Annotated in this window: 46 protein-coding genes; 24 read left to right on the top strand and 22 right to left on the bottom strand. The window is 64.4% G+C overall.

Features of this window, described 5'->3' with window-relative positions; translation table 11 throughout:
* Positions 1-237 (bottom strand): transposase (locus YUU_RS0137880; RefSeq protein WP_027524408.1); only part of this gene is annotated, 237 nt, incomplete at its 3' end.
* A gap of 91 nt (positions 238-328) precedes the next feature.
* On the opposite strand from YUU_RS0137880, the gene YUU_RS0137875 reads away from it, so the two are divergent.
* Together YUU_RS0137875 and YUU_RS0137870 are read left to right on the top strand one after the other, a co-directional pair.
* Positions 329-1,246 carry an SDR family NAD(P)-dependent oxidoreductase gene (locus YUU_RS0137875; RefSeq protein ID WP_027526995.1) on the top strand — a complete coding sequence of 306 codons (918 nt, stop codon included), beginning with the start codon at positions 329-331 and terminating at the stop codon, positions 1,244-1,246.
* A gap of 147 nt (positions 1,247-1,393) precedes the next feature.
* A complete protein-coding gene (locus tag YUU_RS0137870; protein WP_027526994.1) occupies positions 1,394-2,623 on the top strand; it encodes a TIGR03862 family flavoprotein in 1,230 nt (409 codons plus the stop codon).
* 109 nt (positions 2,624-2,732) lie between these two features.
* Here YUU_RS0137870 and YUU_RS0137865 read toward each other — a convergent pair whose 3' ends face one another.
* From YUU_RS0137865 to YUU_RS0137855, 3 genes are all read right to left on the bottom strand, one after another.
* Positions 2,733-3,812 carry a D-TA family PLP-dependent enzyme gene (locus YUU_RS0137865; RefSeq protein ID WP_027526993.1) on the bottom strand — a complete coding sequence of 360 codons (1,080 nt, stop codon included), beginning with the start codon at positions 3,810-3,812 and terminating at the stop codon, positions 2,733-2,735.
* Positions 3,813-3,921: 109 nt separating this feature from the next.
* Positions 3,922-5,733, bottom strand: a complete 1,812-nt coding sequence (locus tag YUU_RS0137860) for an ABC-F family ATP-binding cassette domain-containing protein (RefSeq protein WP_027526992.1) — start codon at positions 5,731-5,733, stop codon at positions 3,922-3,924.
* 2 nt (positions 5,734-5,735) lie between these two features.
* Positions 5,736-6,233: a YaiI/YqxD family protein gene (locus YUU_RS0137855; protein WP_027526991.1), complete on the bottom strand. Its 498-nt coding sequence runs from the start codon at positions 6,231-6,233 to the stop codon at positions 5,736-5,738.
* Positions 6,234-6,342: 109 nt separating this feature from the next.
* Between YUU_RS0137855 and YUU_RS0137850 the strand changes: the two genes are divergently transcribed.
* Entirely contained in the window at positions 6,343-7,143 is an 801-nt protein-coding gene (locus tag YUU_RS0137850; protein ID WP_027526990.1) for a hypothetical protein, read from the top strand.
* 167 nt (positions 7,144-7,310) lie between these two features.
* Here the strand turns inward: YUU_RS0137850 and YUU_RS0137845 are convergent, their stop codons facing one another.
* A complete protein-coding gene (locus YUU_RS0137845) occupies positions 7,311-9,680 on the bottom strand; it encodes a xanthine dehydrogenase family protein molybdopterin-binding subunit (protein WP_027526989.1) in 2,370 nt (789 codons plus the stop codon).
* A gap of 215 nt (positions 9,681-9,895) precedes the next feature.
* Here YUU_RS0137845 and YUU_RS0137840 point away from each other — a divergent pair, with 215 nt between their 5' ends.
* From YUU_RS0137840 to YUU_RS53025, 3 genes are all read left to right on the top strand, one after another.
* Entirely contained in the window at positions 9,896-10,972 is a 1,077-nt protein-coding gene (locus YUU_RS0137840; protein WP_027526988.1) for a Ppx/GppA phosphatase family protein, read from the top strand.
* Between the two features lies 1 nt (position 10,973).
* A complete protein-coding gene (locus YUU_RS0137835) occupies positions 10,974-11,654 on the top strand; it encodes an RlmE family RNA methyltransferase (protein ID WP_027526987.1) in 681 nt (226 codons plus the stop codon).
* Positions 11,655-11,725: 71 nt separating this feature from the next.
* Positions 11,726-12,229, top strand: coding sequence for a VOC family protein (locus YUU_RS53025; RefSeq protein ID WP_245288224.1), 504 nt, complete (start codon positions 11,726-11,728; stop codon positions 12,227-12,229).
* A 68-nt stretch (positions 12,230-12,297) separates the two neighbouring features.
* Here the strand turns inward: YUU_RS53025 and YUU_RS55410 are convergent, their stop codons facing one another.
* The 4 genes from YUU_RS55410 to YUU_RS0137810 all read right to left on the bottom strand — a co-directional run bounded on the left by YUU_RS55410 (position 12,298) and on the right by YUU_RS0137810 (position 19,488).
* The gene (locus tag YUU_RS55410; protein ID WP_198031899.1) at positions 12,298-15,039 is read right to left on the bottom strand and encodes an Ig-like domain repeat protein; all 2,742 of its coding nucleotides are present in this window, start codon (positions 15,037-15,039) and stop codon (positions 12,298-12,300) included.
* Between the two features lie 254 nt (positions 15,040-15,293).
* Positions 15,294-16,355, bottom strand: a complete 1,062-nt coding sequence (locus YUU_RS0137820; RefSeq protein WP_035664475.1) for a neurotransmitter-gated ion-channel ligand-binding protein — start codon at positions 16,353-16,355, stop codon at positions 15,294-15,296.
* Positions 16,352-17,398 carry a cache domain-containing protein gene (locus YUU_RS0137815; protein WP_027526984.1) on the bottom strand — a complete coding sequence of 349 codons (1,047 nt, stop codon included), beginning with the start codon at positions 17,396-17,398 and terminating at the stop codon, positions 16,352-16,354. Before YUU_RS0137815 ends, YUU_RS0137820 begins: the two co-directional genes overlap by 4 nt.
* Positions 17,399-17,994: 596 nt before the next feature.
* Entirely contained in the window at positions 17,995-19,488 is a 1,494-nt protein-coding gene (locus YUU_RS0137810; protein ID WP_035664468.1) for an MFS transporter, read from the bottom strand.
* A gap of 159 nt (positions 19,489-19,647) precedes the next feature.
* On the opposite strand from YUU_RS0137810, the gene YUU_RS0137805 reads away from it, so the two are divergent.
* The 5 genes from YUU_RS0137805 to YUU_RS0137785 all read left to right on the top strand — a co-directional run bounded on the left by YUU_RS0137805 (position 19,648) and on the right by YUU_RS0137785 (position 25,387).
* Entirely contained in the window at positions 19,648-19,896 is a 249-nt protein-coding gene (locus tag YUU_RS0137805) for a hypothetical protein (RefSeq protein WP_027526982.1), read from the top strand.
* Between the two features lie 187 nt (positions 19,897-20,083).
* Positions 20,084-21,577, top strand: a complete 1,494-nt coding sequence (gene guaB, locus YUU_RS0137800) for an IMP dehydrogenase (RefSeq protein WP_027526981.1) — start codon at positions 20,084-20,086, stop codon at positions 21,575-21,577.
* Between the two features lie 302 nt (positions 21,578-21,879).
* The gene (locus YUU_RS0137795; protein ID WP_027526980.1) at positions 21,880-22,902 is read left to right on the top strand and encodes an NADP-dependent oxidoreductase; all 1,023 of its coding nucleotides are present in this window, start codon (positions 21,880-21,882) and stop codon (positions 22,900-22,902) included.
* Between the two features lie 171 nt (positions 22,903-23,073).
* Complete coding sequence (locus YUU_RS0137790; RefSeq protein WP_027526979.1) at positions 23,074-24,915, top strand: DUF3857 and transglutaminase domain-containing protein; 1,842 nt, start codon at positions 23,074-23,076, stop codon at positions 24,913-24,915.
* Positions 24,916-25,111: 196 nt separating this feature from the next.
* Positions 25,112-25,387, top strand: coding sequence for a hypothetical protein (locus YUU_RS0137785; protein WP_027526978.1), 276 nt, complete (start codon positions 25,112-25,114; stop codon positions 25,385-25,387).
* Positions 25,388-25,390: 3 nt separating this feature from the next.
* Here the strand turns inward: YUU_RS0137785 and YUU_RS0137780 are convergent, their stop codons facing one another.
* The 10 genes from YUU_RS0137780 to YUU_RS0137735 all read right to left on the bottom strand — a co-directional run bounded on the left by YUU_RS0137780 (position 25,391) and on the right by YUU_RS0137735 (position 34,032).
* Positions 25,391-26,455, bottom strand: a complete 1,065-nt coding sequence (locus YUU_RS0137780) for a LacI family DNA-binding transcriptional regulator (protein WP_027526977.1) — start codon at positions 26,453-26,455, stop codon at positions 25,391-25,393.
* Positions 26,456-26,673: 218 nt separating this feature from the next.
* Positions 26,674-27,699, bottom strand: coding sequence for a succinylglutamate desuccinylase/aspartoacylase family protein (locus tag YUU_RS0137775; RefSeq protein WP_027526976.1), 1,026 nt, complete (start codon positions 27,697-27,699; stop codon positions 26,674-26,676).
* A gap of 62 nt (positions 27,700-27,761) precedes the next feature.
* Positions 27,762-28,106, bottom strand: a complete 345-nt coding sequence (locus YUU_RS0137770; RefSeq protein ID WP_027526975.1) for a RidA family protein — start codon at positions 28,104-28,106, stop codon at positions 27,762-27,764.
* Positions 28,107-28,167: 61 nt separating this feature from the next.
* The gene (locus YUU_RS0137765; RefSeq protein WP_027526974.1) at positions 28,168-28,965 is read right to left on the bottom strand and encodes a transporter substrate-binding domain-containing protein; all 798 of its coding nucleotides are present in this window, start codon (positions 28,963-28,965) and stop codon (positions 28,168-28,170) included.
* A 47-nt stretch (positions 28,966-29,012) separates the two neighbouring features.
* Positions 29,013-29,741 (bottom strand): amino acid ABC transporter ATP-binding protein, encoded by a 729-nt coding sequence (locus YUU_RS0137760; protein ID WP_027526973.1) that lies wholly within the window; start codon positions 29,739-29,741, stop codon positions 29,013-29,015.
* Positions 29,728-30,378, bottom strand: a complete 651-nt coding sequence (locus YUU_RS0137755) for an amino acid ABC transporter permease (RefSeq protein WP_027526972.1) — start codon at positions 30,376-30,378, stop codon at positions 29,728-29,730. The genes YUU_RS0137760 and YUU_RS0137755 overlap by 14 nt, the downstream gene beginning before the upstream one ends.
* An 11-nt stretch (positions 30,379-30,389) precedes the next feature.
* The gene (locus tag YUU_RS0137750) at positions 30,390-31,049 is read right to left on the bottom strand and encodes an amino acid ABC transporter permease (RefSeq protein WP_027526971.1); all 660 of its coding nucleotides are present in this window, start codon (positions 31,047-31,049) and stop codon (positions 30,390-30,392) included.
* A 13-nt stretch (positions 31,050-31,062) separates the two neighbouring features.
* Entirely contained in the window at positions 31,063-32,358 is a 1,296-nt protein-coding gene (locus tag YUU_RS0137745) for an alanine racemase (RefSeq protein ID WP_027526970.1), read from the bottom strand.
* Between the two features lie 131 nt (positions 32,359-32,489).
* The gene (locus YUU_RS0137740; RefSeq protein WP_027526969.1) at positions 32,490-33,338 is read right to left on the bottom strand and encodes a metallophosphoesterase; all 849 of its coding nucleotides are present in this window, start codon (positions 33,336-33,338) and stop codon (positions 32,490-32,492) included.
* Between the two features lie 70 nt (positions 33,339-33,408).
* Positions 33,409-34,032: a hypothetical protein gene (locus YUU_RS0137735; protein ID WP_035664464.1), complete on the bottom strand. Its 624-nt coding sequence runs from the start codon at positions 34,030-34,032 to the stop codon at positions 33,409-33,411.
* Positions 34,033-34,193: 161 nt separating this feature from the next.
* Here YUU_RS0137735 and YUU_RS0137730 point away from each other — a divergent pair, with 161 nt between their 5' ends.
* Both YUU_RS0137730 and YUU_RS0137725 read left to right on the top strand, forming a co-directional pair.
* Positions 34,194-34,616: an MAPEG family protein gene (locus YUU_RS0137730; RefSeq protein WP_027526967.1), complete on the top strand. Its 423-nt coding sequence runs from the start codon at positions 34,194-34,196 to the stop codon at positions 34,614-34,616.
* Between the two features lie 36 nt (positions 34,617-34,652).
* A complete protein-coding gene (locus YUU_RS0137725; RefSeq protein WP_027526966.1) occupies positions 34,653-35,954 on the top strand; it encodes an RsmB/NOP family class I SAM-dependent RNA methyltransferase in 1,302 nt (433 codons plus the stop codon).
* Positions 35,955-36,209: 255 nt separating this feature from the next.
* Here the strand turns inward: YUU_RS0137725 and YUU_RS0137720 are convergent, their stop codons facing one another.
* On the bottom strand, positions 36,210-36,419 hold the full coding sequence (locus YUU_RS0137720; RefSeq protein WP_027526965.1) for a cold-shock protein: 210 nt from the start codon (positions 36,417-36,419) through the stop codon (positions 36,210-36,212).
* A gap of 413 nt (positions 36,420-36,832) precedes the next feature.
* Here YUU_RS0137720 and guaA point away from each other — a divergent pair, with 413 nt between their 5' ends.
* Positions 36,833-38,431: a glutamine-hydrolyzing GMP synthase gene (gene guaA / locus YUU_RS0137710; protein ID WP_027526963.1), complete on the top strand. Its 1,599-nt coding sequence runs from the start codon at positions 36,833-36,835 to the stop codon at positions 38,429-38,431.
* A gap of 424 nt (positions 38,432-38,855) precedes the next feature.
* Here guaA and YUU_RS53015 read toward each other — a convergent pair whose 3' ends face one another.
* On the bottom strand, positions 38,856-39,779 hold the full coding sequence (locus YUU_RS53015; protein ID WP_035664462.1) for a LysR family transcriptional regulator: 924 nt from the start codon (positions 39,777-39,779) through the stop codon (positions 38,856-38,858).
* Positions 39,780-39,911: 132 nt separating this feature from the next.
* Between YUU_RS53015 and YUU_RS59285 the strand changes: the two genes are divergently transcribed.
* The 10 genes from YUU_RS59285 to YUU_RS57190 all read left to right on the top strand — a co-directional run bounded on the left by YUU_RS59285 (position 39,912) and on the right by YUU_RS57190 (position 48,282).
* Positions 39,912-40,058, top strand: a complete 147-nt coding sequence (locus YUU_RS59285) for a hypothetical protein (RefSeq protein WP_156944736.1) — start codon at positions 39,912-39,914, stop codon at positions 40,056-40,058.
* Between the two features lie 973 nt (positions 40,059-41,031).
* Positions 41,032-42,195 (top strand): muconate/chloromuconate family cycloisomerase, encoded by a 1,164-nt coding sequence (locus YUU_RS0137690; protein WP_027526961.1) that lies wholly within the window; start codon positions 41,032-41,034, stop codon positions 42,193-42,195.
* Between the two features lie 3 nt (positions 42,196-42,198).
* Positions 42,199-42,489: a muconolactone Delta-isomerase gene (gene catC / locus YUU_RS0137685; protein ID WP_027526960.1), complete on the top strand. Its 291-nt coding sequence runs from the start codon at positions 42,199-42,201 to the stop codon at positions 42,487-42,489.
* A gap of 57 nt (positions 42,490-42,546) precedes the next feature.
* Complete coding sequence (locus YUU_RS0137680; protein WP_027526959.1) at positions 42,547-43,440, top strand: dioxygenase; 894 nt, start codon at positions 42,547-42,549, stop codon at positions 43,438-43,440.
* A gap of 50 nt (positions 43,441-43,490) precedes the next feature.
* Positions 43,491-44,861: a Rieske 2Fe-2S domain-containing protein gene (locus YUU_RS0137675; RefSeq protein WP_027526958.1), complete on the top strand. Its 1,371-nt coding sequence runs from the start codon at positions 43,491-43,493 to the stop codon at positions 44,859-44,861.
* A complete protein-coding gene (gene benB, locus YUU_RS0137670; RefSeq protein WP_051390098.1) occupies positions 44,858-45,382 on the top strand; it encodes a benzoate 1,2-dioxygenase small subunit in 525 nt (174 codons plus the stop codon). The genes YUU_RS0137675 and benB overlap by 4 nt, the downstream gene beginning before the upstream one ends.
* A gap of 31 nt (positions 45,383-45,413) precedes the next feature.
* Positions 45,414-46,436 (top strand): benzoate 1,2-dioxygenase electron transfer component BenC, encoded by a 1,023-nt coding sequence (gene benC / locus YUU_RS0137665; protein ID WP_027526956.1) that lies wholly within the window; start codon positions 45,414-45,416, stop codon positions 46,434-46,436.
* Positions 46,433-47,209 carry a benzoate diol dehydrogenase BenD gene (gene benD, locus YUU_RS0137660; RefSeq protein WP_027526955.1) on the top strand — a complete coding sequence of 259 codons (777 nt, stop codon included), beginning with the start codon at positions 46,433-46,435 and terminating at the stop codon, positions 47,207-47,209. The genes benC and benD overlap by 4 nt, the downstream gene beginning before the upstream one ends.
* Positions 47,210-47,389: 180 nt before the next feature.
* Positions 47,390-47,821 carry a hypothetical protein gene (locus YUU_RS0137650; RefSeq protein ID WP_035664459.1) on the top strand — a complete coding sequence of 144 codons (432 nt, stop codon included), beginning with the start codon at positions 47,390-47,392 and terminating at the stop codon, positions 47,819-47,821.
* A 263-nt stretch (positions 47,822-48,084) separates the two neighbouring features.
* Positions 48,085-48,282, top strand: coding sequence for a hypothetical protein (locus tag YUU_RS57190; protein ID WP_084801729.1), 198 nt, complete (start codon positions 48,085-48,087; stop codon positions 48,280-48,282).
* 40 nt (positions 48,283-48,322) lie between these two features.
* Here the strand turns inward: YUU_RS57190 and YUU_RS59280 are convergent, their stop codons facing one another.
* A complete protein-coding gene (locus tag YUU_RS59280; RefSeq protein WP_156944735.1) occupies positions 48,323-48,571 on the bottom strand; it encodes a hypothetical protein in 249 nt (82 codons plus the stop codon).
* Between the last annotated feature and the right edge of the window lie 581 nt (positions 48,572-49,152).

Below are 49,152 nucleotides of genomic sequence, written 5' to 3'. Positions count from 1 at the left end.
CTCGAGCTCACGCTCCGAAAGACCGTAGAGCGACTGCAACAGCAGCGCGCGAAACAGCACCAGCACCGGATAGCCCGGTCGGCCAGGGCTTCCTTCATCCCGCAAATGCGCCATCAGCTTCTCGAACCGGTACCATTTGACCAAGCCCGACAACCGATTCAGCGCCGCATTGGCACCGGCTCCCTTCGGCAACCACGCCTCAATAAAACTCGGCTGCCCAGTCTGCTTCACTGCCATCGTTACCTCCAAGGCTTCTGCCCTAGAGAATCACAATCGCGGATTACGCAACAGGCCCACAAGGGGAGAAGGGAAGAAAGGAACTGCACTAATGTCAATCAGGTTTGACGGACGCGTCGCTATCGTCACGGGCGCGGGCAATGGTCTGGGGCGGGCGCATGCGTTGGGGCTCGCGAGCCGCGGGGCCAAGGTCGTGGTCAACGATTTCGGCGGCGCGCGCGACGGTACCGGAGCCTCGCTGTCGCCGGCGGAGGCCGTCGTCGAGGAGATCCGCAAGGCGGGCGGCACCGCGATGGCCGATGGCGCCGACGTCTCCAATTTCGAGCAGGTCACTGCGATAGTCGAGCGTGCCACCAAGGAATGGGGCAGCGTCGATCTGCTCTGCGCCAATGCCGGCATCCTGCGCGACAAGTCGTTCGGCAAGATGGAGGCGGCCGACTTCCAGAAGGTGCTCGACGTGCACCTCGTCGGCACCTTCTATTGCTGCAAGGCGGTGTGGGCCGGCATGCGCGACCGCAACTACGGCCGCATCGTGCTGACCACCTCTTCCTCAGGGCTCTATGGCAATTTCGGCCAGGCCAACTACGGCGCAGCGAAGTCCGGCATGGTCGGTCTGATGAACGTGCTGGCGGAAGAGGGCCGCAAGACCGACATTCGCGTCAACATCATCTCGCCGACGGCCGCGACCCGCATGACGGAGGAGCTGTTGCCGCCGCAGGCGCTGCAACTGATGAGGCCGGAAGCGATCACGCCGGCGGTCGAGTACATGCTCAGCGAGGACGCCCCGACCCGCACCATCATGGGCGCCGGCGCCGGCTCGTTCGCGGTGATCAGGATCATCGAGAGCGAGGGCGTCAATCTGCCGCCTGCCGAATGGACGCCGGACGCGATCGCCGCGCATTTTGGCGAGATCAGCGACATGTCGAAGGCCAAGGCGCTGCAAGGCGCATTCGAGCAGACGCAGAAATATGTCGCGCAAGCCGCCGCAAGAGCAGGGATCAAGCTCTAACCACCGTCATTCCGGGGCGTCGCGAAGCGACGAGCCCGGAATCCATAACCACGATCGGGAGTATGGACTCCGGGCTCGCGCCTAAGAGGGCGCGCCCCGGAATGACGAGCTCCTTTGTGGCCCGAGAATCTGGCCTAAACTCCCGTCATGACCTCGACCCAAATTCACGTTGCCGTCATCGGCGCCGGCCCGGCCGGACTGATGGCGGCGGAGGTGTTGGCCGCGGGCGGCGCTGCCGTCACCGTCTACGACGCGATGCCGTCTGCGGGGCGCAAATTCCTGATGGCCGGCCGTGGCGGGCTTAACCTCACGCATAGCGAGCCACTGCCGCAATTCCTCGCGCGCTACCGCGAGGCGGCGCCTAAGCTGCAAGCCGCAATCGACGCGTTTCCGCCAGACGCGCTCCGTCAATGGTGCGAGGCGCTGGGTGAGCCGACCTTCGTCGGCACCAGCGGGCGTGTGTTTCCCAAGGCGTTCAAGGCCTCGCCCTTGCTGCGGGCCTGGCTGCGCCGGCTCGATGCGGCCGGCGTGAGGTTTGCGTTTCGGCATCGCTGGAGCGGATGGGACGACGAGGGGCGGCTGTTGTTCTTGACGCCCAACGGCCCTTTCGCCATCGGCGCCGACGCCACCGTGTTCGCGCTCGGCGGCGCAAGCTGGCCGCGCCTCGGCTCCGACGGCGGCTGGACCAAAGTGGTCGCCGGGAAGGGCGTGGCGATATCAACGCTGCGGCCTGCGAATTGCGGCTTCGACGTCGCCTGGTCCGAGGTCTTCCGCACGCGCTTCGAAGGCCAGCCGCTGAAAGGCATTGCCCTCGTCTTCGGCGGACACACGGTGCGCGGCGAGGCGATCGTCACCCGTACCGGCATCGAAGGCGGCGCGATCTACGCGCTGTCGGCCGAGTTGCGCGAGGCGATCGCGGCAAAGGGTGAAGCGACGTTGCGGATTGCGCTTCGCCCCGATCTCGACCAGGCGGATCTCGTCAGACGTCTGCCGGCGCCGCGCGGCAAACAATCGTTCTCGAACTTCCTGCGCAAGTCGGCGCAGCTATCGCCAGCCGCGGTCGGCCTCGTGCAGGAGGTCACGATGGCTGCTGGGCTGTCCCCGTCCTCGCTGGCGCCGACTCAACTCGCTGAGTTGATCAACGCCGTAGCGATCAAGCTCACCGGTGCAGCCCCGATCGCCCGCGCCATTTCAAGCGCCGGCGGTATCTCCTTCGATGAGCTCGATGCCGGTTTCATGCTTCGAAAGCTGCCCGGCGTCTTCGCCGCCGGCGAGATGTTGGATTGGGAAGCGCCCACGGGCGGCTATTTGTTGCAGGCGTCGTTTGCGACCGGAGCGGCTGCGGGGAAGGGCGTTCTAAAGTGGCTCGCTGGCTAAACATCGTCATTGCGAGCGCAGCGAAGCAATCCAGAATCCCGCCGCGATGACAGTCTGGATTGCTTCGTCGCTTCGCTCCTCGCAATGACGAGCGTGGAAGCGGCGCGCGCTACCGCAACTTCCCTCGCGCGGCCACCGGCAACGTGCCGATGATCTCATCGCCGCGCACCATCACGACCTCGTCCATCATGTTGACGACGACGCAAACGTGGTTCGGCACGATGCGCACGACGTCGCCGACATTGGGACGGGTGTTGCTGCGGGAGAGATCGAGAAAGCCATGCTCTTCGGCGAAGCGCGCGATCTTCGCCTCGGGATGCTCCAGAATCAGGCCATGGCCGTCGAGCCCGCCGGTATCCGTGGTCAGCGTCTTCGAGCCCGCGTCAAGAATGCCGCGCTCGGGCGCGGCGCGGCTGACGACCGTCGAGTAGATGTGCAACGCGCAGTCGTCCCAGGTGGCGGAGCCGGCCGCGACCTGCATGCGGTCGTTGTAGATGTAGGTGCCGAAGCGGTGCTCGGTGCTGCCCTTCAGCTTGCCGATATTGACAAGGTTCGGCGTACCGCCGGTCGAGACGATCGCGGCATCGAGGCCGTGGGCGCGCACGCCGGCCAGCGCTTCATCATAGAATTTCTGCGCGTCGGCCCAGCCGGTCTCCGTCGGATAGAGCATGAAGCCGGCGAATTGCAGTCCCTTTGAGGCCGCGATCTCGCGCGCCAGCGCAATCGCCTCGGCCGGCGTCTCGACGCCCGCGCGCTTGCGCCCCGTGTCGCATTCGACGACGACGGACAGCGGCCTCCCTGAGGCCGCGGCTGCCTTGGGCAATCCCGCAACCACGGTGGCGTTGTCAGCCGCGACCGTCATGTTGGCCTTGGCCTGCAGCGCCCCCAAGCGCGCCATCTTTTCCTCGCCCAGCAGGTTGTAGCTGATCAGGATGTTGTCGATGCCGGCATTGGCCATGATCTCGGCCTCGCCGAGCTTCTGGCAGGTGATGCCTTTCGCGCCCGCCGCGACCTGCATCTTCGCCAGCGTCGGGTTCTTGTGCGTCTTGATGTGCGGACGGTTGGCGACGCCGGCGTCGTCACAGGCCTTCTGGATCCGCGCGATGTTGCGCTCGACCTTGTCCATGTCGATGACGGCGCAGGGCGTGCCATATTCACGGGCGATCTTGGCGGCGAGGGGCGTGGTCATATGATCTCTCTATTTTTTGGGCCCGTAGGACGGGTAGAGCGAAGCGAAACCCATCAGAACCAATTCCCGTTGCGTGATGGGTTTCGCTGCGCTCTACCCATCCTACGATTTAAGCCTGTTCAATCTCTTCCCGGAGCATTTCGAGTTCGAGCCAGCGGTCTTCCGCAGCCGAAAGTTCTTCATGCGCCTTGGCAATGGCTGCGGACGTATCGTCGAATTTCTTTCGGTCCTTGGCGTAGAGACCGGGATCATCGAGGACGCGCTGCAGCTTCGCGATGTCGGTGTGCAGGCTCTCGATCTTCTTCGGCAGTGTTTCCAGCGCATGCTTCTCGTTGAAGCTCAGCCGCCGCTTTGGTGCCGACGTCGGAGCGGCGGGTCGCTCTTCCTTCTTCTCCGCAGGGGCCTGCGCCTTCACCGGCTCGCGCTTCAGGTCCGCGCCGCGCTGCGCCAGCATGTCGCTGTAGCCGCCGGCATATTCGATCCATTTGCCGTTGCCCTCGGGCGCAATCACCGAGGTCACGACGCGGTCGAGGAAGTCGCGGTCGTGGCTGATCAGGATCACCGTGCCCTCGTAATCGCCGAGCATCTCCTCGAGCACGTCGAGCGTCTCGAGGTCGAGATCGTTGGTCGGCTCGTCCAGCACCAACAGGTTGGACGGCTTTGCCAGCGCGCGCGCCAGCATCAGACGGCCGCGCTCGCCGCCCGAGAGGACTTCGAGCGGCGTGCCCCGCTGCTCCTGCGCAAACAGAAAGTCCTTCATGTAGCCGACGACGTGCTTCGGCTTGCCGCCGACCATGACGTGGTCGCCGCGGCCGCCGGTGAGCGCTTCGGCGAGCGTCGATTTGGGATCGAGGCTTTCGCGGTGCTGGTCGAGCGTCGCCATCTCGAGGTTGGCGCCCAGCCGCACGGTGCCGGAATCCGGCTCTGTCCCGCCGGTCAGAAGATTGACCAGCGTGGTCTTGCCGGCGCCGTTCGGCCCGATGATGCCGAGCCGGTCGCCGCGCTGGATGCGGGTGGAAAAGTTCTCGACGATCCTGCGTTCGCCATAGGCCTTGGTGATGCCCTTGGCCTCGATCACCAGCTTGCCGGAGGCTTCCGCTTCGGCCGCAGCAAGATTGGCGCTGCCGGCCGTGCCGCGATAATTGCGCCGCTGCGCGCGCAGCGCATGCAGATTGGCGAGCCGCTTGACGTTGCGCTTGCGCCGGCCCGAGACGCCGTGGCGCAGCCAGTGCTCCTCGTCGACGATCTTGCGGTCGAGCTTGTGCTGGTCGCGCTCTTCCTCGGCCAGCACCTCGTCACGCCAGGCCTCGAACGACGCAAAGCCGCGATCGATCTGCTTGATCCTGCCGCGGTCCAGCCATGCGGTCGAACGCGAGAGGTTGGAGAGGAAGCGGCGATCATGGCTGATCAGCACCAGCGCGCTGCGCCGGCTGTCGAGCTCCTGCTCCAGCCATTCGATGGTGGTGAGGTCGAGGTGGTTGGTCGGTTCGTCCAGCAGCAGGATATCGGGCGAGGGTGCCAGCACCCGCGCCAGTGCCGCGCGGCGGGCCTCGCCGCCTGAGAGATTGGCCGGAGTCTCCTCGCCGGTGAGCCCGAGCTGCTCCAGCAGGTAATGAGCCTGATGCTGGTCATCGCCGGGCGCGAGCCCCGCCTCGACATAAGCGAGCGTCGTCGTGTGAGCGCCGAAATCCGGCTCCTGCGGCAAATAGCGGATCGTGGCGCCGGGTTGGACAAAACGCGTGCCGCCGTCCGGCTCGACGAGACCGGCCGCAATCTTGAGCAGCGTCGATTTGCCCGAGCCGTTGCGCCCGATCAGGCAGACGCGCTCGCTTGGTGCGACGTTGAGCTCGACGCTCGTGAGCAGAGGCGTGCCGCCGAATGTGAGGCGGATGTCTTTCAGCTGGATCAGGGGCGGCGCCATGATCAGCCCTTGACCGTTGCGGCCTGCTCGGCGCGGCGGCGCTGGATGCGGCGGATGGTCTGGTCCAGCGCGGACAGGAAGGCGGAGCGATCGCGCGGCGCGAACGATCTCGGGCCGCCGGTGATTTCGCCAGCCGAGCGCAGATCCGTCATCAGGTTGCGCACCGCGAGCGTCATGCCGATCGATTCCTCGGTGAACGGCTTGCCGTTCGGCGCGATGACGTCGGCCCCGGTCTTCACGCAGCGGCTCGCGAGCGGGATGTCCGCGGTGATCACAATATCGCCGTCACCGGCCCGCTCCGCGATCCAGTTGTCGGCAGCGTCCATCGCGGAGCCCGCTGCGACGCGCTCGATCAGCGGGTCGTGGGGCACGCGGATGAAATTGCCCGCGACAACGCTCACGGGCACGCCGTGCCTGGCAGCGACGCGATAGATCTCGTCCTTGACTGGACAGGCGTCGGCGTCGACATAGATGCGGGGCGTGGCTGGGGGGCTCGTCATCGGCCGCGTGGTACCGCATTCGCCGCCCAAAGGCGAGGGGATTGACCGGGGTTCCTGACGCCCTACGATCGGGCTCTGAAGCAACAAAAATCAGGGCGAAGGCGACAGCATGCCAACCCGGCTCGAAACCTACCGTGTTGAGGCCTACAACACCGCCAAGCAATCCGAGAACAAGATGCACGACGACACCGTGGCGCGCCGCTTCGGCTTTTCCGGGGGGCTGGTCCCCGGCGTCGACGTCATGGCCTACATGATGCACGTGCCGGTCGCCCGCTGGGAGCGGGATTTTCTCGCCCGTGGCCTGATCGAGGCGCGCTTTATCAAGCCGGTCTATGACGGTGAGACGGCCGATGTCGATGCGGTCGAGCACAACGGGGTGCTCACCATCGAGGTGTTTTCGCGCGGCGAACTCTGCGCGACGGGAACGGCGTCGCTATCCGAGTCTGCGCCAGCGGTCGCCCTGGCCGACTATGTCGAGGTCCCCGCCGCCGCCGAGCGCAAGCCCGTCAATCCGGCCACCTTCGAGGTCGGTAAATGGCTCGGCACCGCGCCACACCGCTGGGCGGAAAAGGCGGCTACAGAGTATCTCGCCGAGGTCAGGGAAACCGATGCGATATTCGCGCGGGAAGGACTTGGTCATCCCGGTCTGATTCAGCGCGTCATGAACCGCGTGCTCGTCGACAACACAATTCTGGGTCCATGGATCCACGTCGGCAGCCGCATGCAGTTGCTGTCGGCTACGCGCGCCGGCGACCAGATCACCGCGCGAGCCGAGGTCACCGCGAACTACGAGAAGAAGGGCCACCGCTTCGTCGAATTCGACTCGCTCGTCGTCGCCAACGGCAAGACGCCACTCGCGCACTGTCAGCACACCGCGATCTACCAGCCGCGCGAGGAGGCGGCGGCGTAAGGTGGGAAGGGGCAGGCAGGTGCCTCTCACTCGCTGTCATGCCCCGCGAAGGCGGGGCATCCAGTATTCCAGAGACATCGAGATCTATTACCACAGCTGCGGCGTACTGGATCGCCCGGTCAAGCCGGGCGATGACAGCGGAGGGTAAGGAGGCAGCGAGCCTCCCCCTACGCCGTCCCCTTCGCATCCTGAATCGCCCGCCACACGCGCTCCGGCGTCAGCGGCATGTCGATGTGCTTGATGCCGTAGTCGGAGAGCGCATCGACCACCGCGTTCACCACCGTCGACAGGCTGCCCGCGCAGCCCGCTTCGCCGCAGCCCTTGGTGCCGAGCGGATTGCTCTTGGCCGGCACCGGGTGATCGCCGACGCTCATGAACGGAACGTCCTCTGCGCGCGGCAGCGCGTAGTCCATCAGCGATCCCGTGATCGGCTGCCCGCTCTCGTCGTAGCGGACATGCTCCATCAGCGCCTGGCCGATGCCCTGGACGACGCCGCCGTGGAGCTGGCCCTCGACCAGCATCGGGTTGATGACGGTACCGAAATCGTTCACCGCGCTGTAGCGCACGATCTCCACCACGCCGGTGTCCGGATCGATCTCGACTTCGGCGACGTGGCAGCCGTTCGGGAAGGCTGATGGCACCGGTTCGGTGGTGTGGTCGACGTCGAGCGAAGAGGGCACGCCCTCCGGCACCTTGCCGTCATGCAGGCGCTTGGCCAGGTCCATGATGTTGATGCTGCGGTCGGTGCCGGCGATGGTGAAGCGGCCGTCGGCGAACTCGATGTCGGCCTCGGACGCCTCCATGAGATGCGCCGCGGCGCGCTTGCCCTTCTCGATGACGAGGCGGGAGGATTCAACGATCGCCATGCCGCTGGCGGTGATCGAGCGCGAGCCGCCGGTGCCGTTGCCGGTGTGGACGATGTCGCTGTCGCCCTGCACGAGTTTTACGCTCTCGAAGGGCACGCCAAGCTGCGCGCACAGCACCTGCGTGAACGGCGTCGCGTGGCCCTGGCCGTAGTCAAGCGTGCCGGTGATGAGTTGCACCGTACCATCGGGGGCGAACACGATCTTGCCGAGCTCGACGCCGGGAGGGGCGGTGACCTCGAGATAGGAGCCGATGGCGATGCCGCGCAGCTTGCCGCTCTTCTTGCTCTCCTTCTTGCGCTTGGAGAAGCTCTCATAGTCCGACAGCTCCAGCGCCTTGTTGAACACGGCCTGGAAGTCGCCGCTGTCATAGGTCACGCCGGAGGAGGCCGGGAAGGGCATCTGGTTCGGCTTGATGAAGTTGCGCTTGCGCAAGGTCAGCCGGCTGATCCCCATCTCGTCGGCGGCGCGGTCGATCAGCCGCTCCATGTAGTAGTTCGCCTCGGGGCGGCCGGCGCCGCGATAGGCTCCCATCAAGGTGGTGTTGGTCAACACCGTCTTGATGTCGATTGCCATCAGCGGCGTGCGGTAGACGCTGGAAAAATTCTTGCCGGTGTTGAGCGAAAGCGGGCTCGGCGCGACGCCGGTGATGTAGGCGCCGAGATTGCCGTAGCCGGAGAGTTTGGCTGCGAGGAAGTGTCCCTCGGCATCCAGCGCCAACTCGGCGTGGATCTTCTGGGCGCGGCCGTGGCTGTCCGAGAGGAAGCTCGTCGAGCGCTCGTCGGTCCACTTCACCGGACGGCCCAGCGTCTTCGCCGCAAACAGGATGCACATATATTCGGGGTAGTTGATGTTCTTCATGCCGAAGGAACCGCCGACATTGGCGGTGAGGATGCGCACCTTCTCGTTCGGCACCTTCAGGTTCTTGGCGAGATTGGCGCGGTTGCCCGAAACGCCCTGCGTCGGCACCTGGATGGTGTAGCGCTCGGTCTTCTTGTCGTAGGAGGCGAGCCCCACGCGCGGCTCCATCGAGACCACGGCGACGCGGGTGTTCTCGATGTCGAGGCTGGTCACGTGCGCGGCGCTGGCGAACGCCGCCTCGACCTTCTCGGCATCGCCGAAGTGATAGTCGAGCGCGACGTTGCCCGGGATGTGGTCGTAAAGCTGCGGCGCGCCTGCCTGCGCGGCTTCCTCGGGATCGGTGACCGCGGGCAGGGGCTCGATGTCGGCCTCTACGGCTTCCGCGGCGTCGCGCGCCTGCGCCAGCGTCTCCGCTACCACGAAGGCGATGGGATCGCCGACGAAGCGGACCTTGTCGGACGCAAGCGGCTGGCGGTTGGTCTGGAGCAGGGGTGAGCCGTCGCGGTTCTTCAGTGGCAGGCCGCACGTGAACGGGCCATAGCCGGCGGCGTTAAGGTCCGTGCCGGTCCACACCCCCAGCACGCCCGGCATTGCCTTGGCCGCCTCGGTGCCGATGCCGCGGATCACGCCATGCGCGTGGGTCGAGCGAACGATCACGGCATAGGCCTGGCCGGGCAGGTTGAAATCGTCGGTATAGCGGCCCATGCCGCGGACCAGCGTGTCGTCCTCCTTGCGCCGGACCGGCTGTCCGACACCGTTTTTTTGCAGTGCAATAGCGTTTTCGAGCGAGGACGATTTGGTGTGTTCTTGCATGGAAATGACCTGAAAAGCCGGCTTTTGCGCGGGTTTCGCGGGCGGCGGAAGGACCGGACCCCGTTCAGATAACGCACGGGCCCGTTCACGACAACGCACGAATAGGCATGGTCCCATTGTGATGGGTTGTTGCGCGGGGCCCACGCGCTGCTAAAGTTTCGGGCGAAAAAGCAATTCCGGATCGGCCCTTTCGGGGCCGTGGAAAGACAGTTTGTATGAATGACCACACGAGGCTCCGCGACGGCCTTGCGCCGCACGGAGAGCTCGGGGCGATGGCCACGGCGGCGCTGGCCGTCGAACCGGCCGCCCCTGCGCAAATGTCGGGAACCGGCGTCTACGCGGCGCTGGACCTCGGCACCAATAACTGCCGATTGCTGATCGCCTGTCCGACCAGTGAGGGGTTTCGCGTGGTCGATTCCTTCTCGCGCATCATCCGGCTCGGCGAGGGCGTTTCGGCCACCGGCTGCATCAGCGAGGCCGCGATCGAGCGCGCCATCGCGGCGCTCAGCATCTGCCGCGACAAGATCGAGCTGCGTAAAGCGCGGCGGCTGCGGCTGATCGCCACCGAGGCCTGCCGCGCCGCGTCGAACGCGGACGGCTTTCGCAGCCGCGTCGCCGCCGAGACCGGCATCGAGCTCGAGGTGATCGACCGCGAGACCGAGGCCGCGCTCGCCGTGCTCGGCTGCTCGCCGCTGGTCGATCCCAGGGGGCGCGGCGCGATCCTGTTCGACATCGGCGGCGGCTCGACCGAGCTGGTGCGGATCGAGCGCGACCCCACGGACGAGAATCCCCAGCCGCGCACAAAGGCCTGGATGTCGATTCCGCTTGGCGTCGTCACGCTCGCCGAGCATTTTGGTGGCCGCGACGTGACGCGCGAGACCTACGCGGCGATGGAAGAGGAGGTCGCCCGGCATGTCGCGCCCTTTGCCGAGGAGCACGGCCGCGATCTCGCCGACATGCATCTGCTCGGCACCTCGGGCACGGTGACGACGCTCGCCGGCATTCACCTCAATCTGGCGCGCTACGATCGCCGCCGCGTCGACAGCATCTGGATGGATGATGCCGACATCGCCGCGACCATCAACAAGCTGCTCGGCATGAGCTATGCGGAGCGTGCCAGCAACAATTGCATCAGCATCGAGCGTGCCGATCTCGTGCTCGCCGGCTGCGCCATCCTCGATGCCATCCGCCGCGCCTTCCCGCTGCCGCGCCTGCGCGTCGCCGACCGCGGCCTTCGCGAAGGCATGCTGGTCGAGATGATGCGCGAGGACGGCGCGCTCAGGAGCTGGTGAAATGGCCAAGGACACCACCGGCCGCTTGCACGTCCAGGTCAAGACCGGCGGCAAGCGCAAGCTGTCGTCAAAGCTGTGGCTCGAGCGCCAGCTCAACGATCCCTATGTCGCCAAGGCCAAGGCGCAAGGCTATCGCTCGCGCGCCGCGTTCAAGCTGCTCGAGATCGACGACAAATTCCGCCTTCTGAAGCCCGGCATGGCCGTGGTCGATCTCGGTGCGGCGCCGGGCGGCTGGAGCCAGATCGCGGCCAAGCGCGTCGGCTCCGTCGACGGCAAGGGCAAGGTCGTCGCCATCGATCTGTTGGAGATGCCGGAAATCCCCGGCGTCGACTTCGCCCAGCTCGATTTCATGGACAACGAGGCGCCGGACAAGCTCACCGCGATGCTGGGCGGCGGCGCCGACATCGTGATGTCCGACATGGCCGCCAATACCACCGGCCACCGCAAGACCGACCAGCTCCGCATCGTCGGCCTCGTCGAGACCGCAGCGGCCTTTGCCTGCGATGTGCTCAAGCCTGGCGGGACGTTTCTGGCCAAGACGTTCCAGAGCGGCGCCGACGCCGACCTGCTCGCGCAGCTCAAGCGCGATTTTGCCACCGTGCGTCACGTGAAGCCGGCGGCGAGTAGGCAGGATTCGTCGGAGCGCTACGTGCTGGCGACGGGATTTCGGGGTGGCAATTAGGACGCGACGGTCATTCACCCGTTGTCACGCCGCACTTCGCATACAGACGTGATAGCTTGTCTGCAGGGATCATGACACCTAACGACGTCAAAATGTCCAAACCGTCGCTTTCAGACCCTGGCTCTCGCGCGACCTCCGATAGTACAGGGAGCGCGCCGCGCGACGGCTGGGCCGATCTTGTCCCCGAACTCGGCGTTTCGAACATTCAAAACAGCTTGTCGTTTTGGCGAGATCTACTTGGTTTCGAAGTCGCTTACGACCGCCCGGTTGCTCGATTTGCATATCTCGTTAGGGGACGTTTGCAAGTTATGCTCTGCGAATTGAACGGGCGTTGGGAGACGGCTGAGATGCAGCGCCCGTTTGGACGAGGCATCAATCTTCAGATCGTCGTCGATCGCATCGAGCCTATCCTGAACGCTCTAAGCGATGCTGACTGGCCGCTCTATGAGCAACCGAACGATGCTTGGTATCGGGTGGGTGACCAAGAGTGCGGACAGCGTGAATTTCTCGTTCAAGATCCGGATGGTTACCTGATCCGCTTCGCCGAACGACTGGGGGTACGCGCACCTTCGTGACGCCGATCTTATTGCAGCCATGCCTTGACCGCTTTGCGTGGCAGGTTCGCTCCGGCCGCTTCCCGGCATCAGAAGCCGTACTTCACCGCGCCGCGCACCCGCTGGCTTTCGATGCCGCTGACGGAGCTCGTCAGGAGATATTCGAGATCGAGGCTGAGGGCGCCACCGACCCCGGCCCGCAAGCCAAGTCCGCCGGTGAGGGTGTCGCGCGAGGTCGAGGTGCCGCTGAGCGTATAGCCGGAGGCGAGGCCGACGAGATCGACGTAGTTCAGCGTCTGAGCATATCCGCCGTCGAAGGCATGGCGCCATTCCGCGCGGGCTGTCGGCGTCAGCACGCCCCAGCTCTGCAGCATCGGATAAGCGAGGCGGCCGCCGATGACGCTGGCGACGCTCGTGGTGTTCATGCTGTCGTAGGTCAGCGCCCACGTGCTCGAGCCCGTCTCGCTATAGCCGTCGAGGGCGGCCCTGACGATATCGAGACGGCCATAGGACGAGATCTTCCAGCCGTCCCATTTGGACACGTGGGTCACACCGACCGTACCGAACACGTCGCGTCCCGTGCGCGCGCCCGCGAGCATAACGTTACCGTCGCCGGACCAGCGCTTGCTATCGAATCGCAGCGTGCCGTAGCCGCCGGCGACGTCGAGATAGGTGTGCGGCCGAAAGCGCCAGCTCGCATAGATCGCGGCATCGAAGTTGCGCGCGTCGATCCGCGAGCCGTCGCTGCCGATGTCGCTATGGTCGAAGCCGAGACCGAAGGCCGCGCCGAGCTTCAGGCCGTCGGCGATGCGCCGATCGAAGCCGAGCGTGACGCCCGACGAGGTGAAGCGGTTGTCGAAACTGTCGTCGCTGCGCAGCCGGCCGAAGCCGACGGTGCCGGAGGCCCAGACGTGAAATGGGAGCACGTTGGTCTTGTTGAGGGACTCGACGGCCTGCGGCAGCATTGCGGCAAACTGGTTGACGGCGCGGCCCTCATCGCTCTGCTTCGTCAGGGAAGTGCCAAGGAGCAATTCGCTGGCATAGCCGAGGGCAGGGCCCGCGCTGGCCTGGCTGTCCAAAGAGCTGGCAGTGCGGCCGGCTCCGCCGCCGGACGCGGTGTTGCCGTTCGCGCCAGATCCCACTTGTGACGAGCCGGAGGCGCCGGCTAGGCCGGAAGCGCCGCCGCCATCGTCCTCGTCATGCAGCGCTTCAAAGCGGCTGAAGATGTTGGAGATCTGGGTCTGGCCGAACTGCACGGCGCTCGACACCTGCGAGCCGATCAGGCCGCGCACGGTGCTGCTCGCGGTCGGATCGGACCGTCCGACCGTCAGCGTGATTGCGCTCGAGGTCGCGCCGGCATTGTTGCCGTCGCCGCCGTAAGTGGCGGTGATCGCATGCGTGCCCATCGCCAGGGCCGGGGTCGCAAGCGTTGCGATCGCACCCGAGACCGTGGCGGTGCCGAGAACCGTCGTGCCGTCCTTGAACGTGACGGTGCCAGTCGGCGAGCTTCCGCCCGACAGCGTCGCGGTCAAGGTCACCGATTGTGCCGCAGCCGGCGACGTCGTTGAGCTCGAGACTGAGATCGTCGGGGTGGCCGAGCCGACCGACAGCGAGACCGTGCTGGATATCGCAGTGGTGTTGTTGCTGTCACCGCCATAGACCGCCCTGAACGCATGCAATCCTCCCGAAAGCGAGGAGACGAACAGGATTGCGGCCGATCCGGAGACGGTGACGGTGCCGAGCGAGGTGGAACCGTCGTAGAAAGTCACCGATCCTGTCGGCGAGCGACCGCTGCTGATGGTCGCGATCAGCGTGACCGAGGTGCTGGGGGCCATGGCCGTCGAGGACGCGGTCAAGGTGACCGTCGGAGTGTCCTGACCGACGGCCACAGTGACTGAGCTCGAGTTCACCGATGCATTGTTGGTGTCCCCATCATAGGTTGCCGTGATCGTGTGCGAGCCCAGTGATAGCGACGACAGCATCAGGATCGCGGTAGAACCGGAGATCGTCGCGTTGCCGAGCTGTGTCGAGCCTTCGTAAAAGGAGACGGTGCCGCTCGGCGTGACACCGCCTGACATCGTCGCGACCAGCGCGACCGAGGCGCCGTAGCTCGCCGAGGAGGATGAGGCGTTGAGCGCGATCGACGGCGTGGCCTGGACCACTGTCACGCTGGTCGTGCTGGTCGTCGAGGCGGCGTTGTGATTGGAGTCGCCGCCATAGCTCGCTGTGATCGTATGCGAGCCGACCGAAAGAGTGATCGAAAGGCTTGCCGAACTGCCTGATACCGACGCCGATCCGATCGCGGTGCTGCCGTCAAAGAACGTGACCGTTCCACTGGTCGAGACCCCATTGGCGAGCGTGGCGGTCAGTGTCAGCGCATTGCCGTAGACCACGGAGGAGGATGATGGCGACAGGGACAGCGTCGGCGACGCCTTGTTGATGGTGATTTGGTAGAACACAGAAAAGCCAGCCGCGTCAGCAGGATAGGTGTCCGTTCCATCCACGAAGTTATACGCGGCGGTGTATGTGCCCGCCGCAGTTGGAGTCCCGGTCAACGTGAAGGCGCACGTTGGGGAGGTGCCGCTTTGTACGGGGGTGAGGCCAGGGAAAGTGAAGTTAGATGGCTGCGGCGTACATGATAGAGCGTCCGTGTAGACGGTGACGGACTGGGAGTACGCCGTTCCGACCGTGCCGCTCGGCAGTATTCGCTGGGCGTGGGCGGTGCCATCGATGGCGAAGAACGAGAAGGCCGCCAGCACGGCGGCGAGCCATGTGTACCCGAACCGAATATGGCCGCGGCGTGCAATCTTGTCCAAGTCAAAAGAGATCATGTCCCAGCCCCACCTTTTCGGATCCCGGCCGAAGACTGGTCTCGGCGCGGGCACCCGCACTGATCGGGACGCGCGGCCCATCAACTGCCGCAAATCCGCGCGACTCGACGTCTTACGTGTCTGGGATCGACTGAGGTCTGTTAGGTGAAGGTGGGAGAATCCACCATCAATGCGCGTTGATCTCGCGGGCGCGCCCGGTCCACCTGCAGCTCGAAGCCGAGACCGATGAGCGCCTGGTCGCGCTTGCGGCTGAATCAGGCCGGGATCGCCCGCACCGCCGCGCCGATGCAGATGGCAGCCATGATGCACGGTAGCGCCCAGCGTATCTGCTGCCTGAGTTCATCGATCACGGCTCCACTCACCGCTTGCGCGCGACGCGACAGCGTGTCCAATGACATGTCGACGATCAGGACCACGATCAGGTACATGTAACCAAGGGAGATGATTTGGGCGACCGGCGTGTTGAGCGAAATGCAGCCCGGAAAGCTCGATTCGAACGTGAAGCTGATGGCGGCGAGCGCGAGCAGCGACGAGAAGATCAGGCTGCCCTTGTCCTTGGGCGCCAGATCCGGTGCCCATAGTACGAAAACGGATACGGCCAGCACGGCCATGATCGGCACGAAAATGCGCAGCAGATAATGCGTCGAGATCCGTGCGAGCGTCATGGTCACGTCGAGCTTGGAATAGCTGCGGGCGTTCCACCCCATCGCATCACGGTTCGCGAAGCGCAGGCCGGCGGCGCGCCAGTCGACCGAGGCGGTCGTATCCTCGATCCCGGAGATGTCCCGATCGGACTCGGTGGAAACCAGGATCGCGTCCTGCGCCGCATGGCGCGGCAGGAAGAACGAAAGCGTGAGATCCTGGCGGTCGAACGGGAAAGCGTTGAGGTTCAGGCCGAAGCGAAAGCGCGCCTCGTAGCGTTCGATGAGCATCACCTCGCCATTGGCATAGGTCGACGTGGCCACGGTGCGCGCCTCCGGCTCGCCGATGCGATTCTCGATTTCGAGGCCAGGCGTCCAGATCGATTTCAGATATTCGTCGGCTCCCGCGCCGGTGCGGTCGAGGCGGCCGAAGCCTATCGCGACGGGATCGAAGGCCTGCCGACGATCGGTCCAGCGCTGCGTGACTTCGACGAACAGGCGTCCTTCGCCGACGACTTCCTTGATCGAGAGCACCTTGAGGATCCGCACCGCGACGCGCACCCGCACGGGAAGCTGTGCTCCCGTTGGCAGTTCGGTCTGAACGGCCTCCGCTGGCGTCGAGGCGAGGCAGAACAGCGTCAGGATCACGCTCAGGATGCCGGCGAACGGTCTCATGGGCGTGACCTGCCGCGCGCGCACGTGGCGCGGAACAAGAGTGCGAACGCCAGGAAAGCGCAGATGCCGCCGCAGATCGCGATGACGCGCAACTCGGTGCGCGAGCGTCCGAGTTCGATACCGTAGTCGGCCTTGAGCGCGATGGAGAAGCCGATCATGCGGCCGCTGAAATCGACAAGCGGACGCGTAATCAGGTCGTAGCGACGGCCGTCGATCGTCGGCGAAGCTGCCACGCTGTCATGCGCCGGACGCAGCGGCATCGTCTTCAACAGCGACGAGAACAGCCGGTCGTCGGTCGACATAGCCAGCACGAGGTCGCCGAAGGCAGGCAGATTGGGATCGAGCGCGATGCCTGCGAGAGAGGGAACGACGATGATCGCGATGTCGGCGTTTGAGGTTGCTTTGACGCTCTCGATCAGAGGCTTGAGATCGAGGCCGACTTCAACGGTTCCGACCATGACGCCCTGCTGTTCGACGACGGTCGCCCTGCGCAGGCCGATTCCGGCAACGCCGATTTCCAGCCCGACCTGCGAGCGACCGGTGCGATTGGCGGCGACGATCATCGGACGAAATCCGGAGATGTCGTCGTCGAATTGATCGGGCTTGTGGACGCGCAGGAAATAGCGGATGTCCTTGTCCTGGAAGCCGAAGATCTGCACGCCAGCCTGCTGGCGCAGATGGGCAAATGTCTCCGCAGACTGGCGCATCAATTCGGCTCGGTCGCGCGCGGCGAGCGCTTGGCGGATCGTCGTACGCCGCGCCGTGACCTCGGCCAGCGCCAGCGCGAAACGGCCGCCGCGGTCGAACGCGGTCGAGAGCTCGCCGTTGACGAGCCGCATCTCGCCGCCACGAACACGGGTTCCGATTTCGATCTCGTAGCCGTCGGCAAACCAGAGCATGACGCCGAAGGCGGCTGCGATCACGGCGGCCACCGTCGCGGCGAGCATTCCCGACAGACCAGGTGAGGGGCGGTGTTCGCGTTTGAAATCGACCAACTCGGTCGCGGTCTCAGCGGCAGGAATAGAAGTTTCGATCGCGAGCATCTGGAATTCGGTGGGACCTGAGACGGCAACTTACGAGGGTGCAAAACGCAATTGCTGAGAGATGAGCTGCGCGTAGGAAGCTCATTCACGCCGAAACCGTCCATTTATCGGTGGCTCACCATATCGCAGCACTCTAGCCGTTTGGGATAGTGCACAAATATCAATGGGCGTTGATGAATGTCTGAAATTTGATCAGTTCGGGGCCACGTGAAGACGGCGGCAAGCCTCCGGCGATTTCCGCTATTCCGCCGCTGTTAGTGAACAAGCGGACATCAGGCGCGTCGGCACCAGGCATCTCGTTTTATGAGCGTACGCCCAATTGAACGCCGCCTTCGGGCGGGGCCTAAAGGCGCCCCCTCGCGAATTGCGCCACGATCGCATATTGCCTTCGCCCGACGCGTCAAGCGATTTCGGAAAAGACGCAGGGTGTCGTCTCGGCGCTCCCTGCTACTTTGGCATGGGGTTGTTTTCCGGAGTTTTGCCAGGGCGCCCTGTGGCCACAGGCTCCGTCATCGCGAGCGCAGCGAAGCAATCCAGACTGCATCCACGGAAAGATTCTGGATTGCTTCGCTGCGCTCGCAATGACGAGGGAGGAGTCACCCCAGCCGCTGATCCCGCATGTCCTGCGTATCCTCGGTCGCAGCCTTGACGGCGGCACTCGCCGCGCTCTTCGCCGCGCCCTTGCGGCTGGCGATCTCGACCGCCTTGCGGCCGGAAATCTCGTGGCCGGCATCGCGGGGCATCTGCCAGAAGAACCAGGCCGACGCGGCCGAGGTCAGCCCCACCACGATGAAAGCGGGCCAGAACACGGTGGCGTCGATCTCAGTGACGTGGCGCCACCACATCGTCGATTCGACCGAGAAGGCGCCGACCGCGACGCCCGCGGAGACCGCGAGTTGCTGGTTGACGCTGACGAGCGTGGTGGCGCGGCTCATCTGCGCGGCCTCGACGTCCGCATAGGCAACCGTGTTGATCGCGGTGAACTCCAACGAGCGGAAGAAACCGCCGACCACGAGGATCACCATGATGATCAGCAGCGGGGTCGTCACCGTGAACAGCGCGCACACGCCGAGGAAGAACGCGCTGATGATCGCGTTCACCGTCATCAGGTTGCGGAAGCCGAAGGCGCGGATGATGCGGGCAGCGAGCGTCTTCATGCCCATGGCACCGAGCGAGGAGGCGAAGGTCACGAGGCCCGAATGGAACGGCGTCAGCCCGAAGCCGATCTGCATCAGGAGCGGCAGCAGGAACGGCAGTGCGCCGATGCCGAGCCGGAACATGAAGCCGCCGATGACGGCCGCGCGCAGCGTCGGAAGGTTCAGCAGCGAAAAGTCCAGCACCGGGGATCCCGTGCGCCGCGCATGAATGACGTACAGCGTCATCGAGATCGCGCCGCCCGCGATCAGGGCCAGCACCGTGCTCCAGGGCAACAGGTTGAGGCCCGCGACCGACAGACCGAAGGCAATACCGGCAAGCCCGATGCCCGCGAGCATCATGCCCTTGAGATCGAACGGCTCCTGCGCCTCGCTCTTGATCGGATCGATGAAGCGCAGCGCCATGAAGATGCCGAGCAGACCGATCGGCAGGTTGATCAGGAAGATCCAGTGCCAGGACGCATAGGTGGTGATGAAGCCGCCGAGTGGCGGGCCGACCACGGGACCGATCAGTGCGGGTACGGTGACCCAGGCCATGGCGTTGACGAGATCGCTCTTGTCGATCGAGCGCAGCAGTACGAGCCGCCCGACCGGCGTCATCATCGCGCCGCCCATGCCCTGGAGGATGCGCGCGAACACGAAGTCGGTCACCGAGCCCGACAGCGCGCAGCCGACCGAGCCCACCATGAACACGCCCACGGCGATCGCAAACACCAGCCGCGCGCCGAACCGGTCCGCGGTCCAGCCGCTCGCCGGGATGAACACTGCAAGCGAGAGCAGGTAGGAGGTGATCGCGAGCTTCAGCGTCAGCGGGCTCGTGCCGATGTCGGCGGCGATCGCGGGCAGGGATGTCGCGATCACCGTCGAGTCCATGTTTTCCATGAACAGGGCGGTCGCCACGATCAGCGGGATCACGCGTTGCTTGTTGACCGACATGACGGATATTTAATGGAAATCAGAAGGGAAAGGTGAGCGATGCGGCTTAACACCGTCGCTGCTCCGAGACCATTGCGGAACCGCGCATAGCACCTAAATCCTGCGTGACGGTGCGACCCCGACTGTGTCCGGGATTCACCGTGTGCTGGAGATCCCGCGATGATCTACATCCTTGCCGCGCTTCTGCCGCCGATCGGGCTGCTCCTGAACGGGCAGCCGTTCTCGGCGATCTTCAACCTCGTCCTGTGCGTGGTTTGCGTGATTTTCGGCCTGGTTTTCCACGTTTTGCTGCTGGTCCCGTCGGCGCATGCCGTCATCGCGGTTCACATGAAGCGGGAGGACCGGCGGCACCGGGAGGTCGTGGACGCGATCCGCCAGCACGGCCCGCCGCCGGGTTATCCGCGCTAAAAGGCGCAAAAAAGCCTGTGCATGGCTGGCAATCGGACCGAATTGCTTTGATTCGTCACCCGGCCGTGCTATCGACCGGCGTCAACCCCACCGATGGGCTCCGATTCGACGGTGCTGCCGCAAGGTACGCCGAGGGCGGCGCTCATCCATAAGCATTTGCGGCACGGCCGCAGGAAGGAGTTGGCATATGGCCACGGTGCAACTTCAAGGCATTCGCGAAGCCTTTACGTTCGACGACGTGCTGTTGAAGCCGGGCCTGTCGGACGTGCTTCCCTCCGAGGTCGATATCCGCTCGCGCGTCACCCGCGCCATTCCGCTCAACATTCCGATCATGGCTTCCGCCATGGACACCGTGACCGAGGCGCGCATGGCGATCGCCATGGCGCAGGCCGGCGGCCTCGGCGTCATCCACCGCAATTTCGATCCGGAGGGGCAGGCCGCCCAGGTGCGGCAGGTCAAGCGATACGAGTCGGGCATGGTGGTGAACCCGCTCACCATCAGCCCCGATGCCACGCTGGACGACGCGCTCAAGCTGATGAGCGATCACGGCATCTCCGGCATTCCCGTCGTCACCGGGGCCGGCAAGACCACGCCGGGCAAGCTGGTCGGCATCCTCACAAATCGCGACGTGCGCTTTGCGACCGACCGCCGGCAAAAAGTCTCAGAGCTGATGACGCACGAAAATCTCGTCACGGTGCGCGAGAATGTCGGCCAGGATGAAGCGAGGCGGATGCTGCACAAGCATCGCATCGAAAAGCTGCTCGTCGTCGACGATCAGTATCGCTGCGTCGGCCTGATCACCGTGAAGGACATGGAGAAGGCGGTCGCCCATCCGCTCGCCTGCAAGGACGCGCACGGCCGCCTGCGGGTCGCTGCTGCCACCACCGTCGGCGATACCGGCTTCGAGCGCACCGAGCGGCTGATCGACGCCGGCGTCGATCTCGTCGTCGTCGACACCGCGCATGGCCACTCCCGTCACGTGCTCCACGCCGTCAACCGCATCAAGCGTCTCTCCAACTCGGTGCAGGTCGTTGCCGGTAACGTTGCGACCGAAGACGGCGCGCAGGCGCTGATCGACGCGGGCGCGGACTGCATCAAGGTCGGCATCGGCCCGGGCTCGATCTGCACCACGCGCATCGTCGCCGGTGTCGGCGTGCCGCAGCTCACCGCGATCATGGATGCGGTGGAAGCGGCGAAGAAAGCCGACATTCCCGTCATCGCCGACGGCGGCATCAAGTTCTCCGGCGACCTTGCGAAGGCGCTGGCAGCTGGCGCCGACATCGCCATGGTCGGTTCGCTGCTCGCCGGTACGGATGAAACGCCAGGCGAGGTCTTCCTGTGGCAGGGCCGCTCCTACAAGGCCTATCGCGGCATGGGCTCGGTCGGCGCGATGGCGCGCGGCTCGGCCGACCGCTACTTCCAGCAGGACATCAAGGACACCTTGAAGCTCGTGCCTGAAGGCATCGAGGGCCAGGTGCCCTACAAGGGCCCGGTCGGCAACGTCATGCACCAGCTCGCCGGCGGCTTGCGCGCCGCGATGGGCTATGTCGGCGCGCGCGACATGAACGATCTGCACCAGAAGGCACAGTTCGTCCGCATCACCGGCGCGGGCCTGCGCGAAAGCCACGTCCACGACGTGACCATCACGCGCGAGTCCCCGAACTATCCGGGCGGGGGTTAGGGCTCTCCCTGTCATTCCACGGCGCGCGTAAGTTTACGCGCGCTCACCCCCACGCACCGCCGTCATGCCCCGCGAAGGCGGGGCATCCAGTACTCCGCGGCTTCTCCGTATCCCATCGCTGTCTCTGGAATACTGGATCGCCCGCCTTCCGCGGGCGATGACGCTGACAGTGTGGGCGGGCATGCCTCAACGTCGTCATTGCGAGGAGCGCAAGCGACGAGACAATCCAGTCCTTTTGAGTTGACTGAACTGGATTGCTTCGCTTCGCTCGCAATGACGAATACAACAATGAGGAAGCCATCATGTCCCAAGGCAAGCGCATCGTTCTCGCTGCACGTCCTGTCGGCGAGCCCAAGCCGTCTGATTTCCGTATCGAGGAATTCGCAGTCCCGACGCCGGGCGCAGGCGAAGTGCTGTTGCGGACGATCTGGCTGTCGCTCGATCCCTATATGCGCGGACGCATGAGCGAAGGCCCGTCCTATGCCGCGCCGGTGCCGATCGGCGGCGTGATGGAGGGCGAGACGGTCAGCGAGGTGACGGCCTCCAACAATGCCGTTTTCGCCAAGGGCGACATCGTGCGCACGCGCGCCGGCTGGCTGACGCATGCAATCTCGAACGGCAAGGGATTGATCAAGGTCGATCCGAAGCTGGCGCCGATCTCGACCTCGATCGGCGTGCTCGGCATGCCCGGCATGACGGCTTATACGGGCCTCCTCGACATCGGCAAGCCGCAAGCCGGCGAGACCGTCGTCGTCGCCGGCGCTTCGGGCGCGGTGGGCTCGGCCGTCGGCCAGATCGCGAAGATCAAGGGTGCGCGAGCGGTCGGCATCGCCGGCGGCAAGGACAAGTGCGACTACGTGGTCAAAGAGCTCGGCTTCGATGCCTGCATCGATCACCGCGATCCCGATCTCGCTGCCAGGCTGAAGGACGCATGCCCGAAGGGCATCGACGTCTATTTCGAGAATGTCGGCGGCGCGGTGTTCGAGGCGGTCTTCCCGCAGCTCAATGCCTTCGCGCGCGTGCCGGTCTGCGGCCTGATCGCGCATTACAACGACACCGAGGCCAAGCCGCCGAAATGGGCAGGCAGCATGATGCGCGCGATCCTGACCAAGCGGCTCACGTTCCGCGGCTTCATCGTCAGCGACTTTGCGGCTCGCCACGGCGACTTCCTTCGCGACATGTCCGCCTGGGTCCGCGAGGGCAAGGTCAAGTACAAGGAGTTCGTCACCGAGGGGCTGGACAGCGCGCCCGGCGCCTTCATGGGGCTCCTGAAGGGCGCCAATTTCGGTAAGCAACTCGTCCGGGTCGGGCCGGACAAGGCTTAAGCCGCCGTCGTCTGCGCGGCACGCGACGCTGGTGGGTGGGTCGGTCGGGAATCCGGTTGACTCACCCAATGATTGTGCGGAAGAAATGCGCTCGTTAGAGTGACTGATCGGATCGGGCCACGAATTCGCGCGGCCGTGGCATTCCGAAAAGGGGCTGGCGGGCGGCGAACGATGAACATCGGCGTAGGACTGCATGTCGTCGTCGCAATCACCCTGACGTCTGCCCTCGTTGCCCCAGCCTTGGCTGACGAAGCGCCGTTCTCGCGACGCGTGTCGATGGCGTTGACGGTGCTGCCCGGCGATCTCCTCGAAACCATATCGACGGTCGATGTCGCGATCCGCTCCGAAGTGGCTGTCACCGCGTTTGGCCAGATCACGCTTCAGGTCAATGAACACTTCGCGAACCTCGAGATCATCGAGGCGACGACCGTCAAGGCCGACGGGCGCCGCATCGACGTTCCCGCGGACAAGATTCTCACCTCCAATCTCCCGAACGCGTCGCAACTCGGTATCTTCGAGGCGGATGTCAGGAACCGCACCATTGTCTTCCCCGACGTCGCCGTCGGCGATAGCCTTCATTACAAAACGCACAGCCGCGAACGCCAGCACGGCATCTCGGGCGGGTTCAGCGCGACGTACGTCGTGCCGCCCTCGGGCCGTTTCGAAAATGTGGAAATCACGCTTGATGCGCCCAAGAGCCTTGCCGTCGCGGAACAGTCGGACGGCTTTGCTCGCTTGTCAGAAGAGAAGGGCGAGCGCCGGGTCGTGTCATGGACGCTTGGACCACAGACCTATCAGGCCGATGAGCCCGGCGCGACCGCGGCCATCGATCACAGCCCGTATCTCATTCTTTCGAGCTACGGCAGCTGGCAGGCCATCGGCCAGGGGTTTCTGGACGGCGCGGCCCCCATGAGCAAGCCGACGCCGGACTTGAAGACGGTGGCGGAGGACCTCACCAGGGACATCACGGATCGCCGCGAGCAGGCGCGCGCCATCTTCGACTGGGTCTCGAAGAATGTGCGCTATTTCTCGATCTTCCTCGGGCAAGGCGGCTTCGTGCCGCACGATGCGGCAAGCGTGCTCGCCAACAAGTACGGCGACTGCAAGGATCACGTTACGCTGATGCGGGCTCTCCTGGCCGCCAAAGGCATCGAGGCGGACTACGCGCTGATTTCCACGCTACCGGTCTATCGCGCCTTTGAGGTGCCGACCCCAGGGTGGTTCAACCATGTGATCCTGTGGCTGCCCGAGTTCGACCACTACGTCGATCCGACTGCGAGCACCTCTACCTTCGCAAGCTTGCCGGGCGTCGAGACGGACAAGACCGTGCTGCGGATCGGCACCAAAGGCATCGTCGTGGTGCGGACGCCCCCACTTGCCGCCGAGAGCAATCGACTGACGGTCACGGCCGACGTCACCCTCGCAGCGGATGGGACGGCCAAAGGCACTGCAACCGTCGCAGCGCAGGGCGCGACAGGCGCCAGCTTGCGCGGGGTCATGACCCAGGTCGCCCTGAAGGGGGGCGACGTGCTTGCGAAGGAATTGCTTGGCAAGCAGAACTGGCGTGGCACAGGCAATATCGAGGTCCGGCCGGCGACTGATCACAGCGAGCCGTTCGTCGTAAAGACCACTTATGATTTGTCCAACAAGTTCTTCGGCGACGAAGGCAACCGGAGTGCCATCCCGATGGGGCCGCGTTTATTGCTTCCGGCCCTGAACCCGTTCGACCAGGCCATCAAGGGAAAGCACAGGCAGAACTTCGTGTGCCAGGCGCAGAGCTACGATCAAATCATCGATCTACACCTGCCTGAGGGGCGGACCCCGACGAACATTCCCGCTAGCGTCAATGTGAGCCTGCCGCTCGCGAGCTTCGAAGCTCGCTATGAGCTCAACGGGCAAACGCTGCATATCGAGCGCCGGACCGTCATCCGGGTGCCAGGGCAATCATGCTCGCCGCAGATCGCGACGGATATCGCGCCGGTCATCGCGGCCGCCACGAAGGAGTTCGGCTGACGGCCGCAATTCGCTCGCAAGGACGGCAGTCCGGGGCAGAACCCCTAGCTGGCCCCGCTTCGGCCCGGGGCGGGTGATTGGTTAATAAAGAGTCGCCAATCGGCAACACCTGCCCGCAAAAGTCGCAGCTGTGACCGTCCGTTCATTGACCGGCCGGTGAAGGCATTGAATCATTGGACCAATTTCAGGTGCGATGATGTTTGAGATTGGTATTTTCAGCGTAATTCTGCTGGCCGCCGGCTATTGGGCGACCATGTTCATTATGGGCCGTCACGACGACGTGCTGCACGGCAAGTTTGTTCACACCGATGCCGAGGAAGGAGCAGCGCCTGTTGCGCCACCGTTTCCGACCCGGCCGGTCTTCCCCAAGCGTCCCGTGCCGCGGGCCGTTGGCAGCCCGAAGCCCGTGAACAGCGACGCCCTTCAATCGCTGCTGGTCGCGATCCAACAGAACCTGAAGGACGTTGCCTAGAGCCTAGACGCTGCCGCGCTCGACCAGGGCGAGTTCGACCGCGCGTCGCGGCTCGGTGCTCGGCCTGCCGGACAGGCGCGCCAGCAAGAGCTCGCCGGCGATGCGGCCGATCGCGGCGGAATCAAAAGTGATGGTGGTGAGGCCCGGCGTGATCTGGTCCGCCACGTCGTTGTCGCCAAAGCCGAGCACGGCGAGATCGCGTGGGACCAACACACCGCGCGACCGCGCCTCGATCAGCGCACCGGTCGCCAGCAGATCGTTGGCACAGAACACGGCGTCGACGCTGCCGCCGCGGTCGTGCAGCGCGGTGAAGGCTGCGCGGCCGTCGACGAGGCCCGTGATCTCATTGAGGCCGATCTCGTGGACGATCTCTAAGCCCAGCCTTGCCGCCGCCGCGCGAAACCCGTCGCGGCGGAGCGCGCCGCGGCCGCCGTTGCGCCCGATGAAGGCGACGCGGCGATAACCGGCGTCCGCCAACCGCCGTGCCGCCATTGCACCTGCGTCGGTGTTGGAGAGGCCGACCAGCATGTCGATGGGATCGCGCGGAAACGCCCAGGTTTCGATCACGGGCATGCCGAGCTCGGCGAGCGCGGTGCGGTTCTCCTGCAGCTCGATCACGCCGGTGAACATCACCGCTGCAGGGCGGATGCCGCGCAGCGACTGGATCATCGCGACCTCCTTGGCATAGGAGTAGGAGGTCTGGCCGACCAGCACCTCAAAACCTTCCGGCTCAAGCGTGGCGGCGAAGCTGCGTACCGCAAGCCCAAACTGCTGGCTCAGGATGTTAGAGACGAAGGCGACGACCACGTTCGAGCGGCCCGAGCGCAGCGCGCGCGCATGCGGGTTCGACGCGTATCCGGTGGCCTCGATCACTTCGAGGATGCGGTCACGCGTCTCGCGATTGACCTTCTCGGGATGACGCAGCACCCGCGACACCGTGATCGGCGCGACACCGGCGCGCTCCGCCACCTCCTCGATGCGCGGCGGCCGTCCGCCCGCGCTGCCTCGGCCAGGCGGCGACGGAATGCGCAGCACGTCATCGTATGTCGGCGTTGTCGGAGCGGTCATCGAATCCCTGAAGAAAACGACGTTAGGTTAGAGCATGATGAGATCAGAATTCATTGCAACCTCGACGGAGGTGCGCTCCCTCCCCGCTTGCGGGGAGGGCTGGGGAGAGGGTTTCTCCGCAATCGATAACCCCCAAGGGGAGAAAGCCCTCACCCGGCGCTTCGCGCCGACCTCTCCCGCAAGCGGGAGAGGTGCAGCGTGCCTGCGGCCAAAGCTCATTACGCCAATATCTCCTCGCGTGTCAGGGCGCGGCCGACCTGGACCAGGCAATCGCCGCTCTGGCTGTCGGTGTGCAGGCGTTGCGAGATCACGATGCCGTCGGTGGGGAAGCGAAGCACCTCTTCGGGAACTTCCGGGCGCTCGAAATCATGATACCAGCCGGCGATGTCGCCGGCCTTGACGCGTGCACCAACTGTGACGGCCGGCTCGAACCAGCCGCGCCGCGTCGCGAACACCGCTTGCGCGTGGCTTTGCAGGGCCAGCAATTCGGTATCGCGCTCGACCGGTGCATGAGGTCCGAGCACCGGCGCCTGCACGATGCCGAGTGCGAGCAGCAAGCGGTCGACGGCGCGCGCGGTGAGGGCTATCGTCTGCGGCGTGACGGTGCCACCGCCGCCGAATTCACCTGACAGCCCGATCGCGCCGGCGCGCGCCGCCGCCGCCATCGAGGTCGGTGCGGTGGCGCCATTCTCGGCGACGAAGGCGAAGGGCATCCCTAACCCTTCCATCAGACGCAGCGCGTGGCCGAACATCTCGGGTGGTCCCTGCCGCTCGATCAGCGCGCAGGGAACATGCGCCATCGAGGTGCCGCCGGAATGAATGTCGAAGACGACGTCGTGGCGTGGAAACAGCTCGTGCTCGAGGAAGTGTGCCAGGCGAAACGTCGGCGTGCCGCCGGCATCGCCCGGGAAGGCGCGGTTGAGATTGCCCTCGTCGAGCGGCGAGCGCCGCCGCGCCGCCATCACGGCGGGCAGGTTGGCGAAGGGCAGGATGGTGATCTCGCCCTTGATGGCGGCAGCATCGAGCTGGCGATACAGCCGCGCGAGCGTGATCTCGCCCTCATATTCGTCGCCGTGATTGCCGGCCATCAAGAGGAGCTTTGGGCCGGCGCCGTTCCTGATCCGGAAGATCGGGATCTTGAGCTGGAAATAGGGGGAGCGATCGATCGAGAAGGGAATGCCGAGATGGCCGGACCATTTCTGGTCCTTCTCGAAATCGATCTCGTGAAAAAGTCCGGTGTGCATGTGCTGCCTCGGGGCCGCGCCGTTGGCGACGCCGGCCGAAGGTTGGAAGAGAAGCGACGCCTTTAGAGCAAGGCGACCGCAGTCATCTCGACGCGCAGGTCGGGATCTGCGAGGCGGGCCTCGACGCAGGCGCGCGCAGGCGGATTGGCCGGATCGATCCAGACGTCATAGACCGAGTTCATGGTGTCGAAGTCGGTGATGTGCGGCAGGAAGACGTTGACCGCGACGAGCTTGGAGCGGTCAGAGCCGGCTTCCTTCAACAGCGCGTCGATCTTGGCGAGCACCTGCTGCGTCTGCGACACGATGCCTGTCTTGCGGTCGTCGGCGACCTGGCCGGCGATGTGCACCAGGCCGCCGGCAGCGACCGCCTGGCTCATGCGCGGGCCGGCGACGTAACGTTTGATCATCTGAAAATTCTCCTCGTGAAGGTGAGCTCCTGCGCACGGTGCGCGGGAGCGTTGTCCGAGCTTACAGCGTCGGCAGCGACTGCTCTTCCTTGAACCATTTGAGCTGCAGCGCGCCGAGCTTGCCGTTGAGCTTGTTGGTGAAGATGTCGGTGTTGATCCAGTTGAGCAGGTTCTGCTCGCCCTGGCGCACGCCGACATGGGCCGGCGACTGGCGGATCAGGAATTTCAGCTCGACCTCCTTGGTCGGGTTCTGCTCCTGCACCTTGATCGCGATCGCGCTGTTCTCGGCAAAGGTATCGGCTTGTCCGGCGAGGAAGGCGGCGATTGCGGCCGGCGTGTCCTCGAAACGGACCAGCTTCACCTTCGGTGCGTTGTCGGTGAGCCAGACGTCGAGCGTCGTGCCCTTGGCGACCGCGACGGTGCGCCCCTCCAGATTGTCGGGCTTCTTGCCGGTTGCTGCCGGGATAGACTTGGCGCCGTAGACGCCGAGATTCACCACCGCATAGGGCTGCGAGAACATCACCTGCTGCGCACGCTCCGGTGTGGCGCCGAGACCGGCGATCAAAATATCGATCTTGTCCGAGAGCAGGCTCGGAATCCGCGCCGCGCCGGTGACCGGGACGAGCTCGAGTTTCACGCCCATGTCGGCAGCGATCAGCTTGGCGAGGTCGGCGTCGAGACCCGCGATCTCGCCCTTGTCGTCCTTGAATCCCCAGGGCGCGGCGTCGGTGAGGATGCCGACGCGGAGCTTGCCTGCGCCGAGCACGTCCTGGAGCTTGTCGGCCTTGGCGAGGCTTGTCGCGGCGAGGACGGCAAGCGCCGCTGCTGCGATCGTGAAAAGGGACTTCCGCTTTCTCATGACTCTCTCCTGGTGGCGGCACGATGGCCGGACTGGTGGGACGACGTTCATTTCGCCGAAGCGATGAAGCTTGCGAGCTCTGACGTCTCGGGGTTTGCGAACAGCTTTGCCGGCGGGCCCTGTTCCCAGACGCGGCCCTGATGCATGAAGACGATGCGGTCGGCGACGTTGCGGGCAAAGCCCATCTCGTGAGTGACGAGGATCATCGTCATGCCCTGCTTGGCCATCGCCTCCATCACCTTCAGGACCTCACCGACCAGCTCGGGGTCGAGCGCCGAGGTGACCTCGTCGAACAGCATCAGGTGAGGGGCCATGGCGAGGCAGCGGGCGATCGCGACGCGCTGCTGCTGGCCGCCGGAGAGCTGCTCCGGCCAGGCGTCGATCTTGTCGGCAAGCCCGACGCGGGTGAGCACGTCCAGGGCCAACGCGCGGGCCTTTGCCTTGTCGATGCGGCCGGTCAGCAGCGGCGCCAGGGTGATGTTGCGCTCGACCTTCAGATGCGGAAACAGGTTGAAGGCCTGGAACACGATGCCGACGTGCTGACGGAATTTCTTGAGGTCGGGCATCCCAGCGTAGACCTTTTGCCCTTCGACGCGGATTTCGCCGGCGTCGACGCTCTCCAGCGCATTGATGCAGCGGAGCAGGGTCGACTTGCCGGAGCCGGATCGGCCGATGATCGTGACGATCTCGCCTTCCTCGACGTCGAGCGAGACTCCCTTGAGCACGTCGACCCGGCCGAACTTCTTGTGCACGTCGCGAATTTCAACGAGAGCCATCGAGGCGGGCCTCCAGGGATCGGGACCAGAGCGTGAGCGGCAGGCAGAGCGCGAAATAGATCGCGGCGACGAGCGCGTAGGTGAGGAGCGGCTGGAACGTCGCCGCACTCACCACTTGCCCTGCGCGGGCGAGCTCGACGAAGCCGAGGATCGAGGCGAGCGAGGTGCCCTTGATGAGCTGCACAAGGAAGCCGACGGTCGGCGGCAGCGATAGCCGTAGCGCCTGCGGCGCGATGATGTGGCGGAACTGCTGCCAGAGCGACAGGCCGAGGCAGCTACCTGCTTCCCATTGCGCCAGCTTCACCGCCTCCAAGCCGCCGCGCCAGATCTCGCCGAGGAAGGCAGCGGTGTAGAGCGTATAGGCAACAGTGACCGCGACGAGCGCCGGCACGTGGATGCCGAGGAACACCGGCATGCCGAAGTAGAAGAAGAACAGCAGCCCTAGCAGCGGCACGCTCTGGACGACCTGGATGATACCGGCCATCGCCCAGCGCAGGCCGGCGAAGCGGCTGATGCGGCCCATGGCAAGCCCGAGCGCCAGCGGCGCGCCGAAGGCGAGCGCGAGCACGACGAGGACGACGGTCCAGCGCAAGGCTGCGAACAGCGAGACGAGATCGATGAGGGAGAAGGATCGCATTGCCTCTTCCCTCAGCGCCGCCGTGGCCAGCGGAAGGCGGCCGCGCCAACAAGCGCAAAGAGCGCCTTGAACGACATCGCCATCGCGAAATAGACGACGCAGATCACCGCATAGACTTCGAAGCTGCGATAGGTGCGACTCTCGATGAAGCCTGCAACGTGAAACAGCTCGTCAGCGGCGACCTGCGAGGCGAGCGAGGTGCCGAGCAGCAGCAGGACGAACTGGCTGGTGACCGCCGGATACGCATTGCGCAGCGCCGGTGGCAGCACGATGTGGCGAAACACCTGCCAGCCGGAGAGGCCGAGGCAGTGGCCGGCCTCGACCTGGCTGTTCGGAATGGAATCGAGGCCCGACCGGATGATTTCGACCGAATAGGCACCGAAATAGAGCGACAGGGCCACCGACGCGGCCTCGAAGGCCGGCAGCTTCAGGCCGAAGGTCGGCAGTACGAAGAAGACGATGAAGATCTGGATCAGCGATGGCGTGTTGCGGAACAGCTCGATGTAACCGCGCACCAGCCAGCGCAGCGATTTGATGCGGCCCTTCAGCGCGACGGCGCCGGCAATGCCGATCAACAGGCCAAACAGTGCAGCGATCACGGTCAATTCGAGCGTGACGATCGCCCCGTCGATCAACTGGTTCTGATAGCGCCAGAGCGGAAGGAAATTCATCGCGTGGCCGCTCTCAGCCGAACTGCGTGGTGAGCGCACGCGTGACCGTGCCGCCGGCATCGAGGCCATAGATCACGCGCCAGCGGTCGAGACAGGTGCAGGGATGCGAGATGCCGAGGGCGAGGATGTCGCCGACGGCGAGCGGGCTGTCCTCAGCGAGGGCGATGAAGGCGTGCTGGTCGTTGAGCCGGGTGACGGTGAGCGCCTCGGCAAGGCCTCGCTGCTCCACCCCATCGCGGTAGACGCTGAGCGCGACCGGAAGGCCCTGATCGAAGGACGCGTCGCGCATGCCGAAACCGCAGATCGCGAGCCCGGCCTCGGGGCGGGACAGCACCTCGGCCCAGAGCATGAGGGCAGGGCGAAAACTTTCAGCCGCGGAGCGGTGCACGCCGTCGATGACGAGACCGCCGCGCCGGTCTATTTCTGCGAAGGCGCGTGCGTAGATGCCGTGATCGGAGAAGAACAGCGCGCCGGAGCGCAGGACGACGGTCGCGTTGCCGTCGCGCTGCGCGACCGGCACGAGGGCTGCTGCCACGACATCGAAATAAGCCGAGCCGCCGGCACTGAGGATCAGCGAGCGGCCAGGGGCGGCGTCGCGGACGAACGCAAAGGCCTCGATCGTGCGCGCCATCAGCTTCGCGATCGCGCGGGCGGTCTCATCAGCGCCGGACGTGGCAACAGCGCCTTCGTAGGTGGCAACGCCGCCGAGCGTCAGTCCCTTCGCAGCGAGCACCGCCGCGATGACGGCCTCGACCGTACTGCGCTCGCGCGCGCCGGCGCGTCCCGCGCCGAGCTCGACCAGTACGGCGATGTCGTTGCGGCCCGACAGGCGCGCGGCTTCGGCAAGCGAGGCGACCGCAGCCGGCGAGTCTGCGAAGGCGTAAAACTCCGCATCAGGATAGGCGCCCAGCAGCGCGCCGAGCCGCAGCCCGGCGGCAAGGCCGCCGATCTCGTTGGCCAAGAGCAGGCGCCGTTCGCCATGGGCAAGGAGCACGGCGGCCTGCTGGATGTTGGCGACCGTCGTGCCCCAGGCGCCGGCCTCGCGCAGGGAGCGGGCGAGCTCCGGCGACATCGGCGTCTTGGCGTGCGGGGCAACGGCAACGCCGGCACCACTGCACCAGCGCAGGAAAAGGTCGCGGTTGGCCGCAAAGGCGGCTTCATCCAGGGTGAGGGCAGGCAGCGCGAGGTCGCCGCCGCAGGGCCGCCAGCCTTGGCTGCCGATCTCCTCGGTGGCGAGGCCGTCGACCACGGGGATTCCCCGCGTGGTCGCAGACAGGCGCTGGGTGCCCCACCGGGAAAACGACTGCATTGTCCCTCCGTCTCGCGGCGCTCAATCGCCGGGGACGACGATATGACGGAAATGACAACGTTGTCATCAAGAGTTTCTAGCCATTGCAACACAAGAGCGAGGCATTGAGGTGCTATAGTAGGGAGAGGTGCCTAAGGATGAGGCTGGCCCATCTGTGCCAGCAATTCCTCGATGTCGACATCGACCTGGCCGGCGGCCCTGACCTGGCGGACCTCAAAACTGTCGGGCTGGAAGCGGTACTCGACGAGACCGGTCTCCTTGATGCCGATGCGCACCTGGCGCGCATCGCTGGAGATCACGAAGCCGGCCGAAGGCGCCCAGACGTGCCTGGTGCGGCCATAGGTGAAATCACGCCGCTGATGGACGTGACCGCTCGCGACGAGGCGAACATCTGCGCCCGCCATCATCTCGATCAGGCGCGCCCGCGCCGGCTGGGGCACGTAGCGGATCGCGGTGTCGAACGCTTCAGGGTCGTCGGGCCTGTTTGGGAACAGCGGCTTGTGCACAAACAGCGCGATCGGATTGCCGCTCGCGCGCGACAATTGCGAGGCGAGCCAGTCGAACTGCTCGCGCTCGAACCCAAGTCCCGAATTCATCACCAGCGAGTTGAGGCCGATAAAGCACCAGCCGGCCGCCTCGAACTGCCAATGGTCGTGGCCGAAGACGGCGCAGAATTGCCGGCGGTGCGCTTCGTCCACTGGCGGCGCGGGCGCAGGCCCGATCGCGGTCGGATTGTCGCCGATGTCGTGATTGCCCGGCAGATAGCGGCACGGCACAGGCAGGGCGTCGTGAAGGGTTTTTGCAAACTCCATGTCGTCGCGGCTGGTCGGGCCGTCGAAGGAGACGTCACCGGTGTTGATCACGAGATCCGGGCGCGCGGTGTCGATGTGCTCGGCGACCCTGTGGAAATTCGCAATGAGGCCCGGGAAGCGGCGGCCGAGATGGGTGTCGGAGATCTGCGTGAGGCGAAATTCGGGCATGGGATCAGCATATCCGCACTCGCTTGTCGGAGCGATGACGACGCGCGCATCGTTTGCGATCGAACAAAGTTTAAAGCACGCGGTAGCGGATCGCGAAGGCGTCCTGCGGCGCGACGGCGCTTGCGATCGGCGAGACGACGCGGTCGGCGAGATGCCAGGGGCTGAACTGCGCGGTGTGGGCGGGATCGGCTGCTAGCCGAAGCCTGAACTCGAAGGTGCCCTTGCCGGCGAGGCTCACGACCAGCCGGTGATCGCTGGTGCGATGGTCGAGCGCCACCGCACCCTTCAGCACGCTGCGGCCGTCGGCGAGGTCGACCGTGCCCTCGACTTGAGCGAGACGCTGGTTGCGATCGGTGTGGAGCTCGATCTGGGTGTCAGAAGCTTCCACTAAAGCCCCCTTGGGCAAGCGGATTTCGAACTCGACCGCCGGCTTGGACGGATTGAGCCCGAGATAGGCGAGCGCGGCGCCGCGCATGTCGTAGGCGACGAAGGCGAAGAGCCCGAAGGCCGCCAGTGCCGCGATCACATGTCGCACGACATCGCGCCGGGTGCGGTAGCCGGTGCGGAAATAGACGGTGAGGGTAATCGCGACCGCCAGGGCCGCCGCGATCCCGGCCAGCGCCGACATCAGGATTCCGAGCCCGCCATCGGCGGAATCGCCGAACAGGGCGGAAAGGGACGACAACAGCGTCATGGTGGCGGCTCGCAGGTCGCGCGGGAGAAGAGGCCAAAATCGCTTTAACTATCGATAGTTGGTCGCGGAACCGGGAACGGCGGTTCAAGTCGTTGATTGTCAGGGCCAGCGGTGGCGGCTAATGACGGTCTCGCCCTCCGCACCAAGCGGGAAGGATTCCGATGTCCGTTCAAATGGTTTTGCTGCCAGTCTTCGTTCAGGTCGCGCTGACTTTCGCGCTCCTGATCTGGATGGCGCTGGCGCGCCGCGAGACGCTGGTCTCCGGCGAGACCAAGATCCGCGACATTGCGCTCGGCGAGCCGAACTGGCCGAAGCGCGCCACGCAGATCGCCAATTGCTTTGCCAACCAGTTCGAGCTGCCGGTGCTGTTCTACGTGCTGATCGCGCTGGCGCTGCCGCTGCGCCATGCCGATCTCTTCATCGTGCTGATGTCCTGGGTGTTCGTGGTGGCGCGGTTCGCCCATGCCGGCGTCTTCGTCAACTCGAACGACCTCGGCCAGCGCTCGACGATCTGGCTCGCCAGCATGCTTGTGCTGCTCGCGATGTGGATCTACTTCGCGCTGAAGATTCTGTTGCTGATCTGAGCGTTTTGCGCGCCGATCCTGATCTGAAAGATTCACATGACCCCTGCTGCCCGGCTGTCCGCGGCCATCGAACTGATCGACACCATCGAGAAAGACCGCGTGCCCGCGGCGAAGGCGCTGAAGGAGTGGGGCACTGCACATCGCTTTGCCGGCTCCGGCGACCGCGCCGCGATCGCGGGCCTTGTCTGGGACGTGCTGCGCCGTTACGCCTCCAGCGCGTATCTCATGGACGCAGGCACGGCGCGCGCCCGCCTGATCGGCATGCTGCGCCTGGAGCGCGACATGGACACGCCGACCATGGCTGCGCTGTTCGACGGCAACCGCTATGCGCCGGCGCCGCTGACCGACGCCGAGCAGGCCGCGCTGGCCTCGCGTTCCCTCAAGGACGCACCGGCTGCGATTGCCGGCGACTATCCCGAGTGGCTCGATCCGTACCTCGCAAAAATCTTTGGCGAGGATCGTGCAGCGGAAGCTGCCGCAATGGCGAGCCGTGCGCCGCTTGATCTGCGTGTCAACACGCTGAAAGGCAGTCGCGACAAGGTTCTCGGCCGGTTATCTCATCTGAAGGCGCAGCCGACGCCATGGTCGCCGAACGGCCTGCGCATCGAGCTTGGCGCCGATGCGCGCAATCCCGGCATCCAGTCGGAAGAGGATTTCATTAAGGGCGCCATTGAAGTGCAGGATGAAGGCTCGCAGCTTGCGGCCTTGTTCACGGCCGCAAAACCCGGCGAGCAGGTGATCGATCTCTGCGCCGGCGCCGGCGGCAAGACGCTGGCGCTGGCGGCCCTCATGCAGGGCAAGGGACGCCTGATCGCGACCGACCGCGACAAGCGCCAGCTCGCCCCCATCCATGAGCGGCTGTCGCGCGCGGGCGTCCACAATGCGGAGATCCGCACGCCCAAGGGCGAGGCCGATCCGCTCGCCGATATCCGCAGCACCGCGGACCTCGTCGTGATCGACGCCCCCTGCACGGGAACCGGAACCTGGCGCCGCAACCCCGACGCCAAATGGCGCATGCGCCCGGGCGCCCTGGAGATCCGGCTGAAGGACCAGGTCGAGGTGCTCGATCGCGCCGTGCCGCTGGTGAAGCCGGGCGGCCGCATCGCCTACATCACCTGCTCGGTGCTGGCGGAGGAGAACGACGAGCAGGTGAGGGCGTTCGTGGCGCGCCATCCGGAGTTCTCGGTCGTGCCGAGTGAGCAGACCGCGAGCGTGCTCTGGGACAAGGCGGAAGCCTTTGCCGAGGCCGCGCTGCGATCGCCCGAAGGCTGGCTGATGACGCCACGCCGTACGGGCACGGACGGGTTCTTCATCTCGGTGCTGAAGAGGGCCGCGTAACCTCACCTTCGAAGGGCGAAGCGGAATCCACAATCACAACTGTCATCGCCCGGCTTGACCGGGCGATCCAGTGAATCGATAGGCCGCGGCGTACTGGATTCCCCGCTTTCGCGGGGAATGACAGCGGTGCGCGAGGCAGTGCTGTCCCGCGCCAAAACAAAGCCCCGCGCACCGAAGCTCGGTGGCGGGGCTTGATCGCTTACGCTCTGCCAGTACGTCCGTGGTCAGAGCGCCCTGGCGCGTTGCGCGGGCCTACTAGCCGGCGCGGATGTTGTCGGCGGAAGACTTGCCGCTGCGACGGTCTGCGACGATGTCGAACGACACCTTCTGGCCCTCGTTGAGGGTGCTGAGACCGGCACGCTCGACAGCGCTGATGTGAACGAAAACGTCCTTGGCGCCGTCATCCGGCTGGATGAAGCCAAAACCCTTTTGATTGTTGAACCACTTCACGGTGCCCATAGCCATGGGGATATCCTTTGTTTGATAGTACGCACGTGGACCGGTACGCATCGATGCGCCCATGATCCGGATTGGTCGATGTTTTGGGGAAATCATCTGAAGCGTGCGCGCCCGTCAAAAACGAGGCGAAGCGGCCCAGTCGTTCGGCCAAGTATCGATCCTTGAAATATAACGAGATATTCAGGCCACTTCAAGGCGGCGCGCGCGGATCGCGAATCGTATGACTTTTCTATCTTGCGCTGCATGTTGGGCTTACCGTCCTGCAGGCGCAGCTCGGCGGTGTCGGGTAGGCACGACGCAAGTGAGGCTTTGCTCACCCCGGCCAACGCGGCCATTTCCCCTCGAAATCGGCCAAAATTCCCGCTGGAAAGCCGGTTTCCGGCATTGCGAGGCCGTCCCCGCTCGCGTATTTGCTTGCCATGACAGCAGCACAGCACGACCGCTCCCCGTCGTCGCCCCATGTGGCCTCGGCGCACGACAAGATTCTCATCGTCGACTTCGGCAGCCAGGTGACGCAGCTCATCGCGCGTCGCGTTCGCGAGGACGGCGTCTATTGCGAGATCGTCCCGTTCAACAAGGCCGAAGAGGCCTTCAAGGAGATGAAGCCGAAGGCGGTGATTCTCTCCGGCGGACCGGAATCGGTGCATGAAGAGGGCTCGCCCCGGGCCCCGCAACTGATCTTCGCCTCCGGCGTGCCCGTGATGGGCATCTGCTACGGCCAGATGACCATGGCGGCCCAGCTGGGCGGCGAGGTCGAGGGCGGCCACCACCGCGAGTTCGGCCGCGCCGACGTCGAGGTGAAGGCCGAGAGCAGGCTGTTCGAGGACACCTGGACGCTCGGCGGCAAGCACCAGGTCTGGATGAGCCATGGCGACCGCATCACCAGGATGCCGCCGGGCTTCACCGTGGCCGGCACCTCGCCGAATGCGCCGTTCGCGATCATCCAGGACGAGAAGCGCAAATATTACGGCCTGATGTTCCATCCCGAGGTCGTGCACACGCCCGATGGCGCCAGGCTGATCCGCAACTTCGTGCGCAAGATCGCAGGCCTCTCCGGCGACTGGACCATGCGCGCCTTCCGCGAGGAGGCGATCCAGAAGATCCGCAACCAGGTCGGCAAGGGCAGGGTGATCTGCGGCCTCTCCGGCGGCGTCGATTCGGCGGTGGCCGCAGTGCTGATTCATGAGGCGATCGGCGACCAGCTCACCTGCGTGTTCGTCGATCATGGCCTGCTCCGTCTCGATGAGGCCAAGACGGTGGTCGATCTGTTCCGCGGCCACTACAACATCCCGCTCGTGCACGTGGATGCCTCAAAGCAGTTCCTCGGCGAGCTCGAAGGCGTCACCGACCCGGAAGTGAAGCGCAAGACCATCGGCCGTCTCTTCATCGACGTGTTCGACGCGGAGGCCAAGAAGACCGGCGGCGCCGATTTCCTCGCCCAAGGCACGCTCTACCCCGACGTGATCGAGAGCGTCTCCTTCACCGGTGGCCCCTCCGTGACGATCAAGTCGCACCACAATGTCGGCGGCCTGCCTGAGCGCATGAACATGAAGCTCGTCGAGCCCCTGCGCGAGCTCTTCAAGGACGAGGTGCGCGAGCTCGGCCGCGAACTCGGCCTGCCCGAGATCTTCGTCGGCCGCCACCCGTTCCCGGGCCCGGGCCTCGCCATCCGCTGCCCCGGCGACATCACACGCGACAAGCTCGACATCCTGCGCAAGGCCGATGCCGTCTACATCGACCAGATCCGCAAGCACGGCCTCTATGACGAAATCTGGCAGGCCTTTGCCGTGCTGCTCCCGGTGAAGACCGTCGGCGTCATGGGCGACGGCCGGACCTACGACTACGTCGTGGGCCTGCGCGCAGTGACCTCAACCGACGGCATGACCGCGGACTTCTACCAGTTCGACATGAAGTTTCTGGGCGAGACCGCCACGCGCATCATCAACGAGGTGAAGGGCGTGAATAGGGTTGTGTACGACGTGACGAGCAAGCCGCCGGGGACGATTGAGTGGGAGTAGTGAGGCCGAGTGCAATCGCGCAGCACAGCGTAGTTTTGGTGGGGGCTGTTCCCGTTACTTTCATATTCAGCGACTGACCAAAGTTGTGGCCGAGCTTAATGCGGTGGAAGTCGGCATTCCACTTCCCTTCCACTAACAGAGTATCCAGGCGCACTATGGCGTGCAGAATGGCAGGACGTCGTGAGGCGAGGGAGCGGCAAGGAACTGGTTCACTGGAGCGAGAAGCATCTCGACCAATGGCCGTGATCGCACGGGGTTCCTCCAAACCGCGATATCCAAGTGATTGTGTTGAATCAACTTCTTAACCGGAGTGGGGAGGGGCTCGCTTGTAGCTACGGTGACGCGCCCGGCCTTTAGGGGCCTATCTGGCAATGAATGATATCTGCGTCGAGCTTGAACCCCCGGCGCAGGCGCCGCATCGCGATCAATCAGACGAGCCGGAGGCAGGGTGACCGGTAGATGCATCCCATTTATCGAATTCGCGAACTAGCTTGATCAGTTGCGTGAGCAACATCGACGCGTCATTCTTGCGATAACTCATGATGATCGGCGAAATCATCTTCGGCTCATCGAGGTCGATAAAGCATACGTCGTCGCGCCCGAAGCGCCTCACGGAGGCAGGCACGATGCAGACCCCGCCACCAGAGGCGACAAGACCGAGCGCGGTCTGCAACTCCTTCGCCTCCATCGCGACCCTCGGCTCAATACCTGCATCGCGGTAGAATGAAAGAACCTGATCGGCGTAGCTTGGCCGCGGCGACTTGGGATAGACGATAAGCGGTTCGTCAGCGGTTGCGCGCAGCCGCAACTTCCCCTTCTTGGCCGCCAATTTGTGCCGGCGCGGTACCACAAGGCAGACGCGTTCTTCACGGATGACGCTACGGACGATCGCCTCATCGTCGAATCTCAGTCGACCGAAACCTACATCGATACGACCGTCCTTTAATGCTGCGACCTGCTCGAGCGTCGTCATCTCCAGAAGATTGACCTCTGCGCCGGGCATGATGATGCGGAAGCGGCGGATCAGTTCCGGAAGAGCGTCGTAGAGGGTGGATGCGACAAAGCCGATGTTGAACTGCAATACCGTGCCTTTGGCGATCCGCTTGGTCATCGCACGCATCTCGTCAATGCGCTGCAGGATCTGGCGTCCCTGTTCGAACAGATATCGTCCGGGCTCTGTCAACGTAAGCGGTCGGCCACGATCGAGCAGACGCACGCCCAGTTCGTCCTCGAGCTGCTGTACTTGGCGGCTCAACGGTGGTTGCGCGATGTGGAGTTTCTCAGCGGCGCGACTGAAGGAGCCCTCCGCTGCCACGGTGGTGAAGTAGCGCAGGTGACGGAGTTCCATGGGAACAGCCCTCCAATCGCGTCCATACCTCTCGAGTATTGAAATAGACACAATCGATCCTTCGCTTCAAGCTGATCCGGGCAAACCCTCCCGGTCGCGGAAACGAGGCGCGTCATTCCCGGCGCCACGTGGATGGCCGACCGGATCGATCACCATCAGTCTCTCGTCGTGGATTGGGCGTTGCAACGGAGCGCCGACGCGGTCCGGAACGGCCTGGAGGACAACATTGGGATCGGCAAGGATCGGCTCGCATCCGACACCGCCGAAGCATGGATGTAGGCCGGCGACGCCTGCCGAAGCGCGGGCTGTGCTTGGCCGTCGAGCGACATCGTACCCGACGTGTCCCTCCGATGAGGAGGTGGAATTCGGCGTGCACTATACCCCGCAGGTATGAATATAGACTGAGGCGGTCCTGTTTCGATCGAAGGCTACGGCCTAGGGTGGTCTCGCTTCATTCACCATCGTAGCGGCCGGCAGTCTCGCCAGGATTGCCTCCCATTGCGATCCTAGCAGTTTCTTCAGTCAGGAATGCGCCGTGATCGTTTGCAGTTGCAACGTCCTCAGCGAGGTCGAGATTAGGTCCGCGATCGCAAGCGTCGCACCATGCCCGCGGGTCAGTCGCGTCTACGCCTTGCTCGGCTGCACGGCGAAGTGCGGCCACTGCGCCTGCACCATACTCAAGGAAATCCGAGGCTTCGCGCCTGTGGATCGAACCGCAATTGGAGCGGCCAGCGCCCAAAATCTGTAGATCGGCGTGAGGGCCTGAAAGCCGATAATCGATCCTAGGTGCTTAACCGCAGCCGCCCGCAGTGAATTCGACGCGGCTCGAACTCTGCGAGCCATCTCTGACCTGAAGATAGAAGCACGATCGCGATGCAGGTCGGCTCCAGGGCCGGCAATCAGAACAATGGTTAACATGTCTCAACGGGCTAACAATCGCCGGTCGGGCCAACCGAGTGCTCATGGGATACCTGACGTAGAGAAAGAAAGCGACCCTCAGCCATTGGCTCCAGCGAGACGGTCGCCTTGCTTTTCGAGAGGGTGACCGATCGGCGGGGCGGTTATCCACGGTTCCTGGCGGCGGACGACGCACCGATACTCATCGTCGAACGTACGGAAAAGCAGAGCTGACCATTGTCCCATCTGAGAGACGTATACCGCACAGGTATAATATTGGATCCAATCGGTCTTTGCCATCGATGCCGCATATATCTAGTTTTCGGCCAAGAAATACGAATTCGAGGATGCGCCGGTGACGAGCAAAGCTACCCAGATCGATACCTTTATAGTCGATGTGCCAACGATAAGGCCTCACGTCCTGGCGATGGCCACGATGCGCAGCCAGGCCGTCGTTCTGGTCCGGATCACATGCTCAGACGGTGTCATCGGGATCGGCGAAGGCACCACGATCGGTGGTCTGAGCTACGGCGAAGAAAGCCCGGAAGGCATCAAGCTCGCAATCGATACCTATATCGCGCCGGTCCTGAAGACCTGTGAAGTGTCCCGCGTCGCCGAGACAATGTCGAGGATCGGTCGCAGCGTCGTCGGCAACCATATCGCCAAGTGCGCGATCGAGACCGCGCTGCTTGATGCCGCCGGCAAGCGTCTCGGCGTGCCCGTCTCCGAACTGATCGGCGGGGGACGCGTGCGCGACCGCCTGGCGGTGGCCTGGACGCTCGCGAGTGGAAATACCGCGCGCGACATCGAGGAAGCCGAGGCGATGATCGAGGCCAGGCGGCATTCGATCTTCAAGCTGAAGATCGGCAAGCGCAGCGTGGCCGATGATGTCGCGCATGTTGCGGCGATCAAGAAAGCGATCGGAAGCCGGGGCAGCGTCCGCGTCGACGTCAACCAGGGTTGGGACGAGGCACAGGCCGACGCCGGCATGAAAATGCTGGAAGACGCCGGCTGCGACCTGGTCGAACAGCCGGTCGCCCGCGACGCGCTTGCCACCATGGCGCGTCTGTCCGCGCGGCACGGCATCCCGCTGATGGCCGACGAGGCGCTACATGGTCCCCGCGACGCGTTCCGTGTTGCCGCCAGCGCCGCCGCCCGCGTGTTCGCCGTGAAGATCGCCCAGTCGGGCGGACTGCATGCCGGTCGCGACGTCGCGGCCATCGCCGATGCCTCAGGGATCGGTCTCTACGGCGGCACGATGCTCGAGGCGGGTGTCGGCACCGCAGCTTCCGCCCATCTCTTTGCGACGTTTCCCAGGCTCGCTTGGGGCACTGAGCTGTTCGGTCCGCTGCTGCTCACGGAGGAGATTTTGGCCGAGCCGCTGGACTACGCCGACTTCTCGCTGGGTGTGCCGACGGGGCCCGGTCTCGGGATCGCGCTCGACGAGGACAAGATCGCCCGGTTTCGTCGGGACCGCACCGCGCCGACCTTGCATGTCGTCGCGGCGAAGGGAGCGTGACACATGCTTTCGATGGTTGAGATGAACGTCCGTATCCCGATGGACTTTAACAAGGATGAAGCCGCCCGCCTCAAGGCTCGCGAGAAAGATCGGTTTCAGGAGCTCCGGCGTGCCGGCAAGTGGCGCCACATCTGGCGCGTCGTCGGCCACTACGCGAACGTCAGCATCTTTGATGTCGAGAGCAACGCCGAACTTCACGACATCCTGACGAGCCTGCCGCTCTATCCCTTCATGGAGATGAAGGTGACGCCGCTCTGTAGGCATCCGTCTTCAACCCACGACGACGAGCGCTGAAAATATTCCGAACGACGAACGTCCGTATGCCGGACTTAAAACCAAGGGAGAGACGACATGGATACGAGCTTCGTGAAGACTGCGAACGTCCAGGCACTGCTCGACAAGGCTGCGGGCTTCAATCAGCCGAGCGGAGATGCGCGTCTGAAGGCCATTGTCCGCGACATCGTCGAGGCCGCTGCCGAGATCATCGTCCGGCACGACATCAGCGAGGACGAGTTCTGGGGCGCCATCAACTTCCTGCAGAAGGGCGCGCCGGAATTCGGCTTGCTGGTGCCGGGCACGGGCCTCGAGCACTTCCTGGATCTGTTTATGGATGCGAAGGATGCGGAAGCCGGCCGCACGGGCGGCACGCCGCGTACCATCGAGGGACCGCTTTACGTGGCGGGTGCGCCGCTCGAGGAGGGCGATGTTAATCTGACGAAGGATCCGGACGAGACTGGCAGCCTGTACATGAGGGGTCGCGTTACCGGTCCGGATGGCGAGCCGGTCAAGGACGCGATCCTGCACGTCTGGCACGCCAACTCAGAGGGATGGTACTCGCACTTCGACCCAACCCGTGAACAGACGCCGTTCAACAACCGCGCGCGCATCAAGCTCGGCGCCGACGGAAAATACTCGTTCCACTCCAAGATGCCGAACGGCTATTCAGTGCCGCCCGGCGGCGCGACCGACACGCTGATGAAGGCGATCGGCCGTCACGGTCATCGTCCGGCGCACGTCCACTTCTTCATCGAAGCGCCCGGCTATCGGAAACTGACGACGCAGATCAACTTCGGCGACGACCCGCATGCCGCCGACGATTTCGCCTTCGCCACCCGCGACGGTCTGCTGCCGGTCCCACAGCGCCAGGGCGACAGCGCCTACATCAATTTTGACTTCCAGCTCCAGCGCGCCGCCGATGGTGCCGACGAGCACTTTTCCACCCGACAGCGCGCTGAGGCGGCCTGAGTTCCGGCGGGGACCCGACCCGGCAACAAATAGGAAGAGGAGAGGAAGCGATGACGACACTCTTGGAGCGCATCGACGGCGCGGTGGTCGAAGACAAGGCGAACGGGTTGTTCCGGTGCCGCCGCGACATATTCACCGATGTCGAGATGTACGAGCTCGAGATGGAGCACATCTTCGAGGGCAACTGGGTGTTCCTGGCGCATGAGAGCCAGATCCCTGAGAACAATGACTATTTCAGTGCCTGGATCGGCCGCAAGCCGATCATGATCACCCGCGACAAGGCAGGCGAATTGCATGCAATGATCAACGCCTGCGCCCATCGCGGCGCGATGCTCTGTCGGCGAAAGCACGGCAACAAGGGCAGCTTCACCTGTCCATTCCACGGCTGGACCTTCAGCAATTCGGGCAAGCTGCTCAAGGTGAAGGACGGCAAGACTGGCGACTATCCGGCCTCGTTCAACACCCAGGGCTCGCACGACCTGGCGAAGGTGCCGCGGTTCGAGAGCTATCGCGGGTTTCTGTTCGGCAGCCTCAATCCGGACGTCGTTTCTCTCGAGGAGCATCTCGGCGGCGCGAACGCCGTGATCGACCAGATCGTCGACGGAGCGCCCAACGGCATCGAGGTGCTGCGAGGCAATTCCTCCTACATCTACGACGGCAACTGGAAGCTCCAGATGGAGAACGGTGCCGACGGATATCACGTGAGCTCCGTGCACTGGAATTACTCGGCAACCATGGGCCATCGCAACTACGAGAACGAGGGCACCAAGACGGTCGACGCCAACGGCTGGTCCAAGAGCGTGGGCGGCGTCTACGGCTTCGAGAACGGACACATCCTGCTCTGGACCAATCTGCTCAACCCCGAAGTCCGGCCCGTCTTCAATCACAAGGACGAGCTCGAAGCGCGTCTCGGCAAGGATCGCGCCGGCTTCATTATCGGCCAGACCCGCAATCTCGGAATCTATCCAAACGTCTACCTCATGGACCAGTTCTCGACGCAGATCCGCGTGGTGCGGCCGATCAGCGTCAACGAGACCGAGGTGACCATCTACTGCTTCGCGCCCAAAGGAGAGGACGCCAAGGAACGAGCGACCCGCATCCGGCAATACGAGGACTTCTTCAACGTCTCCGGCATGGGCACGCCGGACGATCTGGAAGAATTCCGTGCTTGTCAGACCGCCTATGTCGGCGCCGGCGAACTCTGGAACGACCTCAGCCGGGGCGCCGTCCATTGGATCGACGGCCCGGATGAGAACGCCAGGGCGATCGGCCTCGAGCCGCTGCTGAGCAGCGAACGCAGCGAGGACGAAGGCCTGTTCGTGCGCCAGCATGAGTTCTGGGCCAAGTCGTTGCGCCAGGCGATCCTGCGAAACGGCGGCGAAGCGGCCGGCGTCGTTGCGTTGCGGGGAGAGGCAGCATGAGCATCGCGACCGCCAGCACGCTCGTGCCCACCAGCAAATTCGATCTCGAACAGGTCCGCTCCTTCCTGTTTCGCGAGGCGCGGCTGCTCGATGACCGGCAGTGGGACGAATGGATCAAGCTCTATTCGCCCAAGGCCAGTTTCTGGATGCCGGCGTGGGACGACGACGACCAACTCGTCGAGGACCCGCAGCAGCATATCTCTCTCATCTACTATCCCAACCGGGAGGGTCTGGAAGACCGTGTCTTCCGGATCAAGACCGAGCGCTCCGGCGCGAGCACGCCGGAGCCGCGTACCAGCCACAATGTCTCGAATGTCGAAATCGTGGAGGAGCGCGACGGCGAGCTAGACCTGCGCTTCAACTGGCACACGCTCAGCCACCGCTACAAGAAGACCGACAGCTTCTTCGGCGCCGCCTTCTACACGCTGGATACGCGCGGTGAGGAACTGCGGATCCTGGCCAAGAAGGTCGTACTCAAGAGCGACTACATCCACCAGGTCATCGACATCTATCACATCTGACGCCGCCCGTCGGGATCGCGGAGAGTAAGATATGACTTATCGCGTAGCACTCAATTTCGAGGATGGGGCCACCCGTTTCGTCGAATGCAACGAGGGCGAGAAGGTCCTGGACGCGGCCTATCGCAACAAGATCAACCTGCCGATGGACTGTTCGGATGGCGTTTGCGGCACCTGCAAATGCCGCTGCGAGCAGGGTGAATACGATCTCGGCGACGAATATCTCGACGACGCCCTGAATGGAGCCGAGGCCGAGGAGGGACTGGTGCTGACCTGCCAGATGGTGCCGTCCTCGGATTGCGTTATCGCCGTGCCGGTTCCGTCCACCGCCTGCAAGGTAAAGCCCGCTGAACATGGCGCCGAGGTGAGCTCGGTCGAACTCGTCTCGGACAGCACGATCATCCTCAAGCTCAAGCTCGACAGACCGGACGCGCTGGGATACCTGCCTGGCCAGTATGTGAACCTCACGGTGCCCGGGACGAGCGAGCATCGTTCCTACTCGTTCAGTTCGAAGGTGGGGGCGAGTGAAGCGAGCTTCCTGATCCGCAACGTGCCGGGCGGTCTGATGAGCGGCTGGCTCGCGAGCGAGGCCAAGGCCGGCACCAGGATGACGTTTGTCGGTCCGCAAGGAAGCTTCTTCCTGCGCGCGGTCGACCGTCCGGTCGTGATGCTCGCCGGCGGCACGGGCCTCGCGCCGATCCTGTCGATGCTCGAGGTCCTCGCCGACCAAGGCACCGACCAGCCAGTGCATCTGATCTACGGCGTCACCAATGATGGCGATCTGGTCGAGATCGATCGGATCGAAGCGCTGGCCAAGCGACTCCCGACGCTCACCTGGGCGACCTGCGTCGCCAACCCGGATAGCGCCCATCCGCTGAAGGGATATGTCACGGCGCATCTGGCGGACGAGCATCTCAACGACGGCGACTGCGACGTCTATCTGTGCGGTCCGCCGCCGATGGTGGAGGCGGTGCGGGTGTTCTTCACGGAAAAGAGGGTGAGCCCCTCGCATTTCTTCTACGAGAAGTTTTCCGCGAGCGAAGCGGTGGCAGCATGATCTTCGAAGGCCGCTTTGCCGGAAAGACGCTGGTCGTGACCGGCGCCGCTCAGGGGATCGGACGCGCCGTGGCACTGCGGGCCGCGGCCGAGGGCGGCAACGTCCTGTTCGTCGATCGTGCGGACTTCGTCGATGATGTCGCCTCGGAAGCAGGTGTCGGAGGCCGCGGCTTCGTATGCGATCTCGAAACCCACGACGGTGCTGAAGCCGCCATGGCCGAGGCCATCAGACACTTCGGCGCAATCGACATCCTCATCAACAACGTCGGCGGCGCAATCCGGATGCGACCATACCATCGGTTCGAGCCGCAGCAGATCGAGGCAGAGATTCGGCGCTCCTTAATGCCCACCTTGTGGTGCTGTCACGCCGTGATTCCGCACCTCACCCGGCGAGGCAGGGGTACGATAGTGAACGTCTCATCGAACGCGACGCGCGGCATTCACCGGGTGCCATACTCGGCTGCAAAGGGCGGAATCAACGCGATCACTCAAAGCTTGGCGATGGAGTATGCGTCGGGCAACATACGCGTTGTCGCGACGGCTCCCGGCGGCACAGAGGCGCCGCCGAGGCGAGTGCCGCGCAACGCCGACGGCGATACGGCTGAAGAAAAGACATGGATGAACGAGGTCGTCAAGCAGGTTAAGAAATCTAGCTTCCTCGGGCGATACGGCTCGATCGACGAGCAGGTCGCGCCAATCCTGTTCTTGGCGTCGGATGAAGCAAGTTATGTCACAGGCAATATCTTGCCAGTCGCCGGCGGCGACCTCGGGTAACTCTGCGACGTCGTTCCGCGCGCAAGGTCCACAGTTGGACCCTGAGCAGGGTCGCTGAGCATGCTGGGCGGAACGAAGGAGAAATGGAGCTGCCCTCGCACCTAAGAACTCGCGTCGCTTCATCCCGGCTCCCGCACTCAGGCCGAGCCGATTGTGGTTTGGCGCAGCTCGCAGGCGAAGATGTCCGCCGTCATTACCCAGAGGTTTGGAAGTATTTTCAACGAGAACCGTAACCGCTTGTTCATGGTCATCGCGATCGCGCTGATGATGCTGATCGCCGTCATGGTCACAGATTCGCACGCCAAGGGCGGTCCCTGCGAGGGCAACTCGCCCGAGATCAGCGAGTGGTTTAGCTCGCAGCACAACGCGCTCGGCGGGTGGTGCTGCAACGATGCCGACGGTCACCGCTACTACGGTGACTATGTGCTCAATTCCGACGGCTCGGTGACGATCAGCCCCGGCACCCCGGACGCCCACCAGATCGAGTCCTACAAGGTGCTGTCCAGGCACAAACCCGACCGGCACCGCGGTGTGGTGATGCAGCGAGGGACAAGCCGGCACAAAGACCACATCCTGCTTCGCGCCGGGATCGCTGACCTGACCCGCCTTTAGGAGAAGGCATTGGCAAGTTCCAAGAGACGGTGACAGCGACAGAACTCTCATCGGGATCAGCGTCTTCGCGGCGATGACCCGTCCGGCTGCGCACAACGAGCCGCCGGAGCGACCCGTCGACGCGCATCCCGTCAACAGCGCGCCCACCTCGCACGCACAAGTGACCAGAACAGCCCGGAATACAGGCGCCTGCCTGTGATCTAGTTCACAGCGCGCGCCATTGTCGTGGTGCGGCGCTTATTCGAGCGACGGAGGGCTCGATCATGCCCGCCATTTTCGATTTTCTATACCGTGAGTTTTGCCGTGCGCGCCTTACTGAGATGCGGAAGCAGCTTTTCCTGATCCAGACCAGCAGCCCTGAAGTCGCAGAGGCGAATTGCAGCGTCAGCCCTTCCGACGGGGCTGATGATCGGACTGGTGGCGACGAACATCACGAAGCCGGCGACCGCAGGCCCAGTTGATCGCTCGTCGACCGCACCGTCGCGAGACTCGCAGGCGCGCCTAGTGGCGGTCAGTGATCAAAACAACCGGCGCCGATTCTTGGAGGGGTTTGCGATTGCCCTCATCGGAAGTGACACTCGTGGGCTGGGCCGCAGCGCCTTGTGAGGCCTGTCCAACAGTTGTGGAAGTGGCGGTGGCGGCGACAACGGGATCTTTAGCGCTTGTCTGACGGTTCCAGTCGCATGCCGCCGCCGGATAGGCGGTAAGAGTAACGGCAGCAAAGGTCGTAACGATCACGATCTTCTTCATGGCCGGGCTCCTCTTCGAGGCAAGGTCATTGTACTACGACGTGCCTTGCTCGAACGCATCGGCGTGATCACGAAGCTGCGAGAGCCGTGCAGCCCACGGAGGCACGGGAAGCGCTTTTGCTGCCGGCCATATGAAACGCACAGGCGCTGCCCTCCGTCGCGCAGCGCGGGGCTACCCTGGCAGCCCGCTTCAGCGTCTCGCGGGCCTGGGCCGTGATTGGTGGTATCGATCATCGGCTTCGCTATCGTGCGGAAAGACCGCAGACAGAGGGGGAGCAGCCACGCTCCGGTAGGTTAGTCGAACAGCTTGGTCAGGAAGCTCTATTGCTCCACTTGGCGACGGTGTCGCATGGGCGCTCGAATGACTCGCGCCTTGCACAAGGTGAGAGAAGATTAAACCAGATGGTGGTTGGACGCGCTTAAGCTAACGACGCCGGTGCTTGCTAGGACCGCTATGGGTCTTGGCTGTGTGAAAAGGCCAAGACACTTAAGCCCGATAGAACAAGTTATTCGTCCAAGACCGCTCTGGCGCTCAAGCTCGCAAGCGATTTCAACTTAGATGACAAACTGCAGAATGTAATT

Source organism: Bradyrhizobium sp. Ec3.3 (genome assembly GCF_000472925.1).
In the GTDB taxonomy this organism is placed as follows: Bacteria; Pseudomonadota; Alphaproteobacteria; order Rhizobiales; family Xanthobacteraceae; genus Bradyrhizobium.
Note: the sequence above shows the minus strand (reverse complement) of the source record. Positions and strands in the feature narration are given on the sequence as shown.

Bases quoted from the DNA above. Each gene is read 5' to 3' on its own strand.
- YUU_RS0137845 (WP_027526989.1), bottom strand. From the start codon at position 9,680: ATGCAAGAACACACCAAATCGTCCTCGCTCGAAAACGCTATTGCACTG.
- YUU_RS0137740 (WP_027526969.1), bottom strand. From the start codon at position 33,338: ATGCCCGAATTTCGCCTCACGCAGATCTCCGACACCCATCTCGGCCGC.
- YUU_RS0137735 (WP_035664464.1), bottom strand. From the start codon at position 34,032: ATGACGCTGTTGTCGTCCCTTTCCGCCCTGTTCGGCGATTCCGCCGAT.
- YUU_RS0137720 (WP_027526965.1), bottom strand. From the start codon at position 36,419: ATGGCTATGGGCACCGTGAAGTGGTTCAACAATCAAAAGGGTTTTGGC.
- benD (WP_027526955.1), top strand. From the start codon at position 46,433: ATGATCTTCGAAGGCCGCTTTGCCGGAAAGACGCTGGTCGTGACCGGC.
- guaA (WP_027526963.1), top strand. From the start codon at position 36,833: ATGACAGCAGCACAGCACGACCGCTCCCCGTCGTCGCCCCATGTGGCC.
- catC (WP_027526960.1), top strand. From the start codon at position 42,199: ATGCTTTCGATGGTTGAGATGAACGTCCGTATCCCGATGGACTTTAAC.
- YUU_RS0137840 (WP_027526988.1), top strand. From the start codon at position 9,896: ATGAATGACCACACGAGGCTCCGCGACGGCCTTGCGCCGCACGGAGAG.
- YUU_RS0137795 (WP_027526980.1), top strand. From the start codon at position 21,880: ATGTCCCAAGGCAAGCGCATCGTTCTCGCTGCACGTCCTGTCGGCGAG.
- YUU_RS0137805 (WP_027526982.1), top strand. From the start codon at position 19,648: ATGATCTACATCCTTGCCGCGCTTCTGCCGCCGATCGGGCTGCTCCTG.
- YUU_RS0137860 (WP_027526992.1), bottom strand. From the start codon at position 5,733: ATGGCGCCGCCCCTGATCCAGCTGAAAGACATCCGCCTCACATTCGGC.
- YUU_RS0137755 (WP_027526972.1), bottom strand. From the start codon at position 30,378: ATGCGATCCTTCTCCCTCATCGATCTCGTCTCGCTGTTCGCAGCCTTG.
- YUU_RS0137780 (WP_027526977.1), bottom strand. From the start codon at position 26,455: ATGACCGCTCCGACAACGCCGACATACGATGACGTGCTGCGCATTCCG.
- YUU_RS0137775 (WP_027526976.1), bottom strand. From the start codon at position 27,699: ATGCACACCGGACTTTTTCACGAGATCGATTTCGAGAAGGACCAGAAA.
- benB (WP_051390098.1), top strand. From the start codon at position 44,858: ATGAGCATCGCGACCGCCAGCACGCTCGTGCCCACCAGCAAATTCGAT.
- YUU_RS0137875 (WP_027526995.1), top strand. From the start codon at position 329: ATGTCAATCAGGTTTGACGGACGCGTCGCTATCGTCACGGGCGCGGGC.
- YUU_RS0137650 (WP_035664459.1), top strand. From the start codon at position 47,390: ATGTCCGCCGTCATTACCCAGAGGTTTGGAAGTATTTTCAACGAGAAC.
- YUU_RS59285 (WP_156944736.1), top strand. From the start codon at position 39,912: ATGGCCGACCGGATCGATCACCATCAGTCTCTCGTCGTGGATTGGGCG.
- YUU_RS0137870 (WP_027526994.1), top strand. From the start codon at position 1,394: ATGACCTCGACCCAAATTCACGTTGCCGTCATCGGCGCCGGCCCGGCC.
- YUU_RS0137790 (WP_027526979.1), top strand. From the start codon at position 23,074: ATGAACATCGGCGTAGGACTGCATGTCGTCGTCGCAATCACCCTGACG.
- YUU_RS0137680 (WP_027526959.1), top strand. From the start codon at position 42,547: ATGGATACGAGCTTCGTGAAGACTGCGAACGTCCAGGCACTGCTCGAC.
- YUU_RS0137855 (WP_027526991.1), bottom strand. From the start codon at position 6,233: ATGACGAGCCCCCCAGCCACGCCCCGCATCTATGTCGACGCCGACGCC.
- YUU_RS0137765 (WP_027526974.1), bottom strand. From the start codon at position 28,965: ATGAGAAAGCGGAAGTCCCTTTTCACGATCGCAGCAGCGGCGCTTGCC.
- YUU_RS59280 (WP_156944735.1), bottom strand. From the start codon at position 48,571: ATGAAGAAGATCGTGATCGTTACGACCTTTGCTGCCGTTACTCTTACC.
- YUU_RS57190 (WP_084801729.1), top strand. From the start codon at position 48,085: ATGCCCGCCATTTTCGATTTTCTATACCGTGAGTTTTGCCGTGCGCGC.
- YUU_RS55410 (WP_198031899.1), bottom strand. From the start codon at position 15,039: ATGATCTCTTTTGACTTGGACAAGATTGCACGCCGCGGCCATATTCGG.
- YUU_RS53025 (WP_245288224.1), top strand. From the start codon at position 11,726: ATGACACCTAACGACGTCAAAATGTCCAAACCGTCGCTTTCAGACCCT.
- YUU_RS0137785 (WP_027526978.1), top strand. From the start codon at position 25,112: ATGTTTGAGATTGGTATTTTCAGCGTAATTCTGCTGGCCGCCGGCTAT.
- YUU_RS0137750 (WP_027526971.1), bottom strand. From the start codon at position 31,049: ATGAATTTCCTTCCGCTCTGGCGCTATCAGAACCAGTTGATCGACGGG.
- YUU_RS0137675 (WP_027526958.1), top strand. From the start codon at position 43,491: ATGACGACACTCTTGGAGCGCATCGACGGCGCGGTGGTCGAAGACAAG.
- YUU_RS0137730 (WP_027526967.1), top strand. From the start codon at position 34,194: ATGTCCGTTCAAATGGTTTTGCTGCCAGTCTTCGTTCAGGTCGCGCTG.
- YUU_RS0137770 (WP_027526975.1), bottom strand. From the start codon at position 28,106: ATGATCAAACGTTACGTCGCCGGCCCGCGCATGAGCCAGGCGGTCGCT.
- guaB (WP_027526981.1), top strand. From the start codon at position 20,084: ATGGCCACGGTGCAACTTCAAGGCATTCGCGAAGCCTTTACGTTCGAC.
- YUU_RS0137820 (WP_035664475.1), bottom strand. From the start codon at position 16,355: ATGAGACCGTTCGCCGGCATCCTGAGCGTGATCCTGACGCTGTTCTGC.
- YUU_RS53015 (WP_035664462.1), bottom strand. From the start codon at position 39,779: ATGGAACTCCGTCACCTGCGCTACTTCACCACCGTGGCAGCGGAGGGC.
- YUU_RS0137815 (WP_027526984.1), bottom strand. From the start codon at position 17,398: ATGCTCGCGATCGAAACTTCTATTCCTGCCGCTGAGACCGCGACCGAG.
- YUU_RS0137725 (WP_027526966.1), top strand. From the start codon at position 34,653: ATGACCCCTGCTGCCCGGCTGTCCGCGGCCATCGAACTGATCGACACC.
- YUU_RS0137865 (WP_027526993.1), bottom strand. From the start codon at position 3,812: ATGACCACGCCCCTCGCCGCCAAGATCGCCCGTGAATATGGCACGCCC.
- YUU_RS0137760 (WP_027526973.1), bottom strand. From the start codon at position 29,741: ATGGCTCTCGTTGAAATTCGCGACGTGCACAAGAAGTTCGGCCGGGTC.
- benC (WP_027526956.1), top strand. From the start codon at position 45,414: ATGACTTATCGCGTAGCACTCAATTTCGAGGATGGGGCCACCCGTTTC.
- YUU_RS0137745 (WP_027526970.1), bottom strand. From the start codon at position 32,358: ATGCAGTCGTTTTCCCGGTGGGGCACCCAGCGCCTGTCTGCGACCACG.
- YUU_RS0137835 (WP_027526987.1), top strand. From the start codon at position 10,974: ATGGCCAAGGACACCACCGGCCGCTTGCACGTCCAGGTCAAGACCGGC.
- YUU_RS0137850 (WP_027526990.1), top strand. From the start codon at position 6,343: ATGCCAACCCGGCTCGAAACCTACCGTGTTGAGGCCTACAACACCGCC.
- YUU_RS0137810 (WP_035664468.1), bottom strand. From the start codon at position 19,488: ATGTCGGTCAACAAGCAACGCGTGATCCCGCTGATCGTGGCGACCGCC.